General features: G+C 65.5%; 55 protein-coding genes, 1 tRNA gene, 1 pseudogene and 1 riboswitch (1 of these 58 only partly in view). Of the genes and pseudogenes, 23 read left to right on the top strand and 34 right to left on the bottom strand.

The genetic code is table 11. The features are described 5' to 3' along the window. Positions 1-88: 88 nt before the first annotated feature. Genes ACK3BK_RS02945 through ACK3BK_RS02930 form a run of 4 tightly spaced genes read right to left on the bottom strand, consistent with a single transcriptional unit; the run spans position 89 to position 5,109 of the window. Entirely contained in the window at positions 89-1,726 is a 1,638-nt protein-coding gene (locus ACK3BK_RS02945) for an ABC transporter ATP-binding protein (protein ID WP_411383697.1), read from the bottom strand. After that, positions 1,723-2,613: an ABC transporter permease gene (locus ACK3BK_RS02940; protein WP_411383696.1), complete on the bottom strand. Its 891-nt coding sequence runs from the start codon at positions 2,611-2,613 to the stop codon at positions 1,723-1,725. Before ACK3BK_RS02940 ends, ACK3BK_RS02945 begins: the two co-directional genes overlap by 4 nt. Continuing rightward, on the bottom strand, positions 2,610-3,551 hold the full coding sequence (locus ACK3BK_RS02935; protein WP_063542551.1) for an ABC transporter permease: 942 nt from the start codon (positions 3,549-3,551) through the stop codon (positions 2,610-2,612). Before ACK3BK_RS02935 ends, ACK3BK_RS02940 begins: the two co-directional genes overlap by 4 nt. A gap of 1 nt (position 3,552) precedes the next feature. Beyond that, positions 3,553-5,109 carry an ABC transporter substrate-binding protein gene (locus ACK3BK_RS02930; protein ID WP_411383695.1) on the bottom strand — a complete coding sequence of 519 codons (1,557 nt, stop codon included), beginning with the start codon at positions 5,107-5,109 and terminating at the stop codon, positions 3,553-3,555. 416 nt (positions 5,110-5,525) lie between these two features. On the opposite strand from ACK3BK_RS02930, the gene ACK3BK_RS02925 reads away from it, so the two are divergent. Both ACK3BK_RS02925 and ACK3BK_RS02920 read left to right on the top strand, forming a co-directional pair. Further along, positions 5,526-6,443, top strand: coding sequence for a LysR family transcriptional regulator (locus tag ACK3BK_RS02925; protein ID WP_411383694.1), 918 nt, complete (start codon positions 5,526-5,528; stop codon positions 6,441-6,443). A 28-nt stretch (positions 6,444-6,471) separates the two neighbouring features. Further along, on the top strand, positions 6,472-7,950 hold the full coding sequence (locus tag ACK3BK_RS02920) for a serine hydrolase domain-containing protein (protein ID WP_411383693.1): 1,479 nt from the start codon (positions 6,472-6,474) through the stop codon (positions 7,948-7,950). Between the two features lie 106 nt (positions 7,951-8,056). Here ACK3BK_RS02920 and ACK3BK_RS02915 read toward each other — a convergent pair whose 3' ends face one another. The 3 genes and pseudogenes from ACK3BK_RS02915 to ACK3BK_RS02905 form a co-directional block, all read right to left on the bottom strand. Then, positions 8,057-8,860 (bottom strand): nucleotidyltransferase domain-containing protein, encoded by an 804-nt coding sequence (locus tag ACK3BK_RS02915; RefSeq protein WP_411383692.1) that lies wholly within the window; start codon positions 8,858-8,860, stop codon positions 8,057-8,059. 37 nt (positions 8,861-8,897) lie between these two features. After that, positions 8,898-10,103, bottom strand: a complete 1,206-nt coding sequence (locus ACK3BK_RS02910) for an RtcB family protein (protein WP_411383691.1) — start codon at positions 10,101-10,103, stop codon at positions 8,898-8,900. 21 nt (positions 10,104-10,124) lie between these two features. After that, positions 10,125-10,433, bottom strand: a pseudogene (locus ACK3BK_RS02905) (slipin family protein); the annotation flags it as partial. A 316-nt stretch (positions 10,434-10,749) separates the two neighbouring features. Between ACK3BK_RS02905 and rtcR the strand changes: the two are divergent. From rtcR to ribB, 3 genes are all read left to right on the top strand, one after another. Further along, positions 10,750-12,339 carry an RNA repair transcriptional activator RtcR gene (gene rtcR / locus ACK3BK_RS02900; protein WP_411383690.1) on the top strand — a complete coding sequence of 530 codons (1,590 nt, stop codon included), beginning with the start codon at positions 10,750-10,752 and terminating at the stop codon, positions 12,337-12,339. A 321-nt stretch (positions 12,340-12,660) separates the two neighbouring features. Next, positions 12,661-12,933 (top strand): DUF3077 domain-containing protein, encoded by a 273-nt coding sequence (locus ACK3BK_RS02895; RefSeq protein ID WP_411383689.1) that lies wholly within the window; start codon positions 12,661-12,663, stop codon positions 12,931-12,933. Positions 12,934-13,222: 289 nt separating this feature from the next. Continuing rightward, positions 13,223-13,364, top strand: a riboswitch (FMN riboswitch). Between the two features lie 79 nt (positions 13,365-13,443). Beyond that, on the top strand, positions 13,444-14,094 hold the full coding sequence (ribB, locus tag ACK3BK_RS02890; protein WP_411383688.1) for a 3,4-dihydroxy-2-butanone-4-phosphate synthase: 651 nt from the start codon (positions 13,444-13,446) through the stop codon (positions 14,092-14,094). A gap of 51 nt (positions 14,095-14,145) precedes the next feature. Here the strand turns inward: ribB and ACK3BK_RS02885 are convergent, their stop codons facing one another. The 3 genes from ACK3BK_RS02885 to ACK3BK_RS02875 are packed head-to-tail and all read right to left on the bottom strand — an operon-like array spanning position 14,146 to position 17,840. Beyond that, positions 14,146-15,336, bottom strand: coding sequence for an SGNH/GDSL hydrolase family protein (locus ACK3BK_RS02885; RefSeq protein WP_186669197.1), 1,191 nt, complete (start codon positions 15,334-15,336; stop codon positions 14,146-14,148). 1 nt (position 15,337) lies between these two features. Next, positions 15,338-16,450, bottom strand: a complete 1,113-nt coding sequence (locus ACK3BK_RS02880) for a DUF459 domain-containing protein (protein WP_238343325.1) — start codon at positions 16,448-16,450, stop codon at positions 15,338-15,340. Continuing rightward, positions 16,437-17,840 carry an MBOAT family O-acyltransferase gene (locus tag ACK3BK_RS02875; protein ID WP_411383687.1) on the bottom strand — a complete coding sequence of 468 codons (1,404 nt, stop codon included), beginning with the start codon at positions 17,838-17,840 and terminating at the stop codon, positions 16,437-16,439. The genes ACK3BK_RS02880 and ACK3BK_RS02875 overlap by 14 nt, the downstream gene beginning before the upstream one ends. Positions 17,841-18,097: 257 nt before the next feature. Here ACK3BK_RS02875 and ACK3BK_RS02870 point away from each other — a divergent pair, with 257 nt between their 5' ends. From ACK3BK_RS02870 to ACK3BK_RS02855, 4 genes are all read left to right on the top strand, one after another. Next, on the top strand, positions 18,098-18,340 hold the full coding sequence (locus ACK3BK_RS02870) for an exodeoxyribonuclease VII small subunit (protein WP_411383686.1): 243 nt from the start codon (positions 18,098-18,100) through the stop codon (positions 18,338-18,340). Beyond that, positions 18,337-19,224 carry a (2E,6E)-farnesyl diphosphate synthase gene (gene ispA, locus ACK3BK_RS02865; RefSeq protein WP_186669194.1) on the top strand — a complete coding sequence of 296 codons (888 nt, stop codon included), beginning with the start codon at positions 18,337-18,339 and terminating at the stop codon, positions 19,222-19,224. Before ACK3BK_RS02870 ends, ispA begins: the two co-directional genes overlap by 4 nt. A gap of 129 nt (positions 19,225-19,353) precedes the next feature. Beyond that, complete coding sequence (dxs, locus tag ACK3BK_RS02860; protein WP_288377811.1) at positions 19,354-21,249, top strand: 1-deoxy-D-xylulose-5-phosphate synthase; 1,896 nt, start codon at positions 19,354-19,356, stop codon at positions 21,247-21,249. A gap of 104 nt (positions 21,250-21,353) precedes the next feature. Beyond that, complete coding sequence (locus ACK3BK_RS02855) at positions 21,354-23,225, top strand: TonB-dependent receptor domain-containing protein (protein WP_411383685.1); 1,872 nt, start codon at positions 21,354-21,356, stop codon at positions 23,223-23,225. On the opposite strand, the gene ACK3BK_RS02850 is transcribed toward ACK3BK_RS02855, so the two are convergent. The 12 genes from ACK3BK_RS02850 to nrdR form a co-directional block, all read right to left on the bottom strand. Further along, positions 23,203-24,012: a cobalamin-binding protein gene (locus ACK3BK_RS02850; protein WP_186669189.1), complete on the bottom strand. Its 810-nt coding sequence runs from the start codon at positions 24,010-24,012 to the stop codon at positions 23,203-23,205. The two genes, ACK3BK_RS02855 and ACK3BK_RS02850, sit on opposite strands and share 23 nt — an antisense overlap. Further along, positions 24,012-24,431 carry a nuclear fragile X mental retardation-interacting protein 1 gene (locus ACK3BK_RS02845; protein WP_186669188.1) on the bottom strand — a complete coding sequence of 140 codons (420 nt, stop codon included), beginning with the start codon at positions 24,429-24,431 and terminating at the stop codon, positions 24,012-24,014. The genes ACK3BK_RS02850 and ACK3BK_RS02845 overlap by 1 nt, the downstream gene beginning before the upstream one ends. Continuing rightward, a complete protein-coding gene (ribA, locus tag ACK3BK_RS02840) occupies positions 24,428-25,045 on the bottom strand; it encodes a GTP cyclohydrolase II (protein WP_186669186.1) in 618 nt (205 codons plus the stop codon). The genes ACK3BK_RS02845 and ribA overlap by 4 nt, the downstream gene beginning before the upstream one ends. 131 nt (positions 25,046-25,176) lie before the next feature. Beyond that, positions 25,177-25,920 (bottom strand): substrate-binding periplasmic protein, encoded by a 744-nt coding sequence (locus ACK3BK_RS02835; protein ID WP_411383684.1) that lies wholly within the window; start codon positions 25,918-25,920, stop codon positions 25,177-25,179. 16 nt (positions 25,921-25,936) lie between these two features. Next, the gene (locus tag ACK3BK_RS02830) at positions 25,937-26,440 is read right to left on the bottom strand and encodes a phosphatidylglycerophosphatase A (protein WP_054893602.1); all 504 of its coding nucleotides are present in this window, start codon (positions 26,438-26,440) and stop codon (positions 25,937-25,939) included. Continuing rightward, on the bottom strand, positions 26,437-27,405 hold the full coding sequence (thiL, locus tag ACK3BK_RS02825) for a thiamine-phosphate kinase (RefSeq protein ID WP_411383683.1): 969 nt from the start codon (positions 27,403-27,405) through the stop codon (positions 26,437-26,439). Before thiL ends, ACK3BK_RS02830 begins: the two co-directional genes overlap by 4 nt. Positions 27,406-27,423: 18 nt before the next feature. After that, entirely contained in the window at positions 27,424-27,924 is a 501-nt protein-coding gene (gene nusB, locus ACK3BK_RS02820; RefSeq protein ID WP_186669181.1) for a transcription antitermination factor NusB, read from the bottom strand. Beyond that, complete coding sequence (gene ribE, locus ACK3BK_RS02815) at positions 27,921-28,397, bottom strand: 6,7-dimethyl-8-ribityllumazine synthase (RefSeq protein WP_186669179.1); 477 nt, start codon at positions 28,395-28,397, stop codon at positions 27,921-27,923. Before ribE ends, nusB begins: the two co-directional genes overlap by 4 nt. 92 nt (positions 28,398-28,489) lie before the next feature. Then, a complete protein-coding gene (gene ribBA, locus ACK3BK_RS02810; RefSeq protein ID WP_186669178.1) occupies positions 28,490-29,581 on the bottom strand; it encodes a bifunctional 3,4-dihydroxy-2-butanone-4-phosphate synthase/GTP cyclohydrolase II in 1,092 nt (363 codons plus the stop codon). 18 nt (positions 29,582-29,599) lie between these two features. After that, positions 29,600-30,265: a riboflavin synthase gene (locus ACK3BK_RS02805; RefSeq protein WP_054893597.1), complete on the bottom strand. Its 666-nt coding sequence runs from the start codon at positions 30,263-30,265 to the stop codon at positions 29,600-29,602. 42 nt (positions 30,266-30,307) lie between these two features. After that, positions 30,308-31,438, bottom strand: coding sequence for a bifunctional diaminohydroxyphosphoribosylaminopyrimidine deaminase/5-amino-6-(5-phosphoribosylamino)uracil reductase RibD (gene ribD, locus ACK3BK_RS02800; protein ID WP_411383682.1), 1,131 nt, complete (start codon positions 31,436-31,438; stop codon positions 30,308-30,310). Between the two features lie 2 nt (positions 31,439-31,440). Further along, positions 31,441-31,905: a transcriptional regulator NrdR gene (gene nrdR / locus ACK3BK_RS02795; RefSeq protein WP_186669174.1), complete on the bottom strand. Its 465-nt coding sequence runs from the start codon at positions 31,903-31,905 to the stop codon at positions 31,441-31,443. Positions 31,906-32,010: 105 nt separating this feature from the next. On the opposite strand from nrdR, the gene ACK3BK_RS02790 reads away from it, so the two are divergent. Genes ACK3BK_RS02790 through trxA form a run of 3 tightly spaced genes read left to right on the top strand, consistent with a single transcriptional unit; the run spans position 32,011 to position 34,051 of the window. Next, positions 32,011-32,463, top strand: coding sequence for a YbaY family lipoprotein (locus ACK3BK_RS02790; protein WP_186711047.1), 453 nt, complete (start codon positions 32,011-32,013; stop codon positions 32,461-32,463). A 1-nt stretch (position 32,464) separates the two neighbouring features. Beyond that, positions 32,465-33,124, top strand: coding sequence for a class I SAM-dependent methyltransferase (locus ACK3BK_RS02785; protein WP_186669172.1), 660 nt, complete (start codon positions 32,465-32,467; stop codon positions 33,122-33,124). 39 nt (positions 33,125-33,163) lie between these two features. Continuing rightward, positions 33,164-34,051 (top strand): thioredoxin, encoded by an 888-nt coding sequence (gene trxA, locus ACK3BK_RS02780; RefSeq protein ID WP_186711046.1) that lies wholly within the window; start codon positions 33,164-33,166, stop codon positions 34,049-34,051. Between the two features lie 61 nt (positions 34,052-34,112). Here trxA and ACK3BK_RS02775 read toward each other — a convergent pair whose 3' ends face one another. Then, positions 34,113-34,460: a hypothetical protein gene (locus ACK3BK_RS02775; protein ID WP_411383681.1), complete on the bottom strand. Its 348-nt coding sequence runs from the start codon at positions 34,458-34,460 to the stop codon at positions 34,113-34,115. Positions 34,461-34,593: 133 nt separating this feature from the next. Here ACK3BK_RS02775 and ACK3BK_RS02770 point away from each other — a divergent pair, with 133 nt between their 5' ends. From ACK3BK_RS02770 to ACK3BK_RS02750, 5 genes are all read left to right on the top strand, one after another. Further along, positions 34,594-35,193 (top strand): DUF2796 domain-containing protein, encoded by a 600-nt coding sequence (locus tag ACK3BK_RS02770; RefSeq protein WP_125930890.1) that lies wholly within the window; start codon positions 34,594-34,596, stop codon positions 35,191-35,193. Continuing rightward, entirely contained in the window at positions 35,194-35,904 is a 711-nt protein-coding gene (locus ACK3BK_RS02765) for an ATP-binding cassette domain-containing protein (protein ID WP_288377816.1), read from the top strand. Then, positions 35,904-37,169: an ABC transporter permease gene (locus ACK3BK_RS02760; protein WP_186669169.1), complete on the top strand. Its 1,266-nt coding sequence runs from the start codon at positions 35,904-35,906 to the stop codon at positions 37,167-37,169. Before ACK3BK_RS02765 ends, ACK3BK_RS02760 begins: the two co-directional genes overlap by 1 nt. 9 nt (positions 37,170-37,178) lie before the next feature. Continuing rightward, on the top strand, positions 37,179-37,745 hold the full coding sequence (locus ACK3BK_RS02755) for a DUF3299 domain-containing protein (protein WP_186720293.1): 567 nt from the start codon (positions 37,179-37,181) through the stop codon (positions 37,743-37,745). A 110-nt stretch (positions 37,746-37,855) separates the two neighbouring features. Continuing rightward, positions 37,856-38,539 carry an OmpW/AlkL family protein gene (locus tag ACK3BK_RS02750; protein WP_186669167.1) on the top strand — a complete coding sequence of 228 codons (684 nt, stop codon included), beginning with the start codon at positions 37,856-37,858 and terminating at the stop codon, positions 38,537-38,539. A gap of 183 nt (positions 38,540-38,722) precedes the next feature. Here ACK3BK_RS02750 and ACK3BK_RS02745 read toward each other — a convergent pair whose 3' ends face one another. Continuing rightward, positions 38,723-39,898, bottom strand: a complete 1,176-nt coding sequence (locus ACK3BK_RS02745) for an MFS transporter (RefSeq protein WP_411383680.1) — start codon at positions 39,896-39,898, stop codon at positions 38,723-38,725. Positions 39,899-39,998: 100 nt separating this feature from the next. Here ACK3BK_RS02745 and ACK3BK_RS02740 point away from each other — a divergent pair, with 100 nt between their 5' ends. After that, a complete protein-coding gene (locus ACK3BK_RS02740; protein ID WP_411383679.1) occupies positions 39,999-40,427 on the top strand; it encodes a winged helix-turn-helix transcriptional regulator in 429 nt (142 codons plus the stop codon). Positions 40,428-40,511: 84 nt separating this feature from the next. On the opposite strand, the gene ACK3BK_RS02735 is transcribed toward ACK3BK_RS02740, so the two are convergent. Beyond that, positions 40,512-41,444, bottom strand: a complete 933-nt coding sequence (locus tag ACK3BK_RS02735; protein WP_411383678.1) for an NAD-dependent epimerase/dehydratase family protein — start codon at positions 41,442-41,444, stop codon at positions 40,512-40,514. Then, on the bottom strand, positions 41,437-42,321 hold the full coding sequence (locus tag ACK3BK_RS02730) for a sugar nucleotide-binding protein (RefSeq protein ID WP_186670295.1): 885 nt from the start codon (positions 42,319-42,321) through the stop codon (positions 41,437-41,439). Before ACK3BK_RS02730 ends, ACK3BK_RS02735 begins: the two co-directional genes overlap by 8 nt. Before the next feature lie 437 nt (positions 42,322-42,758). Here ACK3BK_RS02730 and ACK3BK_RS02725 point away from each other — a divergent pair, with 437 nt between their 5' ends. The 3 genes from ACK3BK_RS02725 to ACK3BK_RS02715 are packed head-to-tail and all read left to right on the top strand — an operon-like array spanning position 42,759 to position 45,470. Further along, complete coding sequence (locus tag ACK3BK_RS02725; RefSeq protein ID WP_186670294.1) at positions 42,759-43,802, top strand: hypothetical protein; 1,044 nt, start codon at positions 42,759-42,761, stop codon at positions 43,800-43,802. A 19-nt stretch (positions 43,803-43,821) separates the two neighbouring features. Beyond that, a complete protein-coding gene (locus ACK3BK_RS02720; RefSeq protein ID WP_186670293.1) occupies positions 43,822-44,616 on the top strand; it encodes a TSUP family transporter in 795 nt (264 codons plus the stop codon). A gap of 8 nt (positions 44,617-44,624) precedes the next feature. Further along, positions 44,625-45,470 (top strand): alpha/beta hydrolase, encoded by an 846-nt coding sequence (locus ACK3BK_RS02715; RefSeq protein ID WP_186670292.1) that lies wholly within the window; start codon positions 44,625-44,627, stop codon positions 45,468-45,470. 49 nt (positions 45,471-45,519) lie between these two features. Here the strand turns inward: ACK3BK_RS02715 and ACK3BK_RS02710 are convergent, their stop codons facing one another. Next, complete coding sequence (locus ACK3BK_RS02710) at positions 45,520-46,329, bottom strand: helix-turn-helix domain-containing protein (protein ID WP_186709506.1); 810 nt, start codon at positions 46,327-46,329, stop codon at positions 45,520-45,522. A gap of 178 nt (positions 46,330-46,507) precedes the next feature. Here ACK3BK_RS02710 and ACK3BK_RS02705 point away from each other — a divergent pair, with 178 nt between their 5' ends. After that, positions 46,508-47,950: an alanine/glycine:cation symporter family protein gene (locus ACK3BK_RS02705; protein WP_186670288.1), complete on the top strand. Its 1,443-nt coding sequence runs from the start codon at positions 46,508-46,510 to the stop codon at positions 47,948-47,950. Between the two features lie 72 nt (positions 47,951-48,022). After that, positions 48,023-49,012 carry an asparaginase gene (locus tag ACK3BK_RS02700; protein WP_411383677.1) on the top strand — a complete coding sequence of 330 codons (990 nt, stop codon included), beginning with the start codon at positions 48,023-48,025 and terminating at the stop codon, positions 49,010-49,012. A gap of 119 nt (positions 49,013-49,131) precedes the next feature. Here the strand turns inward: ACK3BK_RS02700 and ACK3BK_RS02695 are convergent. The 7 genes from ACK3BK_RS02695 to fdnG all read right to left on the bottom strand — a co-directional run. Continuing rightward, positions 49,132-49,227, bottom strand: a tRNA-Sec gene (locus tag ACK3BK_RS02695). A 6-nt stretch (positions 49,228-49,233) separates the two neighbouring features. Next, complete coding sequence (gene selB / locus ACK3BK_RS02690) at positions 49,234-51,156, bottom strand: selenocysteine-specific translation elongation factor (protein WP_411384437.1); 1,923 nt, start codon at positions 51,154-51,156, stop codon at positions 49,234-49,236. Further along, positions 51,153-52,580 (bottom strand): L-seryl-tRNA(Sec) selenium transferase, encoded by a 1,428-nt coding sequence (selA, locus tag ACK3BK_RS02685; RefSeq protein ID WP_411383676.1) that lies wholly within the window; start codon positions 52,578-52,580, stop codon positions 51,153-51,155. The genes selB and selA overlap by 4 nt, the downstream gene beginning before the upstream one ends. Positions 52,581-52,695: 115 nt before the next feature. Next, positions 52,696-53,622 (bottom strand): formate dehydrogenase accessory protein FdhE, encoded by a 927-nt coding sequence (fdhE, locus tag ACK3BK_RS02680; RefSeq protein ID WP_186670282.1) that lies wholly within the window; start codon positions 53,620-53,622, stop codon positions 52,696-52,698. A 4-nt stretch (positions 53,623-53,626) separates the two neighbouring features. Beyond that, positions 53,627-54,283, bottom strand: a complete 657-nt coding sequence (locus ACK3BK_RS02675) for a formate dehydrogenase subunit gamma (protein WP_288377819.1) — start codon at positions 54,281-54,283, stop codon at positions 53,627-53,629. Continuing rightward, complete coding sequence (gene fdxH / locus ACK3BK_RS02670; protein ID WP_054893573.1) at positions 54,280-55,230, bottom strand: formate dehydrogenase subunit beta; 951 nt, start codon at positions 55,228-55,230, stop codon at positions 54,280-54,282. Before fdxH ends, ACK3BK_RS02675 begins: the two co-directional genes overlap by 4 nt. Further along, on the bottom strand, positions 55,230-55,262 hold the final stretch of the coding sequence (gene fdnG, locus ACK3BK_RS02665; RefSeq protein WP_186670280.1) for a formate dehydrogenase-N subunit alpha. It continues 3,036 nt past the right edge of the window; the window shows 33 of its 3,069 coding nt (coding positions 3,037-3,069); its start codon lies off the right edge, out of view — the gene reads right to left on this strand; it ends in the stop codon at positions 55,230-55,232. The genes fdxH and fdnG overlap by 1 nt, the downstream gene beginning before the upstream one ends.

Genomic DNA, 55,262 nt, shown 5'->3' with positions numbered 1-55,262 from the left:
GTTGTTGGATGTTTTGAAGGCATGACTTCCCCCTGGGCGCTCAACCGGGGTTGGCGCCATTCGAGGAAGGTGAATCAAGGTTTGTGGATCAGCTCGTCGCAGGCGTCTGGCGCAGCCTGAAACCGCCACCTTCGAGCTTCTCCAACGGGCACGACGCTGCCAGCAATTGCCGGGTATAGGCATGCTGAGGGCGATCGAAGATCTCGTCGCGCGGCCCGATTTCCACCACATCGCCCTGGCACATCACCGCGACCCGGTGAGCGATGCGCTCCACCGCTGCCAGGTCGTGGGAGATGAACAGGCAGGCGAATCCGTACTGCTTCTGCAGGCGCTCGAACAGCTCGAGGATCTGCTTCTGCACGGTCATGTCCAACGCCGAGATCGGCTCGTCGGCCACCACCAGGCTGGGCCTGCGCACCAGCGCCCGGCCGATCGCCACACGCTGGCGCTGGCCGCCGGACAGCTCGTGCGGCAAGCGGTCGATCAGACGCTCCGGCAGGTTGATGTCGTTCAGCGTCGCCAGCACCCGGGCGCGACGCTGGGCCGGGCTCATGTCCGGCACATGGCGCAGTGGCTCGGCGAGAATCTGGCCAATGCTCATGCGCGGGTTAAGCGACGAGAACGGGTCCTGGAAGATCATCTGGCATTGCAGGCGATGGCTGCGATTGGCCGCCTGGGCGATATCGTGGCCCTGGAAACGGATCTCGCCAGCGCTGGGCTTGACCAGCCCGACGATGGCGCGGCCCAAGGTGGTCTTGCCCGAGCCACTGCCGCCCACCAGCGCCAGCGTCTCGCCCGGTGCGATGTGCAGGTTGGCGCCATGCACCACGCGCCGCGCCTCGCTCTTGCGCCACAGGCGGCGCGGGCCGGGATAGGCGATCTGCACGCCATCGATCTGCAGCAGCGGCGCGTTGGCCTGCGGCAGCGGCGGCAGCTCGCCACGACTGGGCAGTGCTTCGAGCAACTGACGGGTGTACTCGGCACGGGGGTTGAGCAATACCTGGTCGATCGGGCCCTGCTCGACCTCCTTGCCATTGCGCATCACCACCACCTTGTGCGCATAACGCGCCACCAGCGACAAGTCGTGGCTGATGAACAGCACGGCGGTGCCCTGCTTGGCGGTCAGCTCGAGCATCAGCTTGAGCACGTCCAACTGGGCCAGGCAGTCGAGCGCAGTGGTCGGCTCGTCGGCAATCAGCAGCGCCGGGCGCAGCAGCATGACCGAGGCGAGCATGATGCGCTGGCGCATGCCGCCCGAGAACTCGTGCGGGTAGGCCTGCAGGCAGCGCTCGGCGTCGCGGATGCCGATGTCGCCGAGCATCTGCAGGCATTTCTGGCGGATGGTCTGCTCGTCGAACTCGGTGTGCAGGCGCATGCCTTCGGCCATCTGCTCGCCGATGCGCAGTGCCGGGTTGAGCGACACCATGGGTTCCTGGAACACCATGCCGATCTTCGCCCCGCGAATCTCGCGCAGGGCTTGCGGGCTCAGGCTGCCCAGGTCCTGGCCCTGGAAGCGGATGCTGCCACCGCACACACGCATCGGCGGCGGCAACAGGCCGATGGCGGCACGTGCAGCCATGGTCTTGCCGCTGCCCGACTCGCCCACCAGCGCCACGATCTGGCCCGGCGCGATATCGAACGCCAGGTCATCGACCACCACCGGACCATCGACACCGGCGCGGATCTTCAGGCCCTCGACGGCCAGCAAGGGTTGGGTCTGGCTCATTGCAGCGTCCTCATGCGCGGATCGAGGCGGTCGCGCAGGGCGTCGCCGGCAAGGTTGAAGGCCAACAGCGAAAGGGCGATGCACATGCCGGGGAACAGCCCCAGCCAGCCCGCGGAGGCAATGAACGGACGGCTGGCGGCAAGCATGTTGCCCCAGGTCGCAGCAGGTGGCGGCACGCCCAGGCCGAGGAAGCTCAGCGAGCTTTCGGCGAGGATGGTCCAGCCGAACATGCTGGTGGCGATCACGCATACCGGTGCCACGCAGTTGGGCGCGACATGGCGCAACATGGTGTACAGCTCGGAGTTGCCGATCACCCGCGAGGCCTCGACGAACTCACGCTCGCGCAGCGACAGCACGCTGCTGCGCACCACCCGCACCACCGATGGCGTGTAGGCGATGCTCAGGGCCAGGATGATGCCGTACTGGCTCGGGCCGATGATCGCCATCAGCGCCAGCGCCATGAGAATGCCGGGGAAGGCCAGCAGGGTGTCGTTGATCATCATCAGCACCCGGTCGACGTTGCCGCGCAGGTAGCCGGCGAGCAGACCGAGAATGGTGCCGCAGGTCACCGCGACGATCACCGTCAGCAGGCTTACCCACAGGCTGGTGTGCGCGCCGACCATCAAGCGGCTGAGCACATCGCGGCCGTATTCGTCGGTGCCCAGCCAGTGCGCGGCCGAAGGCGGCTGCAGGCGCGTCAGCAGGTCCAGGCGCACCGGGTCGTGGGGTGTCCACACCAGGCCGAGCAAGGCGACCAGGGTCAGGATCGCCAGCAGGGTCAGGCCGACCAGCGCATTCAGTTGCATTGGCCGGCGGCGACGTGCGCGCGGTGCCGGCGTGGATGACATGTCCGCAGGGGACAGGGTCGGAGTCTGAGGCTTGCTCATAGCTTCACCCTTGGGTCGAACAGTGGGTACAGCAGGTCCACCAGCAGGTTGACCAGTACGAAGATGAAGGTGACCAGCAACAGGCAGCCCTGCAGTACCGGGTAGTCGCGACCGAAGATCGCATCGACCATCAGGCGCCCGATACCGGGCAGGGTGAACACCGTTTCCAGCACCGCGATACCGCCCAGCAGGTTGCCCAGGATCAGCCCGATCAGGGTCATGGTCGGGGCGAAGGCGTTGCGCAGGGCGTGCTTCCACAGCACCGCGCTTTCCGACAGACCCTTGGCCCGGGCATGGGTGATGTACTCCAGGCGCAGCACCTCGATGGCGTTGGCCCGGGCCATACGGGTGATCGCGCCGATCTCCACCAGGGTCAGGGTCGCCACCGGCAGGATCATGTAGCGCATCGACTGCCAGGCGTCCTGGTCGAAACTCACGTAGCCCACGATCGGCAACCAGCCCAGCTTGATGCCGAAGCCGTAGAGCAGCAGCAGGCCCAGCCAGAACGAGGGGATCGACAGCAGCAGGGTGGCCACCGCCACCACCGACAGGTCGAGCGAACCGTTCTGTTTCCACGCCGCCAGCATGCCGGCGGGCACCGCGATCAAGCTGGCGAGCAGCACTGCGATCAGCACGATGCTGGAGCTGACGCCGAAGCGCTCGAGCATCATTGGCAGCACCGCCTCGCGGGTGGTGATGGAATGGCCAAGGTCGCCGCTGAGCACCGCCTTGAACCAGATCACGAATTGCACGGCCATCGGCTGGTCGAGCCCCAGGGCCTGGCGAGTGCTCGCCAGGCTCTGTTCGTCGGCCATGTCACCGAGCATCAGCAGCGCCGGGTCGCCCGGAATCAGCCGAATGATGGTGAACACCGCCACCGCGATCAGCAGCAGGGTCGGGATCGCCATGCCCAGCCGCTGAAGGATGTACCGAAACATGTCAGCTCTTCCCCTGTTTATCGACGCTGATCATCCACAGGCGCGGCTTGGACACCGGCCATGGGCGCTGGCCCTGGACGTACTCGCGGGTCACGGTGATGGCATTGCCGTTGTACAGCGGGATCAGTGGCAGGTCGCGCAGCATGTCCTTGTGCAGCTCGTCGAACAGCGCCTGGCGCTTGGCCGGCTCGCCTTCGCGGCGGGCCTCGGCGATCAGCTCGCGGGCCTTGGCGTCATCCCAGACCTTGCGCGGCTCCTTGCTCTTGTCGCCGGTGGCGGCGTCGTAGTTCAGCGCCGGGTCCAGGCGCTCGGAATAGGTGGAAACCATCACTTGGTAGTTACCGCTCTGGTAGCGCTCGAGCTGGGTGCCCCATTCCATGGTCTGCAGCTGGATGTTCAGGCCGACCTGGCTGGCCATGGCCTGCACATAGACGGCGATGTCGAACATGTTCGGGTAGCGCTTGTTGGTGATCAGCTGGATCGGCTGGCCTTTGTAGCCGGCCTCCTTGAGCAGCCGTTTGCTTTCTTCGGGGGAGTAGCCCCAGCCCTTGTCCTGGGCAGCGGTGTGGTAGCGGCTGCCAAGGGCGACCATCGACGGGTTGGGCTTGGAACGCCCTTCGGTCAGCGCGGTGACGATGGTGCTGGTGTCCAGGGCATGGGCCAATGCCTGGCGCATGCGCACGTCGGAGAACAGCGGGTCCTTGGTCTGGAACAGCACGGCGCTGGTCGACATGGTGGTGCTCGCCGAAATGCGCACGCCAGGCAGCGCTTCAAGCTCCTTGGCTTCCAGGGCGCTGACGTCGTTGAGCATGTCGACGTTGCGCGACAACAGCGCAGCCTTGGCGGCGGCCGGGTCGGGGATGATGGTCATGTGCACGCGGTCGAGGGTGGTCGACTTGTTGCCGGTATAGCCATCGGCAGCTTCGTCACGCGCCTTGTATTCGGCGAAACGGTCCAGGTCGACGTACTGGCCCGGCTTCCAGGTCGCCAGCTTGAACGGGCCAGTGCCGATCGGCGTGGTCCATTCACCATTGACCACCGAGTCGGGGTGCATGATGCCGCTGCCACCGCACTCGGGCAGCGCCATGCTCGCCAGGAACAGGGCGTTGGGCTGGTCGAGGGTGAAGACCACGGTCTGGGCATCCGGGGCCTTGATATCGACGATCTTGGCGCCGCTGTGGCCGTCGAACGACGCGGTGCAGCGCCACTGGGTGGCCGGGTCCATGTAGCGCTGCCAGGTCCACAGCACTTCCTTGGAGGTCAGCGGCTTGCCGTTGTGGAAGGTGACGCCGTCGCGCAGCTTGAAGGTGTAGGTCAGGCCGTCGTCGGAGGTGACGACTTCCTTGGCCAGCAGCGGGCCGACGCTTGCGTCTTCGCGGAAGGCAACCAGGCCTTCGAACAGGTGCAACACCACCGCATCGGAGTTGGTGTCACGGTTCACGCCTGGCTGGGTGCTGCGGATGTCGGCGTTGAGGGCGACATTCAGGGTGTTTTGTGTCTGAGCGTTGGCACAGATGGAGGCCATCAGGCCAGTCATCAGAATCAGAGTCTTGTTCAAGTTATTCCCCTCGGGCTCGAGATCCAGTGCAGTCGGCGGCAGAGTCGTGAAAGGTTGCGCTCCGATCCGAGAACTCGTTGTTGTTGTTATGGCCGTGGCCTGGTGCGACGTACGCCCGAGGCCCGGTAGCGATGCCTGGCTCATCCTGTCTCAGGTGGCGCCGCTGCGTAAGCACATAAATTCCGATCATGAGCGGTGAGCCCAATCGCATGAATTGAGCATCTGCTCTACGCCACTGCCAAAAACCTTCGGCAAAGGCCATGCTGTGCTGGTCGTCAGGCGACAAGCACATCGGCACGCATGATCCAGTAAAGCTATCGGGATCAGCAAAAGCGCACTGACGGTCTATTCGATCGCTCTCTAACATGGCCGCACAAAGCACGGCCCCACGCATCCCTGGCGGAGTTCGAACAACAATGACCCTGACCCACCTGCGCGCCTTCTGCTCCGTGGTCGACATGGGCAGCTTCCGGGCTGCGGCCCGCGCACTGAACATCGCGCAAAGCACCCTCACCCAGTCGGTCCAGGCCCTGGAGCGCGAACTCGGCGGCCCGTTGCTGCACCGTACCAACCAGGGCATCCGGCTCAGTGATTCCGGCCAGCGCTTCATCGCCCATGCCCGCGCCATCCTCATGGATTGCGACCGCGCCGTGGCCGACGTCCGTGCGCTGGTCGAACCCCAGGGCCATGTCGCCCTTGGCGTCACCTCCGAACCGCTGGCCGAACTGCTGGTGCCGGTGTTCGAAAGCTTTACCTCCCAGCACCCGCAGACCCGCCTCGAAGTGACCAGCGGATCGACCAAGATCCTGATCGAGAAGCTGCGCGAAGGCCGCCTGGACTTCGCCCTCTGCGCCCTGCCTGCGCATGTCGATGAAATCGATCTGTCCATCCAGCGCCTGCACGCCTCGCGCGCCGGGGTGATCGCCCGCAAGGATCACCCGCTGCGCGAAGCCCGCTCGGTACGCGACCTGACCCAGTGCAAATGGATCAGCGTGCGACGCGACGGCCTGGTCGGTGGCACCGAGGGCCGCCTGATCGAACTGTTCCGCGCCCACGGGCTGGGCATGCCGAAGATCGGCATCACCACCGAATCGCTGCTCGAGACCCTGCACATCGTCGCCGAGACCGACTACCTGACCATCGAGCCGGCGATCATTCCGTCGCTGAAACTGTTCTCCTCCTCGCTGGTGAGAATCCCCATCGAGGAGCGCCTGAGCCACCGCGACGTGGCCCTGATCACCCGCAAGAACGCGACGCTGACCAGCGTGGCCCAGGTCTTCATCGGCATGCTGGTGTCCTACAGCCGATTGGTCCACCCGCGCACCGCCGACTGAACAACGCCCCGCATCATGAGGACTACCCATGCCCCAGCCAATCACCGTCGATCAGCTTGCCGCCCATGACCTGCCCCGTGGGCTGCCCTCCTCCGTCGGTATCGATGGCTTCGAGGTCGCCGCCTTTCTCGAGGCGGTGCAACACGCCGGGCTCGAGCTGCACGGGGTGATGCTCGAGCGCGACGGCGTACTGGTGGTGGACGCCTGGCGCTGGCCGTACGATTCGCTGACGCCACGGGTGACCCACTCGATCACCAAGAGCTTCACCGCCTGTGCCATCGGCCTGGCCATCGACGAAGGGCTGCTGCGCCTGGACGACACCCTGGCGAAGTTCTTCCCGCAAGCGGCGGCAGGCGCCACCGACCCACGCGCCGCACAGATCACTGTCGAGCACCTGCTGACCATGCGCACCGGCCACGGCGGCAACACTTCCGGCTCGATCTGGCGCGGCATCGACGGCAGTTGGGTCGAGGAGTTCTTCCGTATTCCGCTGACCAGCGCGCCGGGCACCGATTTCGTCTACACCAGCGCCGCCAGCTACATGCTCTCGGCGGTGCTGACCCAGGTCGCAGGCGTCACCCTGCATGACTACCTCAAGCCGCGCCTGCTCGAACCGCTGGGCTTCCAGGCGCAGCACTGGGACATCAGCCCGGAAGGCATCAACCCCGGCGGCAACGGCCTGACGGCGCGGCCTGTGGATGTCCTCAAGCTGGCCATGCTGCACCGCGACGGCGGGCGCTGGAATGGCGAGCAGGTTCTGCCACACGCGTGGGTGGAGGCGGCAACGCGCGCCCAGGGTGGCGAAGGCAGCCGCTATGGCTATCACTGGTGGACCGACCGCCCGGCGAACGGCTACAGCGCCGTAGGCGTGTTCGCCCAGATGGCCGCCGCGATCCCCGGCGAGCGCGCCACGCTGGCAGTGTTCGGCGCCATGGAGAAGTCGGCGCAGGTGACGCCCTTCATCGATCGTCATCTAGGCGCGGCGCTGCGCGGCGAGCAAGCCGGGGCCGCGGCCGACGAACGGCTACGCGAGGTGCTCCAGCGTTTTGCCGAGGAGCGACCACTGCGCTCGCTCGCACGCCCGACCCAGCCGCTGCCTGCGCGGATGAGTTTCGCCCTCGAGGCCAACCCGCATGGCATCGAAACGCTCAACCTGTTGCAGGCGGGCGAGCGGCTGGTGATGGAGTGGGTGGAGGCGACGGGCAGCGAGCGCATCGAAGCCGGGATCGATCATTGGGTTGCGGGCACCAGCTCGTTGCCGGGGGCACAACTGCACCATGGTTATGCATTGCGTGATGCACCCGTGGTAGCGACGGCCCGCTGGGTGGCGGCGAATCGACTGGAGCTGGAATGGGTGTACCCGCGCTCGGCATTCCGCGATCGGGTGTGCCTGAGTTTCGAAGGCGAGCGGGTCTGCCTGGAGCGCAGCGTGAACATCAACAGCGGCATCCGGGCCTGGGAGCCGCTGTATGGAATGAGCACCCACAACCCGACCCGACACCTGTAGCAGCAACTGTCTTGCTCAAAATCTAAAGACCAGCCCAATTCCTGTAGGAGCGGCGAACCGCCGTTCCCACAGATGCTGCGCCAGCCCCGAAATCACAGGCTCAACCCTACTGCGCCTGAAACCGCCCGACCGTCTCCAGCAGAAAGCGATCCAGCACTCCAGTGTCGCTGCGCTCGCCACGCGCCACCTCGACCGTGTCGGCCCGCGCCAGCTCGGCCTCGATGAACCGGTGCAACACGTCATCCCGCGGCCCGTGCTGCGTCTCGCCCGCCCGGCGCTTGCGCTCGAGCAACTGATCGATTGCCTGGCGCACATCCGTCTCATCGACGGTTCGCTCGAGCAGTGCCGTGAACGCGGTCGGTGGCATACCCAAGCCCTGGTCGATCCAGCGCACCGCCAGCAACGGGCGGATCACGTAGAGGTACTTCTTCAGCCGCACCGTGTCACCCAGCAGATAGCCGCGCAGGTTCTTACGGGCCATCGACAGGTAGTGATGGCGCACTGCGCGTGGCGAATAGAACGCACGAGCCAGCGCGCTCAATTGCTCACGGGCCTGCTCGTCGGCCCGGTACACCAACGGCGAGCCCAGCCACTCGAGCAGGCTCGGATTGGCACCTCGCAGCAAACGCAAGGCCTTGCGCAACTCCCAGCCACTGACGTCCAACTCTTCGCTCAGGGGCCGCTCGATCACATCGCGCGGCTCCTCCACGCGCAGGTACCACTCGGCACGCTGCACATAGACGAAACGCACGTCGTAGTCACTGTCCGGCGAGGCGAAGCCCCAGGCGCGGCTGCCGGACTCACAGGCGTACAGCACAGTCACGTCATGCTCGCGCTCGATGCGCTGCAGTTCTTCGAGCACCCGTACGCGCATGGCTTCGGACAGTGGATGTGGGTCGTCCTGGTACATACTTTCACTCCTTGTCAGGGCGCCCCTGGCGCCTGCTTCAACCTTTCACGCACACCACCTGACGCAGGGTGTGCACAACCTCCACCAGCTCGCGCTGGGCATGCATGACCGCATCGATATCCTTGTAGGCCATCGGAATCTCGTCGATCACACTCTTGTCCTTGCGGCACTCCACATGGGCCGTGGCACGCTGCTGGTCTTCGACGGTGAACAGGTTCTTGGCCTTGGTCCGGCTCATCACCCGCCCTGCACCGTGGCTGCACGAGCAAAAAGCCTCTTCGTTGCCCAACCCTCGGACGATGAAACTCTTCGCGCCCATGGAGCCAGGAATGATGCCCAGCTCACCCTTCTGCGCCGATACCGCGCCCTTGCGGGTCACCAGCACTTCGCGCCCGAAGTGTTGCTCACGCTGCACATAGTTGTGATGGCAGTTGACCGCCTCCAGGCTGGCCTCGAAAGGCCTGCCCAGCACCTTGCGGGTCGCCGCCACCACCGCCTGCATCATCAGTTCGCGATTTTGCCGGGCAAAGTCCTGCGCCCACTCCACCGCCTCGACATAGTCGGCGAAATGCCGGCTACCTTCCTCGAAATAGGCCAGGTCCTTGTCCGGCAGGTTGGCCAGGTGCTGACGCATGTCGGCCTGGGCCAGCCCGATGAACAGGTTGCCGATGGCGTTGCCCACTCCACGCGAACCGCTGTGCAGCATGAACCAGACCCGGTCGGCCTCGTCCAGGCAGACTTCGATGAAGTGGTTGCCGCCGCCCAGGGTGCCGAGGTGGCTGCGGTTGTTGGTCTTCTCCAGTTGCGGATGTTTGTCGGTGATCACCTTGAAACGTCCGGCCAGGCGGCCCCAGGTCTGGTCGGCCTGGCTCGGCACTTCGCCCCAGGCGCCCTGGTCACGAAGACCGAACGTCTTGCCATGGGGCACGGCCTTCTCGATGGCACTGCGCAGGCCATGCAGGTTGTCCGGCAGGTCGCGCGCGTGCAGCGAGGTGCGTGCGGCGATCATGCCGCAACCGATGTCCACGCCAACCGCTGCCGGGATGATCGCACCCACGGTGGGGATCACACTGCCGATGGTCGAGCCCTTGCCCAGGTGCACGTCCGGCATCACCGCAAGGTGCTTGAAGATGAACGGCATGCGTGCGGTGTTCATCAATTGCCGACGCGCGTCGTCCTCGACCGGCACGCCATCGGTCCACAGTTTGATCGGCTTGCCGCCGGCCACTTCCAACAGGTTCATGTCCTTGTTCCTCGCGTTCGCTCAGCCCGCCTTGAGGCTGACCAAGCCATTCAATACCTGATCCAGACCACCGAATACCGAGATCCGGTCGATGCGTTCGGCCACCCGCTCCAGGGTTTCCAGCTCCTTCAGGCGCAGGGCCGTCGGGCTACCTTCCATCACCTTGGCGGTGTTGAGCAGCGAGCGCGTCGCCTGGGTTTCCTCACGGCGACGAATCACGTTGGCCTGCGCCGCCTTTTCCGCCTCCACTACTTGCGCCAGCAGCGTCTTCATCTCGCCCGGCAGGATGATGTCGCGCACCCCGAGGCTGCTGATTTCCAGACCGCTGCCCGGCAGTTGCGTCTGCAGGTGGCGGCTTGCACAGGGCGACCGATCGTTGCAGCGGCGGTATGCACGACACCGACACCTGAGTGGGTACGTGCACCAGCGGGGTCTCACCCCCTTGCCCTTGGGCCTGCCTGGCGATTCGGTCGAGAGGGATATAGCGAGCGGCATGCCAGCTTTTTGCAACTGCTCCATTTATTTTTTAGGTAACTGATTTTTAACGATTTATTTTTTAATCTGATTTTCAGGCAATTTTAGTGGCGGCAGAAAACTCGATTATTCATATATGCTTGGATAAGACTTTATCTTTTGGGATAACTCCATGAGCAAAGCCCGTGTTGCCATCGGTTTTCTCGGCACCACCCTCGACCGCAATGGCAAGGGCGCCGCACGCTGGAACCGCTGGCGCCCCACGATCGGCCTGTGCCGCCAGCCAGACCTGCCGCTCGATCGCCTGGAACTGATTCACGGCCCCGGTGTACGTGACATCAGCCTGGCCGAACGCATCCGTACCGACGTACAGCAGGTATCACCCCACACCGAGGTGCGACTGCACCCGCTCAGCCTGCGTAACCCATGGGATTTCGAAGAGGTCTATGGCGCCCTGCACGACTTCTCCAGCGGCTACCCCTTCGACACCGAGCGCGAGGACTATCTCGTGCACATCACCACCGGCACCCATGTCGCGCAGATCTGCTGGTTCCTGCTCACCGAAGCGCGCTACCTGCCCGCACGCCTGGTGCAGACCTCGCCCTCACGCAAGCACGACGAAGCCAGCGATCCGGCCGGTATCGCCACGCTGATCGACCTTGATCTGTCGCGCTACGACCTGATCGCTTCGCGCTTTCGCCGCGAGCAGGTCGAGGCGCAATCGCTGCTCAAGTCGGGCATTGCCACGCGCAACGCGGCATTCAACCGCACCATCGAACAGATCGAGCGCGTCGCCCTGCGCTCGAAGGCACCGATCCTGCTGGTCGGGCCTACCGGCGCCGGCAAGTCGTTCCTGGCCCGGCGCATTCACGAGCTCAAGCGCGGCCGTCACCAGTTGCAGGGGCGGTTCATCGAGGTCAACTGCGCGACCTTGCGCGGCGATGGCGCGATGTCGACCTTGTTCGGCCATGCCAAGGGCGCCTTTACCGGTGCGCAGAACGCCCGCGATGGCCTGCTGCGCGCTGCCGACGGCGGCATGCTGTTTCTCGACGAGATCGGCGAGCTTGGCGCCGACGAGCAGGCCATGCTGCTCAAGGCCATCGAAGAGAAGCGCTTCTTCCCGCTGGGCTCGGATCGCGAAGTGCAGAGCGACTTCCAACTGATCGCCGGCACCCATCGCGACCTGCGCGCCAAGGTCGCCGAAGGCTCGTTTCGCGAAGACCTGTTCGCCCGTATCAACCTGTGGACCTTCGCCCTGCCGGGGCTTGCGCAGCGGCGCGAAGACATCGAGCCGAACCTGGACTTCGAGTTGCAGCGCCATGCCCGCGAACAAGGCCGACAGGTGCGTTTCAACCTCGAGGCCAAGCGCAGCTACATGGCCTTCGCCCATGCCAGCGAAGCCCGCTGGGCTGGAAACTTCCGCGAGCTGTCGGCCTCGATCACGCGCATGGCGACACTGGCCGACAGCGGGCGAATAGACGAAGCCCTGGTGGCAGAGGAGATCGACCGTTTGCGTCATGCCTGGGGACTGGAGGCGCAGAGCGAGCCGGTACTGGCCGGACGCGAACTGGACCTGTTCGACCAGGTGCAGTTGCAGGCGGTGATCGACGTTTGTCGCCGCGCAGCAAGCCTGTCCGAGGCCGGGCGCCAATTGTTCGCTGTGTCGCGCCAGGAGAAGGCCAACCCCAACGACGCCGATCGCCTGCGCAAATACCTGGCGCGATTCGGCCTGGATTGGCAGCAGGTGAAGGGTCAGGGGTGACAGCTAGGCCGTAGGACATTTCCCAATGTGAAACCAAATGCTTCGAGTCAAAGCGGCTTGGGAAGTATCCTACGCGCCTTGCCGAAGCTTCTCTGTTGTCGGGAAATCACCTCAGGAATAACGTCCCTGGGTCGCGATGTTCGCGGCTGGGTGTGAGAACCCGTTGATGAGTAAAAGAGCATGTCTTTATGGCAGCCGCGCGCGGGCAGACTTCGGTCTGGCCGAGTTTTTTACTCCCTCGGTTTCTCACCCCGCGCACGGCTGCCACCCAAAATCCTTGAGAAAGATTGTGGCGGCTCCCTTGCCTAAAGGAGTAAAGCCATGAAAAAGATCGTCCCCGACCCACCTCTCCTGACTGCTGGCCTGGAAACGTTCCACGAGTCCGGCAACCCGCCTGTGGACATGTTCCGCATCCTGCCCGGCATCCCCGCCGAACACGCCTACGACGAAGTGATGAACCTGCTCGCCTGCATCCGCCACCTGCTGCACGAAGGGTTGATGGAGCAGGACAACCGGCTGCTGACCGCCGCCGACTACCTGAGCGCCTTTGCCAAAGCACTGATGACGGATGTCGAGCGCGGCAGGCTGCACTGAGCTGTCTTGCTCAAAACCCAAAGACCGGCCTAACCCCTGTAGGAGCGGGCTTGTCCCGCGATCGGGCGCGCAGCGGCCGTAAAACCAGGCCCCGAGGTTTTTCAGGAAAAGATCGTCGCTTGGATTGCGGCCGCTTCGCGCCCGATCGCGGGACAAGCCCGCTCCCACAGGGGATTGAGCAGGCCTCAGATTTTTTGAGCAAGACAGTTGCTCCTACAAGGATTAAGGGGAAGGCGGGCATCGACTTAAGCAGGGCTTGCCAGCAAACGGTCGGTTTGCGGTATGCTCCGCCGGTCTTCAGGGCGGGGTGAAAGTCCCCACCGGCGGTAAATCGAAAGATGAGCCCGCGAGCGCCCCGGCCATGCCGGGGGTCAGCAGATCTGGTGAGACTCCAGAGCCGACGGTCATAGTCCGGATGAAAGAAGGCGCAAGCGCGGGGCCATCGGGCGCCCTTGCGCGCGCATTTTGTTCGCCCCGAGACGTTCATCGATCATTCACGAGGAGCGTTTCATGTCCACCTTGCACCACTCGAAATTCCCCAACGTCACCGCCGCCATCGCCGCCTTCCAGGCCGGGCGCCCCGTACTGCTGCTCGACGACGACGATCGCGAGGACGAAGCCGATATCGTCGCCGCAGCCGAGAACCTGTCGCTGCAGACCATGGCCATGATGATTCGCGATTGCAGCGGCATCGTCTGCCTGTGCCTGGATGAAGCCACGGTCGATGCCCTGCAGCTCGCACCCATGGTGCAGAACAACCAGGCCCGCCACGGCACCGGCTTCACCGTCACCATCGAGGCGGCCGAGGGCGTGAGCACCGGCGTGTCGGCCCAGGACCGGATCACCACCATCGAGGCCGCACTGCGCTCGACCGCCGAGCAGCGTCATATCGTCAGCCCTGGCCATGTGTTCCCGTTGCGTGCGCGTGATGGTGGCGTGCTGACCCGCCGCGGCCATACCGAAGGCTCGGTGGACCTGGCGCGCCTGGCCGGGTTGCGGCCAGCGGCGGTGCTGTGCGAGCTGATGAACCCCGACGGCAGCATGGCCCGGGGCGAGCAGGTGGCGGTGTATGCGCGCCAGTACAACCTGCCGCTGGTGACCATCGAGGAGCTGGCACGCTATCGCCAAGCGATGCTCGAACTTGAGGCGCAGCCCGCCTGACCTGCAGCGCGGCCCCTTGCAGGAGCCGCGCTGTATCTTTAAGGGCGGCGCTCAGCGCAGCCCCAGCTGCCCCTTGAGGTAGGCGTATAACATCGCCGCACTCTTGCGATAGCCATCGGCGGTCAGGTGCACCAGGTCAGGCCGCCCCAGGCCGCTGGCCTGCCAGGCGGCGATCGAGCACGGCCCGCCCATCTCTGCCTGCCAATCCCAGAACAGCGCCTTGTACTTCTGCGCCGCCTGGCGCTGGATGCGGATCACGCTCGCCAGCGGCTGCGGCTGGCGCGCCGCGCAACTGGCGGCCTTGCGCTGCTTGATCGAATCGGGCGGCCCGACCAGCAGGATGGCCGCCTTGGGCATTTCCTGGCGCAAGCGGGCCAGGGTGGCGTCCAGCTGCGACTGGTACAGCGCCAGGTCGAGCTTGTCATCGAAGGCTTCGTTTGTGCCGTAGGCGAGGATCACCAGGTCAGGCCGCAACGCCTTGAGCGTGCCCTGCCAACCCGCTTGCCACTTGTCCACCACCTCCAGCCGTGCACCGTTGATACCCAACGATGAATAGGTGACCCCGGCGTTCTTCTGCCCCTGGATATACCAGCCGCCCAGCGCCACGCCCTGGGCGCCTTCCACGCTCAGTTGCAACGGCAGCCCAAGATTGATGAAGGCCGGGCTGAAGCGCCACTCACCATTGGTAGCCGGCAACATGCGGCGCTGGCTGCCATTGGCCACCAGCGTGCTGCTGCGCGTTGCCTGGTACAGCGCCGAGATCCGGTAGCGTTGTTCGTCGGGGTCGCGGGCCTGGATCTTCACGCCAGGGCGATCGACCACCGGCAGCGACAGGTAGCCACCCAACGGAAACTGGCTGCTCTGCTGGTTGCGCGCAGAAACCAGCTCCCACTGGCGCCGCTCGCTGGTGACGATGACCCGGTCGTTGCGAATTCCCGGCACCGGCGAAGCCGGCACCAGGCCAATGCCACCGTCGCCATAGCGGGCCTGCAGCAGCTTGCGCAGCTCACCGCTGAACAGGTCGGCAGCGGTGTGCGAATCACCCAGCTGAACGATGGAAATGGGCGCACGGCCGGCGTTGCGAAACTTGCCGGCGAGCAGCGCGAGGTTGCCGTCGTCGCGCCCCTTGGCGACAACGGCGGGCTTGGCCGCAGGCTGGGGTGGCGCGCTGGCGCCGGTGCTGCACGCGGGCAAGGCGCTGATCAGCAGCGCCACGCCCAGCAGGTGATGCCATAGGCGCATCTCAATGTCCTGTTGCAGTCAGGACCGGGAAGCTGATCAGTGACAGTACCTGCGCGGCGATCATCTTCTGGCCCGTGATGGTGAAATGAATGCCGTCGTCGACCCGGACCTTGACCCGCTTGCCCTCCGGCGTCTGCACCGTATACGAGAACTGCTCGTCGGGATAGCCGAGAATCGGGTTGGCCGAGACGTAGTGCTGGCCGAATTGCGCGGTGCGCTCCTGATAAAGGCCGCTGAGGTAGTTCATGGCCGTCGACAGCCGCGACTTCTCCATGTTCGGCGGGCCGACCCAGATCACCTGGACATTGTGCTCGCGGGCCTGCTCGAGGATCGCGTCGATGCGCTCACGGTAGGCCACTTCCCACTCCGGCGACTTGAAGCGCAGGAACGGCTTGCCCTTGCCCTGGGGCATGTCCCACGGGTCGTTAGGGCCGAGGAACACCACCATCAGGCGGATCTTCGGCGCGCTGGCGAGGGTGTCGGCCACGGTCTTCGGCCAGTTGAAGAAGCCCGGGTAGGCAAGCCCGGTGCTCTGCCGACTGAGGTTGATGGTATGGATCTGGTAGCGCTTGCGCAGGCTGTTGGCCAGGTGCGGGGCGACGCCCTGCATCAGCGAATCGCCCACCAGGAACACTTCATCGCCCGCCGCCAGGGACGCCAGGGTGCCCGGTGCGACCATCTGCGCCACCGGCGGCTTCACGACCACGGGAGCCGCCGCTGGCACCTGCACCGGCGCGACAGGGTGCGCGGCAGTTGCGGCGACATGCACAGGCTTGGCAACAGGGGCCTGCAGATCGACACTCACCACCGGCATCGGCGCCGGCAGTTCGACCACAGGCGGCGCCTGCGCCACCGTGGCTTGCCCGCTCAGGCTGTCGAGGAAGCTGTCACGGCCCTGCTCCAGCGCAGCGGTCAGGCCCGCACCCAGGCGCCAGGCTGGCAATTGCCCCAGCACCGGCAGTTCGCAACTGTCGTGATACTTCTGCTGGCAATACAGGCTAATCGAGTCCTGGTTCAGCCAGAACAGCAGCCCTGTGGCGACCACCAGGGCATACAGCGTGCGCGCCGCGCCCATCTGCACCTGGAACAGCTGGCGGATATCAGAAGCTTGCATAGATGAACCCCGGCACACCCGATTGCGACGCGAAGATCACCAGCGACACGAAGATCGCCAGTGGCAGTGGGTACAGTTGCCAGGGCAGGCGCTGGCTGGCAGAAAAGCCCTGGCGCAGGGTCGCCAGCCACTGTGGATACGTGGCGACGTACAGCACACAGGCCAGCAGCGCTACACCGGTGGCCGAGTCGAGCCCGACCAGGCTGACCTGGGCGATATCGCCCAGCATCTCCCAGGCGCCATCCAGGGTTGGGCTGCGGAAGAAGATCCAGGCGAAGGCCACGTAGTGGAACGTCAGCAAGCGGGCCAGCAGCCCGCTGCCCGGCAGGCGCGCAAAGCCCGGCCACAACTGCTCGAACAGCTTGTACAGCGCCAGCCCCACTCCATGCAGCGCGCCCCAGAGGATGAAATTCAGGCTCGCGCCGTGCCACAGCCCGGAGATCAGCATGGCCAGCAGCATGTTCAGGTTGCCGCGCCACACCCCTTTGCGATTGCCGCCCAGGGGGATGTAGATGTAGTCACGAATGAAGCGCGACAGGCTGATGTGCCAGCGCCCCCAGAACTCCTTGAGATTGCGCGCGGCATAAGGCGCGTTGAAGTTGTCCGGCAGGCGAAAACCCAGCAGCAGGGCGATGCCGGTGACCAGGTTGGTGTAGCCGCTGAAGTTGAAATAGATCAGGAAGCTGTAGCCATAGACGCTGAGCAGCACCTGCTCGGGGGTGAAGCTGCCCGGGGTTTCGAACACCGGATCGACCCACTGGCTGCCCAGCCAGCCGCTGAGCAGGAACAGCTTGACCACCGCCAGTGCAATCAAGCCAAGCGCCCGTTGCGGCTCCAGTACTTCGCGCATGGCCTGCGGGCGGATCTGTGGCAGCAGGTGCGCCGCACGATTGACCGGACCTGCGATCAGGCTGGGGAAGAAGGCCAGGTACAGGGCCAGGTCCAGTGGCGGCGCCGAGGCCATCTCACCGCGGTTGATCGACACCAGGTAGCTGACCGAATGGAAGGCATAGAACGACAGGCCGATCGGCACCAGTAGCTCGAGCACCGGCAGCGACACCTCGAGCCCGGCAGCCGCGAATGCGCCCTGCACACTGGCGGCGAAGAACTCCTGGTACTTGAACAGGTAGAAACACCCCAACACCAGCGCCAGCAGCAGCACGCCATTGAACCAGCGCCCGGGCTGGCGCGCAGCCAGCAACCCCAGCAGGTACACCAGCACACTGTAGCCAAGCAGGATGTACAACGATTGCAGGCTGAAACTCGCCACCAGCCCGTAGCTGGCCGCAAGCAGCAACAGGTTCTGCAGGCGCAGGCTCCAGCAAAGGCTCCAGTAGACAATGAAGAAGAGCGTGAAACAGAGGCCGAATTCGATCGAAAGGAAGCTCACAACGTAGTCCGTTACGTGACGTCGAGAAGGGGGGATTGCCCGAGGCCATCAAGATGCCCAGGCCAGAGCGGGCGGGATTATGGCAGAGCCCCAGTGGGGTCACAATCCGACCACGTCTCAAATTGCAATAAGAAAACTCAAGCACAAATGCAACAAAATACTACCAAGGAATGGCTTTCCGGGAGGCACCGCAATTTGCTCCCCCCGCCCCGCTCTGCTAGTGTCGCGCCGTTAAAAACGCCACCGAGACAGTCGCCATGGCCCGCAAGAAAACCTCCATCGATTTCGAACAATCCCTCGCCGACCTGCAAGCCCTGGTCGAGCGCCTGGAGACCGGCGAACTGTCGCTGGAAGAGTCGCTGGCAGCGTTCGAGCAGGGCATTGCCCTGACCCGCGACTGCCAGGGCGCACTGGCCCAGGCCGAACAGAAAGTGCAGATCCTCCTGGAGCGAGACGGCGAACTGGCCGCCCAGCCCTTCGATGCGGAACCGGAGGCATGATCAGCACCTATCAGGCCCAGTGCCAGGCACGCGTCGACGCGGCCCTCGAACCGCTGTTCGTGGCGCCGTCCAAGGAGCTCGAACGGCTCTACGCGGCGATGCGCTACAGCGTGATGAACGGCGGCAAGCGCGTGCGCCCGCTGCTCGCCTACGCCGCCTGCGAAGCCTTCGGCGTTGCGCCCGAGCAGGCCAACGGCGCGGCCTGCGCAGTGGAGTTGATCCATGCCTACTCGCTGGTGCATGACGACCTGCCGGCCATGGACGACGACGACCTGCGCCGCGGCCAGCCGACCACCCACAAGGCGTTCGACGAAGCCTGCGCCATTCTCGCTGGCGACGGCCTGCAGAGCCTGGCCTTCAGCGCCCTGCTCGATACCCGCCTGAGCCCGCAGACCGATGCCATTCGCCTGGCCATGGTCCAGGCCCTGGCCAAGGCCGCCGGCCCCGCCGGCATGGTCGGCGGCCAGGCCATCGACCTCGGCTCGGTCGGCCTGAAGCTCGACCAGAACGCACTGGAGTACATGCACCGACACAAGACCGGCGCGTTGATCGAGGCCAGCGTGCGCCTCGGCGCCCTGGCCAGCGGCCGTGCCGAGCCCACCCAGTTGGATGCCTTGCAGACTTATGCACAGGCCATCGGTCTGGCCTTCCAGGTGCAGGACGACATCCTCGACGTCGAGAGCGATACCGCCACCCTGGGCAAGCGCCAGGGCGCCGACATCGCCCGCGACAAACCGACCTACCCGGCGCTGCTCGGCCTGGAGGCCGCCAAGGGCTATGCGATCGAACTGCGCGACCAGGCGCTGGTCGCACTTGAAGGGTTCGGTGAAAGCGCCGAGCCGCTGCGGGCGCTGGCGCGCTATATCGTCGAGCGCCGTCACTAAGGGGCTGCAGCTGGGCTTTTCGCGGGCGAGCCCGCTCCTACAACAGCAGCCGCCACCCGCGCGTGAATGGGCAGCTTTTCCCACAATGGGGTAAACTGCCGCGTCTTCAAACCTATAACGACTCGCCTGATGCCCACGACGTTTCAAGAGATCCCCCGCGAACGCCCGGTCACGCCTCTGCTGGACCGCGCCGACACGCCAGCCGGCCTGCGCCGGCTGGCCGAAGCCGACCTGGAGAGCCTGGCCGACGAACTGCGCCAGGAGCTGCTCTATACCGTGGGCCAGACCGGCGGGCACTTCGGCGCAGGCCTGGGCGTCATCGAGCTGACGATTGCCCTGCACTACGTCTTCGACACCCCGGACGATCGCCTGGTGTGGGACGTCGGCCACCAGGCCTACCCGCACAAGATCCTCACCGGCCGGCGCAACCGCATGCTCAGCCTGCGCCAGAAAGACGGCATCGCCGCCTTCCCGCGCCGTAGCGAAAGTGAATACGACACCTTCGGCGTCGGCCACTCCAGCACCTCGATCAGCGCCGCCCTGGGCATGGCCATCGCCGCCCGTCTGCAGAACGACCCGCGCAAGTCGATCGCGGTGATCGGCGACGGCGCGCTGACCGCCGGCATGGCCTTCGAAGCGTTGAACCACGCCCAGGAAGTCGATGCCGACATGCTGGTGATCCTCAACGACAACGACATGTCGATTTCGCGCAACGTCGGCGGGCTGTCCAACTACCTGGCCAAGATCCTCTCCAGCCGCACCTACGCGAGCATGCGCGAAGGCAGCAAGAAAGTGCTGTCGCGCCTGCCCGGCGCCTGGGAGATCGCCCGCCGCACCGAAGAATATGCCAAGGGCATGCTGGTGCCCGGCACGCTGTTCGAGGAACTGGGCTGGAACTACATCGGCCCGATCGATGGGCATGACCTGCCGACGCTGATCGCCACCCTGCGCAACATGCGCGACCTCAAGGGCCCGCAGTTCCTGCACGTGGTCACCAAGAAAGGCAAGGGTTTCGCCCCCGCCGAAGTCGACCCGATCGGCTACCACGCCATCACCAAGCTCGAGCCCGCCGACAAGCCCGCCGCGCCGAAAAAGCCCAGCGGCCCGAAGTATTCCGCAGTGTTCGGCCAATGGCTGTGCGACATGGCCGCCGCCGACAACCGCCTGGTGGGCATCACCCCGGCGATGAAGGAAGGTTCGGACCTGGTCGCCTTCAGCGAGCGCTTCCCGGAGCGCTATTTCGACGTGGCGATCGCCGAGCAGCACGCCGTCACCTTCGCAGCCGGCATGGCCTGCGAAGGCGCCAAGCCGGTAGTGGCGATCTACTCGACCTTCCTGCAGCGCGCCTATGACCAACTGATCCACGACGTGGCGGTACAGGACCTCGACGTACTGTTCGCCATCGACCGCGCCGGCCTGGTCGGCGAGGACGGCCCGACCCACGCGGGTAGCTTCGACCTCTCGTACCTGCGCTGCATCCCGGGCATGTTGGTGATGACCCCGAGCGACGAGAACGAGCTGCGCAAGATGCTCAGCACCGGGCACCTGTACAAAGGCCCGGCCGCCGTGCGCTACCCGCGTGGCACCGGCCCCAACGCGCCGATCGACGGCGACCTGGAGCCGCTGGAAATCGGCAAGGGCGTGATCCGCCGCCAGGGTTCGAAAGTCGCGCTGCTGGTGTTCGGCGTGCAACTGACCGAAGCGCTGCAGGTGGCCGAGCAGATCGACGCCACGGTGGTCGACATGCGCTTCGTCAAGCCGCTCGACGAGGCGCTTGTACTGGAGATGGCCGGCAACCATGAGCTGCTGGTGACCATCGAGGAAAACGCCATCATGGGCGGCGCCGGCGCTGCGGTCAGCGAGTTCCTGGCGCGTGAGGCGGTGGTCAAGCCACTGCTGCACCTGGGCTTGCCGGATATCTATGTCGAGCATGCCAAGCCTGCGCAGATGCTGGCCGAGTGCGGGCTGGATGCTGCTGGCATCGAGGCCTCGGTGAAAGCCCGCATGGCCAAGCTCGGCCTGTAAGGCCCTTTCGCGGGCAAGCCCGCTCCCACAGGGATTGCACAGTATTCGAGTACTGTAGAACCCCTGTGGGAGCGGGCTCGCCCGCGAATGCTATTGTACTGCCCATGAAAATCCTGACCTTTGCACCGCTGCTCTGCCTCCCCCTGCCCTTGCTGGCCGCCGAACGCGACAACGCCCTGAAGCTCCCCGACGTGCTGATCAGCGCCAACCGCGAAGTCGAATCGCGCAGCGCCACCAGCGCCGCCAACAGCGTCTTCACCCGTAACGACATCGACCGCCTGCAACCCACCAGCGTCACCGACCTGCTGAGCCGCGTGCCTGGTGTGCAGGTCGCGCCGACCGGCGGTCGTGGCAGCCTGCCGGGTATTTTCATCCGCGGCACCAAGGCCGCGCAGAGCCTGGTGCTGGTCGATGGCGTGCGCATCGCCAACGCCACCTCCGGCGACAGCGGCCTGCAGTTTCTCGACGTCGATCAGATAGAGCGCGTCGAAGTGCTGCGCGGCTCGCGCTCTGCGGTCTACGGCAGCGACGCCATCGGCGGGGTGATCCAGATCTTCACCCGACGCGCCAGCGGCCCCGGCCTGCAACCGCGGCTGCGCCTGGCGGCCGGCAGCAACCAGACCTTCCAGCGCAGCCTGGGGCTGTCCGGGGGCGATGGCCAGACACGCGTCAACCTTGGCGCCAGCCTCGACGAAACCGCAGGCATCGATTCGACCGGGCCGTCCTTCGCCAGCGATGGCGATCACGACGCCTACCGCAACAAGTCTTTCAACCTGAGCCTGAGCCATACCTTCGGTGAGCGCTTCGAGGCCGGGGTGAACCTGCTCGACAGCCGGGGGCGCAGCGAATACGACAACCCCTTCGGCCGATTCGACCCAGTCAGCTTCGAAAGCTTCGGCCAGAAACCCTACACCGACTTCACCGTCAGCAGCCTGGGCACCTATATCGATGCCCAGCTCAGCGACCTCTGGCACTCGCGCGTGGAGATCGGCCACAGCGAGAATCGCGACCGCAAGCGCGACAAGCTCAGCGACGATGGCAGCGTGTTCAACACCTATCGCAACCAGATCACTTGGCAGAACGACCTCGCCCTCGATGCACGGAACAACCTCTCGCTGGGCGCCGACTGGTACCAGGACCGGGTGCACGGCAGCACCGACTTCGCCGAGGACAGCCGTTACAACCGTGCAGCCTTCATCCAGCATCGCTATAGCGGCGAAAGCTTCTCCACCGAACTGGGCATGCGGCGCGACCAGAACCAGCAGTTCGGCGGCCAGACCACCTGGAGCGCCAGCCTGACCCTGCCGATGAACACCGACAACGACCTGCTGCTGTCGTACAGCGAAGGGTTTCGCGCGCCCACCTTCAACGACCTGTACTACCCGCAGTACAGCAACCCAGACCTCGACCCCGAACGCTCCAGGAGCTATGAGCTGCAATGGCGCAGCCAGTTGAGCGCCAGCAGCCGCCTGGAAACCTCGCTGTACCGCACCGACCTGCGCGATGCGATCATCTTCGGCGAGGGCTCGATCCCGCGGAACGTTGCCTCGGCGCGGATCAACGGCATGGAGATGGCGCTTAGCCAGGATTGGGGCCCCTGGCGCAGCCAGCTCGGCCTGGCACTGATCGATCCACGCGACCGTGACACCGGCCATACCCTGGCTCGCCGCGCCCGCCGGACCTTGAGCCTGGACCTGGACCGACAGTTCGAGCGCTTCAGTGCAGGCGCGAGCTGGCAAGCGATCAGCAGCAGCTATGACGACGAGGCCAACCGCAACAGGCTCGGCGGTTACGCACTGCTGGGCCTGCGCGGTAGCTGGGCGGCAAGCGATGCGCTGAAGTTCGAGGTCAAGGTGGATAACCTGCTGGACAAAGGCTACAGCCGCGCGCTCTACAACTATGACGGCAATGACTATGGCTACCGCGAAGAAGGCCGCACCTGGCTGCTGAGCCTTACCTGGACACCGGCGCTCTAGACGCCAGCAGCGCACAAAGGCGCGCCGTCGCTTCGATCATCTGCCCGCTGGGGCGCTCCAGGCCCTTGTCGGGCACCACCAGCAAGTGTCCGCCGGCAACCGCGCTGAGCTGTGGCCAGGCCTTCCAACCGGCCAACTGCGTAGCGTCGCCGGCCAGGATCACCTCAGGGTCACGCGCCAGCACAGACTCGACGCTCACCTGCGGCGCAGGCTGTTCGAGATCGGCAAAGACGTTGCGCGCACCGCAGACCGCCAGTGCGTCACTCACCACCTGACGGCCGCCCAAGGTGTACAGCGGCGAGTCCCAGACCTGATAGAACACCTTGAGCGGCTGCTCGCGACGATAGCGCTCGCGCAGGTCGGCCAGGCGCTCGCGCAACCTGTCAGCGTAGCGCTGTCCCTGCTCGGCACGCCCCAGGCGCACGGCGATGGCCTGGATCTGCTCGATCAGTTGCGCCAGGTCGTGGGGCTCGCTGCTGAACGTGGCAATCCCCAACTGACGCAACTGGTCGCGCTGGGCCGGGGGCACGCTGCCGGGCCAGAGCAGCAGCAGGTCGGGCTTGAGCGCCAGCAGGTGCTCCATGTCCAGTTGCCCGTAGCGCCCGACCGATGGCAGATTTTTCAGACGCTGCGGCCGCTCGCCGCTGTCGAGCACGCCCACCAGCAGATCGTCCGCCTCAAGCTCCAGGACGATCTCGGTCATCGACGGCCCGAGGCTGACTACACGCGGCCCAGCCTCGGCAAATGCACCGATCGACAGCAGCACGGCAACGAAAAAGGCGCGCATCAGCCCAGTTGGCGCGGGATGCGATAGAGGTAGAGCAGCATCACGGTAGACAACGCCAACAACACCTGAGGCACCGCCTCCAGCCCCACCAGCACCGAGAGTGCGGCGATCCAGGCCGGGAAGCAGGCGTAGGTCATGGCCAGGCGACGAACCCGCGCCAGTTCGATCCAGGCAGCGGGTTCTTCGGGGGTGTCGAGTACCTTGGAGGTGCCGATCAGCGCCCGTTTGTAGGCACCGAAGCGCGGCAGGCTGAGAAACAGGGTCGCGGCGCCGGCGATGAACAGCGGCATTGCCAGCACCGGGATCAATGCCTGACCACCGCCAAAGGCCCAGGCCATGACCGGCAGCGGCACCAGGCCGACCGCCAGGTATTGCCACCAGGCCAGCGCCAGACGCCGCTTCACCTGGCCACGGGTCACGCCTGGGGCGCCTCGCCCTGGTGACGGTTGCCCATCATGTGACCGAGCTTGTCGGCCTTGGTGGCCAGGTACAGGCGGTTGTGCGGGTTGTGGCCGGTGTGCAGCGGCACGCGCTCGGCAACCACAATGCTCATGTCGGTCAGGGCTTTGACCTTGCGTGGGTTGTTGGTCATCAGGCGCAGCGACTTGACGCCGAGGTGCTCGAGCATCGGCAAGCACATGGCGTAGTCACGCTGGTCGGCAGCAAAGCCCAGGCGTTCGTTGGCCTCGACGGTATCGGCACCGCCATCCTGCAGTTCATAGGCGCGAATCTTGTTCAACAAGCCGATGCCTCGACCTTCCTGACGCAGGTACAGCAGCACGCCACGGCCTTCACGGGCGATGGCCTGCAGCGCGGCTTCCAGTTGCGAACCGCAGTCGCAACGCTGGCTGAACAGCGCGTCGCCGGTCAGGCATTCGGAGTGCAGACGCCCGAGCACCGGTTCACCGTCGGCGATATCACCCAGGCTGAGCACCACATGCTCGCGGCCGCTGGCTTCGTCGAGAAAGCCATGCATGGTGAATGTCGCAAAAGGCGTTGGGAGTTTGGAGGCGGCAACAAAGACGACGGGCACGTTGTGCTCCTGATAAGTAGGAAATTTCAATGGGCCAGATTGTATCAGCAGCCCAGCGGGCATGCGCAGGCTGAATCTCGCCGCTTAAGATCGAAAAGTTCGATGCATAGGCCTGCCAGACGCGCGCTCGTTCAGTGCGGCTGGCTGTCGGACGCGAACGGGTACGGCTGGTTCCAGTGCTCGAAGATGGCCTCGAGTTCGCCGCTATGCACCAGCTTCGCCATGCGTTGGTCGAACAGGTCGCGCAAGGCCTTGCCTTGATCGCTGCGGGTAAAGGCCAGGTACAGCGGCAATTCAGCGATGTGGGTGCGGCGGAAGTCCTGCGGCTTGCTGGCTTGATGCAGCACGTAGTCCACTTCCGTTTCGGCATCGATGTAGAAATCCACCCGGTCATGCTCGAGCATCGGCAGGATGCCTTCGCGACGCTGGATCTCGCGGAATTCATGCACATTCGGCAGATATCTGTCGTAGCCATAGCCACGTACCCAGGCTAGGCGATACTGGCCGACGCTGTTCAGTGCCGGGACTGGCTTGCTGGCCAGGCCGAGGGCATAGATATGATCCAGGTCGAAGTGCCAGCGCGGGTAGAGGTTGTCTTCGTTCTCTTCCTTGTACGAACCCACCCAGGCGTCGGCCTCGCCGCGCTTGACCAGCCCGACTGCACGGCTGTAAGGCGCGCTCGTTACCTCGACCTTCACCCCGGCCGGCTCGAACACCTTGCGCAGCACGTCCCAGGCAACGCCAGTGCCGTCGGCGTTGGTGTAGTCGATCCATTCCTCGCTGACCAGTCGCACCTGCTTCGGCAACTCAACGGCCCCGGCACTCCAGGGCAGGAAAACCAGCATCAGCGCCAGCAGCACAGTCCGTATGGCCATCGACCCGCTCCCTGTATCAGGCTACCGCCCAAACCAGCACTTGCATGCCCAGCCAGGCGAACACGCCAGCCAGGATATCGTCGAGCATGATGCCGACACCGCCGTGCACATGACGGTCGATCCAGCGGATCGGCCAGGGCTTGAGGATGTCGAAGAAGCGGAACATCAGGAACCCTGCGAGCAGCCACTGCCAACCCTCGGGCACCAGCCACAAGGTGATCCACATGCCGACCATCTCGTCCCAGACGATGCCTTCATGATCGTGCACGCGCAAGTCGTTCGCCACCTTGCCGCACAGCCAGAAGCCGAACAGCATGGTGATCCCCAGCAGCAGCCAGTAGCCCCAGTCCGGCAGCATCTGCCACAGCGGAATGAACGGCAGCGCCACCAGCGAGCCCCAGGTGCCCGGCGCCTTGGGCAGGGTGCCGGAGCCGAAGCCGAACGCGATGAAGTGCCACGGATTGCGCCAGACCGAAGGCGGAACGAACTCCGCAGGCACCTGATTGGGGTGGTCGGTCACGGTGTCTCCCTGAAATGTTGATAGCCCCGTTGCGTCGGGGTGATGTCACGACCCTGGTGATCACGCAGGGTGACGCCCTGCCCGTCCAGGACGCGGCCGATGACATGGACATGGATGAACCCCGGCAGCTGCAATGCCTGGTGTTGCGCGGCCGGGATGGTGAAGGCCAGCACATAGTCGTCGCCGCCGGTGAGCGCCGCGTGCACCGCAGCGTCACGCCCGAGGAAGGCCTCCAGCTCGGTAGATACCGGAACCTGGTGCTGGTTCACTTCGAGGGCGACGCCCGAGGCCCGGGCGATGTGACCGCAGTCGGCAAGCAGGCCGTCGGAAATGTCCAGCGCCGCCGTGGCATGGCCACGCAGCAGCTCGCCCAAGGTGAGCTGCGGCATCGGCGACCAGTACTGCGCAAGCAGCGCCTGGGCCTGTTCAGCCGGCGCCTGGCGCTCGCCCAACACCAGCGGCAAGGCCCCCGCCGCGCTACCCAGGTTGCCCCCGACACACAGCAGATCACCCGGCCTGGCACCATCGCGGCGCAAGGCCTGCCCGGCCGGAACCCGGCCAAACACGGTCACGGTGATGCTCAGGGGGCCGCGCGTGGTGTCGCCGCCGATCAGGCTCATGCGACAGCGGTGGGCCATGCGCCCCAGGCCTTCGGCGTAGGCTCGCAACCAATCCGCGCTGACCTCGGGCAAGGTCAGGGCCAGGGTGAAGCCGATGGCGGTCGCTCCCATGGCCGCCAGGTCGCTCGCGGCCACGGCCAACGAGCGCTGGCCGAGCAGCGAGGGGTCGCAGACCGCCGGAAAATGCACACCTGCGACCAGCGTATCGGTGGAGACCGCCAGCTGCTCGCCAGCCGGCAGCTCCAGCAGGGCGCAATCGTCGCCGATCCCCAGGGCCACGCCCTCGCCGCCCTGCGCACAGGGCGCGGCAGCGAAGAAGCGGCGGATCAGCTCGAACTCACCCATGGCTCGTCAGCGCCGGGATCAGCGCTTGTTGGCCTTGACTTCGGCTTCGCGCAGGTTGGGCGCGAGCTTGTCGAGCACACCGTTGACGAACTTGTGGCCGTCGGTGGCACCGAAGACCTTGGCCAGTTCCACACCTTCGTTGATCACCACGCGGTACGGTACGTCGACGCGCTTGATGAACTCCCAGGTGGACAGACGCAGCACGGCCAGCTCGACCGGGTCGAGCTCATCCAGTGCCAGGTCCAGGCAAGGCTTGAGTGCGCTGTCGATTTCGCCCTTGATTGCCGGAACCCCGTGGAGGATTTCGCGGAAGTAGGCACCATCGACATCGGAGAAATCGTTATCGACCCGGAACTGAGCCTCGATCTCGTTCAGCGAATGCTGCGCCATGTGCCACTGGTAGAGCGCTTGCGTGGCGAGCTTGCGGGCTTCGCGACGCTTGGCGCTCTTGGAGGGCTTGCCGGCATCCGCAGGTTTTGGATCGCGCGGGTTGAAACGATCGCTGTCGTCGCTAATCACTTGGCCTCCAACTGCGCCAGCAGGCTGACCATTTCCAGGGCGGACAGGGCAGCTTCGGCACCTTTGTTACCGGCTTTGGTGCCGGAACGCTCGATGGCTTGCTCGATGGAATCAACGGTCAGCACACCGAAGGCGACCGGAACGCCGAACTCCATGGACACCTGGGCCAGGCCCTTGGTGCACTCGCCCGCCACGTATTCGAAGTGCGGGGTACCACCACGGATCACCGCACCCAGGGCGATGATCGCGCTGTAGTCACCTTGCTGGGCGACTTTCTGTGCCACCAGCGGGATCTCGAAAGCGCCCGGGGCACGGATGATGGTGATGTCGCTTTCGCTGACGCCATGGCGTACCAGGGCATCGACGGCACCGCTCACCAGGCTTTCGACGACGAAGCTGTTGAAGCGGCCAACCACCAAAGCATAGCGACCTTTGGGGGCGATGAAGGTACCTTCGATGGTCTTCAGGGTCATTCCGGTATTCTCATATTAAAGAGCGAGGCCGCACCGGGCGGCCTTCGGGAGGGTTCGGACACGAGCGCCAGGACAACGCTGGCGCACCTGTGTCACTCGGAGGGCACGTATTCTACAACTTCCAGATCGAATCCGGATATCGCGTTGAACTTCATCGGCGAGCTCATCAGGCGCATCTTGCGTACACCAAGGTCACGCAGGATCTGCGAACCGGCACCGACGGTGCTGTAGGTGCTCGGCACTTTGGCCTGCACGTCGCCTGCGCTTTCACGGATATGCGCCAGCAGCACGTCGCCGTCCAGCGGGTGGCCCAGCAGCAGCACCACGCCGCTGCCGGCCTCGGCCACGGTGGTCATGGCCGCGCGCAGGCTCCAGCGCCCTGGCTGCTTGACCATCAGCAGGTCGCGCAGCGGGTCCATGTTGTGCACACGCACCAGGGTCGGCTCTTCGGCGCAGATCTTGCCCAGCGTCAGCGCCATGTGCACGTCGCCTTCCACCGAGTCACGGTAGGTGACCAGATTGAACTGGCCCAGCTCGCTTTCGATCGGCTGTTCGGAGACGCGCTGCACGGTGCGCTCATGGATCATGCGGTAGTGGATGAGGTCGGCGATGGTGCCGATCTTGAGATTGTGCTGGGCGGCGAACACTTCAAGCTCGGCGCGACGCGACATGGTGCCGTCGTCGTTCATCACTTCGCAGATGACGCCACTGGGCTCGAAACCGGCCATGCGCGCCAGGTCGCAGGCTGCTTCGGTGTGCCCGGCGCGGGCCAGGGTGCCGCCTGGCTGGGCCATCAGCGGGAATATGTGGCCCGGGCTGACGATGTCCTCGGCCTTGGCGTCCTTCGCGGCGGCAGCCTGCACGGTGCGGGCGCGGTCGGCGGCGGAGATGCCGGTGGTGACACCCTCGGCGGCCTCGATCGACACGGTGAACTTGGTGCCGAAGCCGGAGCCGTTGCGCGGCGCCATCAGCGGCAGCTTGAGCGTCTCGCAGCGCTCACGGGTCATCGGCATGCAGATCAGGCCACGGGCGTGCTTGGCCATGAAGTTGATGTGCTCGGGCAGGCAGCACTCGGCTGCCATGATGATGTCGCCTTCGTTTTCGCGGTCTTCGTCATCCATGAGGATGACCATTTTGCCCTGGCGGATGTCTTCGACCAGTTCTTCGATGCTGTTGAGCGCCACGCGGCACCCCCTTCTCAATCAGGATTTCAAGAAGCCGTTGGCGGCCAGGAAGCTTTCGGTGATGCCACTGCCTTTGCTCGGCTCGGCGGCCTTGTCGCCCAGCAGCAGACGCTCCAGGTAACGGGCCAGCAGGTCGACCTCAAGGTTCACCCGACGACCTGCACGGTAATCGGCCATGATGGTTTCGGACAGGGTGTGCGGGACGATGGTCAGCTCGAACTCGGCGCCATCGACCTCATTGACCGTCAGGCTGGTGCCATCGACGGTGATCGAGCCCTTGTGGGCGATGTACTTGGCCAGCTCTTTCGGGGCGCGTACGCGGAACTGGATGGCGCGGGCGTTATCGCTGCGCGAGACGATTTCGCCGACACCGTCGACGTGACCGCTGACCAGGTGGCCGCCCAGGCGGGTGGTCGGGGTCAGGGCCTTTTCCAGGTTGACCCGGCTGCCGCTCTTGAGCTCGACCATGGCGGTACGCTTGAGGGTCTCGACGCTGACGTCGGCCCAGAAGCCATCGCCTGGCAGCTCCACGGCGGTCAGGCACACGCCGTTGACCGCGATACTGTCGCCGAGCTTGACGTCGCCCAGGTCGAGCTTGCCGGTCTCGACGTAGACGCGCACGTCACCACCCTTGGGGGTCATGCTGCGGATGGTGCCGATGGATTCGATGATGCCGGTGAACATGATGTTCTCCTCAGGTACGGGCTGCGCGAAGCAAGCCCGGCATTATACGCCGGGCGCGGGCAAGGGGATGGCTGTGACTCGCCAGTCATCGCCCACGGCGCGCATTTCGATGATTTTCAGCCGCGGCGCCTCGCTCATGTGCTCCAGGGGCCAGTCCAGCAGCGGGCGGGCCTGGGAGCCGAGGAAGGTGCCGGCGACGAACAACTGGTACTCGTCGATCAGGCCGTGGCGAGCGAAGGCGCCGACCAGCCCGGCGCCCGCTTCGAGCAGGACCTCGCTGGCACCGCGCTCGGCCAGCAGGCGCAGCAGCGCCGGCAAGTCGACCTGGCCATCGCTGCCGGGCAGCACCAGCAACTCATGGCCGGCGGCGGCGTAGCGCGGGTCGTGCGCGGCGGCGGTGACCACCAGCGCCGGACCGGCCTGGAAGAACGGGGCGTCCAGCGGCAGGCGCAGACGGCCATCGACCAGCACCCGCAGCGGCGGGCGCGACACGGCCAGTGCGGTCATTTCCTCGTCCAGGCCAAGCTCGGCGGCGCGCACGGTCATCCGTGCGTTGTCGGCCAGCACGCTCTGGGCACTGGTCAGCACCACGCTGGAGCGGGCGCGCAGGCGCTGTACCGCAGCACGCGCCGCGGGGCCGGTAATCCACTGGCTCTCGCCATTGGCCATGGCGGTACGCCCGTCCAGGCTCATCGCAAGCTTGGCCCGAACGAATGGCAGGCCATGCTCCATGCGCTTGAGAAAGCCCGGGTTGAGTGCGCGAGCTTCGGCCTCGAGCACACCACTGGCAACCGCGATACCGGCTTCGGCCAGCCGCCCCAGGCCGCGCCCGGCCACTTGCGGGTTCGGGTCCTGCATCGCCGCCACCACCCGCGCCACCCCTGCCTTGACCAGCGCTTCGGCACACGGTGGCGTGCGGCCATGGTGGCTGCAGGGCTCGAGGGTGACGTAGGCGCAGGCGCCGCGCGCGCGTTCACCGGCCTGGCGCAGGGCATGCACTTCGGCATGCGGCTCGCCGGCACGCACGTGCCAGCCCTCACCGACCACTTCGCCGTCGCGAACGATCACGCAGCCCACGCGCGGGTTGGGGTGGGTGGTGTACAGGCCCTTGCGGGCCAGTTCCAGGGCACGGGCCATGTAATGGGCGTCAAGCAACGCGGTCTGGCTGGACATGCTTACTCTTTGGCTGGCTCACGGGCCAGGCGGTCGATTTCTTCACGGAATTCGTCGAGGTCCTGGAAGCGCCGGTACACCGAAGCGAAGCGGATGTAGGCGACTTCGTCGAGCTTGCGCAGCTCGGACATCACCAGCTCACCGACCACCAGCGACTTCACTTCGCGCTCGCCGGTCGCGCGCAGACGGCTCTTGATGTGCGCCAGCGCCGCTTCCAGGCGCTCGACGCTGACGGGGCGCTTTTCCAGCGCCCGCTGCATGCCGGCGCGCAGCTTGTCTTCGTCGAAGGGCTGGCGTGTGCCGTCCTGCTTGATCAGCCGGGGCAGGACCAGTTCGGCGGTCTCGAAGGTGGTGAAGCGCTCGCCGCAGGCGACGCACTCACGGCGACGACGGACCTGTTCGCCTTCGGCGACCAGTCGCGAATCGATGACCTTGGTGTCGTTGGCACCGCAAAAGGGACAGTGCATGGTGGCAGGCAACAAAAAAAGGGAGGGCCATGGTAGCGCATCCCACTGGCAAGACAAGCCAAAGGGGTTACCATCCAGAGAAATCTGCCTGTGAAGGATTACCCCATGCACCATCGAGCCCTCGTCGTCCTGTGCCTGGCCGGCCTGCTCGCCGCCTGCGGCAGCGACCGGCCGAAGACCGAACAGCCTGCGGCGTCCCCCGCGCCCAAGACGGTCAAGAAGAGCGACGAACCGGGCCCGCTGCCGGCCTACCAGCGCGAACTCAGCGGCACCCTGATGGAAATCCCCGCGGGCGCCGAAGTCGAGCTGGCACTGCTGGTGATCGACGAACGCGGCCGTCCCCAGCGCCTGCTGGCCAGCAGCGACCTGACCGGCACCGGCCAGGCTCTGCCCTATCACCTGCGTTTCAACCCCGAGGCCTTCCCGGCCGGTGCCCGGGTCGAGCTGCGCGGTCGCGCCAGCCGCTCCGGCCAACTGATCATGCACCTGCCGCCGCAGCGCATCGTCCAGGCCGAAACCCAGGCCACCGGCCCACTGCGTTTCGAGAAGGCGCCATAAGGTGACACCGCTACACCTGCAACAGGCCCTCAGCGGCCTGATTGGCGAGGCGCGCCTGGTCATCAGCGAACTGCCGGGCTGCGACCTCAAGCTGTGGCTGATCGACGCCGAGAACATGGACCGGGCATTCAGCCCCGACGAAACCCGGCGCATCCTCGACGAGCCACCCTACTGGAGCTTCTGCTGGGCCAGCGGCCTGGCCATGGCCCGCTACCTGGCCGTGCACCCCGAATGGGTACGTGACAAGCGTGTGCTGGACTTCGGCGCAGGTTCGGGCATCGCCGGCATCGCTGCAGCCCGCGCCGGTGCGCGGGAAGTGGTCGCCTGCGACCTCGACCCACTGGCCCTGGACGCATGCCGCGCCAACGCCGCGCTCAATGGCGTGACGCTGGGCTACAGCGAGGATTTTTTCGCCGAAGCCGACCGCTTCGACCTGATCCTCGTCGCCGACGTACTGTACGACCGCGCCAACCTGCCCTTGCTCGATGCCTTTCTCGGTCGGGGTCGCCAGGCACTGGTCGCCGATTCGCGGGTGCGTGACTTCAGCCACCCGCTCTATCGCCAGCTCGGCGTGCTCGACGCCCTGACCCTGCCAGACCTGGCCGAGCCGCACGAATTCCGCCGGGTCAGCCTGTACCACGCCAGCCGCGAGCCTTTATAGTGGTGCCATTCCGAATTTGCGAAAGCTGCGAGAGTTGCGATGAGCCAAGCTTCCTCTAACACCGCCACGCCCTACATCTTCGACGCCACCGATGCGAATTTTCAGCAGCTGGTGATCGATAACTCCTTCCACAAGCCCGTGCTGGTGGACTTCTGGGCCGAATGGTGCGCGCCCTGCAAGGCGCTGATGCCGCTGTTGGCGAAGATCGCCGAGGGCTACCAGGGCGAGCTGCTGCTGGCCAAGATCAACTGCGATGTCGAGCAGCAGGTGGTGGCCCAGTTCGGTATCCGCAGCCTGCCGACCGTGGTGCTGTTCAAGGATGGCCAGCCGGTCGACGGCTTTGCCGGTGCCCAGCCGGAGTCGGCCATCCGCGCCATGCTCGAACCTCATGTGCAGATGCCTGCCGCGCCGACCGCCTCGCCACTGGAGCAGGCCAAGGCACTGTTCGCCGAAAGCCGTTTCAGCGAAGCCGAAGCACTGCTGCAGGCCCTGCTCGGTGAAGACAACAGCAACGCCGAAGCGCTGATCTACTACGGCCGCTGCCTGGCCGAGCGCGGCGACCTGGACGCCGCGCAGCAGGTGCTGGACGCGGTCAAGAGCGATGAACACAAGGCCGCGCTGGCCGGTGCCAAGGCGCAGCTGACCTTCCTGCGCCAGGCCGCCAGCCTGCCGGAGGCCGCCGAGCTCAAGAGCCGCCTGGCGCAGAACCCGCAGGATGACGATGCGGCCTATCAGTTGTGCATCCAGCAACTGGCGCGCCAGCAGTACGAAGCCGCGCTGGACGGGCTGCTCAAGCTGTTCCAGCGCAATCGCGCCTACGAGAACGGCCTGCCGCAGAAGGCCATGCTGCAGGTGTTCGACCTGCTCGGCGGCGACCATCCGCTGGTGGGTGTGTACCGCCGCCGGTTGTCTTCGGCGATGTTCTGAGCCCCAAGGCGCAGCCACCTCCTGCAGGAGGTGGCATCCAGCCACGCACCGCCCTCGGTAACTAGCCTACCCAGCGATATACCGGCGCATCCGCCCCGCTTTCCATCTTCACTTCACTGCTGTGGCGCAACCGCACCAGCAGCCGCTTGCCTGCCGCAACACTGCCGGCCAACCCTTCCAGCCGCTCGAGCAACTCAGGCCCACTGAGCGCTCCGGCCTGACGCAGCACCTCGCGCGCCGCCGACCACTGGCTATCGTCCTGCCGCGCTGGCGCAGTCACAGGCGTACTCGCCACCTCTGCCACCGCAGGCGCCTCTTCGGGCCTGCGCCCAAGCTGAGCCCACTCCGCCGGGTCCAGTTCGATGGTCAGGTCTACCGGCCAGTCGCCGATCTGTCCTCGGATTCTCACGCTGCCTTCCTTCAATCGCGGATCGATGACGTGCATGCTCCCACGACATGAAACCTGCGCCAAGCGTGTGGCATCGACCAGAAAAGTTGTTATAACATTACCAAATCTTTCCCGTCCGCTTCCGGAGTCGCCCATGCGCCGCCTGCTCCTCGCCTTGCCCTTCGCCCTGCTGCCCCTGGCCGTTGCCCAGGCCCATGAAGATCACGATCACGACCACGATCATGCCCACGGCACCTTGCCTGCCCACGAGCACGGCGTCGCACGCCTGAACGTCGGCCTGGATGGCAATACCCTGGAGCTGGCGCTGGAGAGCCCGGCAATGAACCTGGTCGGCTTCGAGCACATGCCTGGCAGCGATGCCGACAAGGCCAAGGTCGAGGCTGTGCGCAAACAACTCGAACAGCCGCTCAAGCTGTTCGGCCTGGCCAGCGCGGCCGGTTGCAAGGAAGACCAGCAGGAGCTGGAAAGCCCGCTGTTCGGTGACGAGCCATCGGCCAAGGACGACGACGGGGACGACGATCACGACCATGACCACGCGCATGAACACCAGCACAGCGAGATCCACGCGCACTACCAACTGACCTGCGCAGCTCCGGCCAAGCTGACCCAGATCGACCTGTCGCCGCTGTACAAGGCTTACCCGCAAACCCAGAAGATCAATGTGCAGTTGGTCGGCCCGAACGGCCAGAAGGGCTTCGAAAGCACCCCGGCCAAGGCCGTGGTTGCGTTCTGAATGAGCCAGCCGCTGATCGAACTGCATGACCTGGTCTTCGCCTGGCCAGGTCAGCAGCCGTTGCTGAACATCCCCCAGTTCCGCCTGGAGGCCGGTGAGGCACTGTTCCTCAAAGGCCCCAGCGGCAGCGGCAAGACCACCCTGCTCGGCCTGCTGGGCGGGGTCAACCTGCCCGACCAGGGCGAAGTGCGGCTGCTCGGGCAGAACCTGGCCGAGCTGGGCCAGGGCGCTCGCGACCGTTTCCGCGTCGACCATACCGGGTACATCTTCCAGCAGTTCAACCTGCTGCCGTTTCTCTCGGTGCAGGAAAACGTCGAATTGCCCTGCCGATTTTCGCGCAGCCGCGCCGAACGCGCAGCGCAGCGCCATGGCAGCATCCACCAGGCGGCGGCGCAATTGCTTGCCCACCTGGGCCTGAGCGACCCCGACCTGCTCGCCCGACGCGCCGACACCCTGTCGATCGGCCAGCAGCAACGCGTCGCCGCTGCGCGCGCGCTGATCGGCCAGCCGGAACTGGTGATCGCCGACGAGCCGACCTCAGCGCTCGACGCCGACACCCGCGAGGTGTTCATCCGCCTGCTGTTCGACGAATGCCGCGCTGCAGGTTCCAGCCTGCTGTTCGTCAGCCATGACCAGAGCCTGGCGCCCCTGTTCGACCGCGACCTGTCGCTGGCCGAGCTCAACCGCGCCGCCAAGCCTCGGGAGGCCTGATGTACCTGCTCCGTCTAGCCCTGGCCAGCCTGGCCAACCGCCGTTTCACCGCGTTTCTCACCGCCTTCGCCATCGCCCTGTCGGTGTGCCTGCTGCTGGCCGTGGAGCGCGTGCGTACCGAAGCCCGCGCCAGCTTCGCCAACACCATCAGTGGCACCGACCTGATCGTCGGGGCGCGCTCGGGGTCGGTCAACCTGCTGCTGTACTCGGTGTTCCGTATCGGCAACGCCACCAACAACATCCGCTGGGACAGCTTCGAGCACTACGCCAAGGACCCGCGGGTCAAGTGGGCGATCCCGATCTCCCTGGGCGACTCGCACCGTGGCTACCGGGTGATGGGCACCAACAGCGATTACTTCACCCACTACCAGTACGGGCGCCAGCAGCACCTGCAGCTGAGCCAGGGCCGCCAGTTCGCCAACGACCCATTCGAAGTGGTACTGGGCGCCGAAGTGGCCGAAGCCCTGCACTACAAGCTCGGCGACACCCTGGTGCTGGCCCACGGCATCGCCACCATCAGCCTGGTCAAGCACGACGACAAACCCTTCACCGTGGTCGGCATCCTGCAGCGCACCGGCACGCCCGTGGACCGCACCCTGCACATCAGCCTGGCGGGGATGGAGGCCATCCACGTCGACTGGCAGAACGGCGTACCGGCTCGCGGCGCCGCACGCATCAGCGCCGACCAGGCGCGCACCATGGACCTGCGCCCCACGGCCATCACGGCCTTCATGCTGGGCCTGAACAGCAAGATCGCCACCTTCAGCGTGCAGCGCGAAATTAACGATTTTCGCAGTGAGCCGCTGCTGGCGATCCTGCCGGGCGTGGCACTGCAGGAGCTGTGGGGCATGATGGGCATCGCCGAGCAGGCGTTGTTCGTGGTGTCGCTGTTCGTGGTGCTGACCGGCTTGATCGGCATGCTCACGGCGATTCTCACCAGCCTCAACGAACGGCGACGCGAGATGGCCATCCTGCGTTCGGTGGGTGCGCGCCCCTGGCATATCGCCGGGCTGCTGGTGCTCGAAGCGCTGGCGTTGTCGGTCAGTGGTATCGTCGCCGGGCTGGGGTTGCTCTATGGAGGGATCGCCTTGGCCCAGGACGCGGTACAGTCCAACTACGGGCTGTTCCTGCCGCTGGCCTGGCCAAGCCCGCACGAATGGACCCTGCTGGCGATCATCCTCGGCGCGGCACTGCTGATGGGCAGTGTTCCGGCCTGGCGTGCCTACCGGCAGTCGCTGGCCGATGGCCTGTCGATCCACCTCTGAGAGTTTGTCATGTCGATCCCTGTGGGAGCGGGCTTGTCCGCGAAGAAAGCACTACAGATCCTCCTGCTGTTGCTGCTGGTGCTGATCATTCCGGCCTGGGCGGACGAGCCGCGCGAGCTGGACTGGCCGGCACTGATCCCCGAGGGCGCGCCCGTCATCCCCCCACAGCTCACCCCGCTGCATGACCTCTCGCAGATGGGCAACTCGCTGGGTGACGCCCTGGCCGCCGAGTCTGCTCCGGCAGCCCGCCAGCAGGCGCCCGACGCCCCGGTGGTGAAAGCGCTGGATGGCCAGCAGATCAAACTGCCCGGCTACATCGTGCCGCTGGAAGTGAGCGAAGAAGGCCGCACCACCGAGTTTCTCCTGGTGCCCTACTACGGCGCCTGCATCCACGTGCCGCCGCCGCCGTCCAATCAGATCGTGCACATCTTCAGCGAGATGGGCGTGCGCGTCGAAGACCTGTACCAGCCCTACTGGATCGAGGGACGCATGCAGGTCAAGAACACCAGTAGCGAGCTGGCCGACGCCGGATACCAGATGGAAGCCGAGAAAATCTACGCATATGAGCTGAAATGAGAACTGTGTCGCCCGTGTGAAGCCCGCTTCGTTGAGCTGAGTCAAACAATGTGTTTGGACGGCTCCTTACCATTGGACTACTCGATTACTCACGTCCTCTGGGAGCTTCCATGAACAAGACATTGCTCGGTGCCTCGCTCGTCGCGCTGGCGCTCGCAGCCCCCGTTGCCCACGCCCACCAGGCGGGCGACTTCATCCTCCGTGCTGGCGCCATCACCACCGCGCCGAACGAAAGCAGCAGCGATCTCAAGCTCGACGGCGCCAAGGTCTCCGGCACCAAGGCCACCCTCGACAGCGACACCCAACTGGGCCTGGCCTTCGCCTACATGCTCACCGACCACATCGGTATCGAGCTGCTGGCCGCCACGCCGTTCAAGCACACCGTGGGCGTCAAGGGCCTGGGTGGTGGGCTCGACGGCAAGCTGGCCGACATCAAGCAACTGCCACCGACCCTGTCGCTGCAGTACTACCCGATGGAAGCCTCGTCGAAGTTCCAGCCCTACGCCGGTATCGGCATCAACTACACGCTGTTCTTCGATGAAGACCTCAGCAGCGCCCGCAAACAGCAGGGCTTCAGCAACATGAAGCTGCAGGACTCCATCGGCCTGGCTGGCCAGCTGGGCATGGACTACATGCTGACCGACAACCTGTTGGTCAACGCCGCAGTCTGGTACGTCGACATCGACACCAAAGCCACCATCGACGGCCCAAGCGCCTTGGGCGTGGGCAAGACCAAGGTCAGCGTCGATGTCGATCCATGGGTCTACATGGTAGGTATCGGCTACAAGTTCTGACACGCCGCTCCTGCACACCTGCAGGAGCAACTGTCCTGTTCAGAATCTAAAGGCCAGCCCAATCTCCCTGTGGGAGCGGCGGTTCGGCGCCCCGACTTGCCCGCGAACACGGGCGTAGCCCGTGCCAGACTGCGCGGTGTCTTTTTCGCGGGCAAGCCCGCTCCTACACGAGCGCAGCAATCCTCAGCGATGCAGCCTCCACCAATACCCCCACGCCAACGCGCTGATCCCAGCCCCCAGCCCACACACCGCGCCCCACCCCCACGCCCCGTAGACCCAGCTCGCTGCCACCGCCCCTGCCCCGCTGCCAACCGAATAGCAGCACATGTACGCGCCAACCAGGCGACTGGCCATCTGTGCACGCCCGGCCAGCAGCAGGCTCTGGTTGGTCACATGCACCGCCTGCACGGCCAGGTCCAGCATCACCACACCGGCCACCAGGGCCAGCAACGACTGCTCGACGAACAGGCTCGGCAGCCACGACAGTGTCAGCAGCCCCAGCGCCAGCCCCGTGGTGCGCTGCCCCACACCGCGATCGGCCAGGCGCCCGGCACGCGAGGCGGCAAGGGCGCCGGCGACACCGGCCAGGCCGAACAGGCCGATCTGGGTGTGGGTCAGTTGCAGCGCACTCAACGGCAGCACCATGCTGCTCCACAGCACGCTGAACGCCGCGAAGATCAGCAGCGCGAACACACCCCGCTGGCGCAGCAGCCGATCATCGCGCAGCAACACCACCATCGAACACAACAACGTCCGGTACCGTTGGCGCTGCCCCGGCGGCCGTGCAGCGGGCATACGCCAGCCGAGCAGCGCCACCATCAGCAGCACCAGCCCGGCAGCTGCGAAATAGACGCCTCGCCAGCCGGCCAGGTCAGCCACGACACCCGCCACCAGCCGCGCCAGCAAAATGCCCAGCACAATGCCGCTGGTGACCGCGCCCACCGCCTGCCCCTGCTGCGCCGGTGTCGCCAGGGTGGCTGCCTGGGCGACCATCAACTGCACCACCACGGCCATCAGCCCGACCATCCCCATGGCCGCCAACAGCGCCGCCCAATGCTGGGCCAGGCCGACCGCAACCAGCGCCAGTGCCGACAGCAGCAACTGCGCGAGGATCAAGCGCTTGCGGTCGAGCAGATCACCCAGCGGCACGATCAGCAGCAATCCCAGCGCATAACCTGCCTGGATTGCGCCGACCACCCACCCGACCTGACCACTCGGCACGCCCAGGCTCTGGGCCATGGACTCCAGCAGCGGCTGGGCGCAGTACACCGTAGCCACCGCCAGTGCGCAGGCTGCAGCCAGCAGAAGGGTCAGGCCGCGCGTGAGTTGAAACGACGGCGCTTCGTGGGCAGATGACATGCAGACTCCTGGAAATCTGGTTTTAAAATGAAACCGCAGGCTGGATTTCTAGCAAATCTGGTTTTAGTCTGCAACCACAGTGACAGATCCGGAATGAGCGATGCTCGACGAAAACAACAGCCGATGCCCCGTGGCCCGAGCCCTCGAAGTGCTCGGCGACCGCTGGGCACTGATGATCCTGCGCGACGCGTTCGATGGGTTGCGCCGCTTCAGCGCGTTCCAGAAGAACCTGGGGCTGGCGAAGAACATCCTCGCCACGCGACTGAAGCTGCTGGTGGAAACAGGGCTCATGGAACTGCAGCCGGCGTCGGATGGCAGTGCGTACAAGGAATATGTGCTGACAGAGAAAGGCCGCTCGGTGTTTCCGATCGTGGTGGGCCTGCGTCAGTGGGGGGAGCGCTTTCAGTTCGAGGCGGGCGAGGCGCGCTCGGTGCTGCTGGACAAAGCCAAGGGCGAACCTGTGGCGAAGCTGGAAGTGCGGGCGCGGGATGGGCGGTTGCTGAGGCCAGAGGATTGTCGGCGGGCTTGAAGGTGCTCTGGCCTGTCAGGGCCTGTTCGCGGGTACTCCACTGTCCTGGAGATCAGTGAAGTACCTGCAAGGCCAGCGTGTTTGTCAGTCTTTGCCCAACAAACGCGCCAGCCCCTCGGCGATCGGGGTCGCCTGGGGAAAATCAAAACGCGCCAACAGCCGGTGGTTGTCCGCCCGCGAGTGGCGGATATCCCCCGCGCGCGCCGGGCCATAGCTGATCGTCGGCAAGCTGCCAACCACCTGCTGCAATGCCGCAAGCAAGTGATTCAGCGAAGTCGCCTGGTTCAAGCCGATGTTCACAGCGCCCTCTTCCACCTGCGGCTGCTCCAGCGCCTGCACCATCACCTGCACCAGGTCACCGACATAGAGGAAGTCGCGGGTCTGCTCGCCATCGCCGAACACGGTGATCGGCAAGCCCTTGGTCGCACGCTCGCAGAAGATGCTGATCACCCCCGAGTACGGCGACGAGGGATCCTGGCGCGGTCCGAAGATATTGAAGAAGCGGAACACCACCGGCTCCAGCCCATGTTGGCGGCGGTAGAAGTCCAGGTACTGCTCGCCAGCCAGCTTGTCCACGGCGTAAGGCGTCAGTGGCGCCTTGGGCGTGTCCTCGGTGATCGACTGGCCTTCGCCATTGTTGCCGTAGACCGCCGCGCTCGAGGCGAACAACACCCGGCGCACACCGTTGATGCGCATCGCCTCGCAGACGTTGAGGGTGCCGATGAAGTTGCTCTGGTGGGTTTTGACCGGGTCGTCCACCGACGCCTGCACCGACGCAACCGCAGCGAGGTGGACCACCGCCGCGCAGCCGGCGGCTGCACGGGTAACCAGTGCAGTGTCGGCAACATCACCTTCGATCAGTTGCAGGCGCGGATGGTCGATCTGCAGGTTGCTGCGCTTGCCGGTGGACAGATCATCGAGAATGCGCACCGCATAGCCTTTGTCGAGCAGCGCATCGCACAGGTGGGAGCCGATGAAACCAGCTCCGCCGGTAATGAGGATGGGGGCATCAGCCATGACGATAGAAACGGTCCAGTAAGGGCGGCAAGCCGGCGCGCCAGGCACGGGGCTTGATGCCGAAGGTGTGAAGGATCTTCTTGCAGGCCAGCACCGCATGCTGCGGCTCCTCGCTGGCATCCGGGCGCGCGGCGTGGGCCTGTGCGGTGGGGGCCTGCACGGCCAGCTTGTGCCACTGCGCCGCCTCGGAAAGGATAGCTTGCCCCAGCGCCAAGGGTGTGGTCGCCTCGTTGCCGGCGTAATGGTAGGTGCCCCACAGCGGCGCGTCGCAGTCCAGCTGCTTGATCACCGAGAGGATCACCCTGGCAGCGTCGTCCACCGGCGTCGGGTTGCCGCGGCGGTCATCGGCCAGCAGCAGCTCCTGCGGTTGCTCGGCGCGAGTCAGGAAACGCCCGAGTGCGCCGTCAAGGCTTTCGTCCAGCACCCAGCCGAAACGCAGCAGCACATGTTGCGGGCAGGCCGCACGCACGCTCTGCTCGATACGCCACAGCGCCTGGCCACGCAGGCCCAGCGGCACCGGCTCGTCCTTCTCGCTGTAGGAAGTGGCGCGCGAACCGTCGAACACGCGGTAGCTGGAGGGCTGGACCAGAGTGATCTCGTGGTGCTGGCACAGTTCGGCCAGACGCTCCACGGCACGCTCCTGAAGGGCCAGGCGCTGTTCGCTGACCGACTCGGCCTGGAACCAGTCGAAGTAATAGGCCAGGTTGACCAGGGTGTCGGGGCGGTGATCGTCGAGCAACTGGGTGAGGCTGGCCGGATCCCAGCCCTCGTCCGGCGGGCGCGGAGCCAGGAACGCGATGTCTTCCTCGGCCCCAAGACGAATCAGCGCTTGCCCGAGGGCATTGCCACCACCCAACAGCATCAGGCGCATACGCATAGAGTCAGCAGGTCCGCTCAGATCGATTAAGGGAAAGGGGCCATTTTGCGGTTTCCGCCTGGGGAAGTCCAACCCTTGGGGTTCGCTTGTCTTTGTGTGGGAAATTTCCAATAGGCATCGAAGATTTCTCTGTCGCTCGCATAAAACCGGTCTTGCACCACGGCAGGCGAAAACCCTGAACTAATAGCAGAAGCCGGGGCATGGCAGCCCCGTGTGCGCACCCGACAATCAGGAGAATCACCATGGCGTGCCTGCTTCGTTCTTCACAACGCTTCACAGCCGTGAAATTTTCTCGCCCCTCTTTTGCGCCTTCGGAAACTACTCGATACTGCGCGGCAGTTGGCCACTACAGACTGTATTCACCGCAGTCAGGCCAACGCACTCCAGCTGTCGGCCGGCACGGAACGCCAACACAACAATAACAAGGAAGGTTTCCCATGCAGGATTCCGAAGTCGCGTACCTGGAATTTACCCAGGACCAAGCCGATGCGCTGTTCGTCGCCAGTCAATCCCTCGCCCGACTTGGCGGCCCGGAAGTCTTCGGGGCGGCTGGCAAGGCACGGCAATCTGCCGAAACGCTGGCAGGATCGCTCGCCCCCCAGCAACAGGCAACACTGCGGCGCTTCGCCGACGGCACGCTGTCTGCACTGATGTACCGCGGCATGACCAGCCCGGACGACGACCCCATTCCCGAATACCTGCCTGAACTGCAGGGCCTGGAGCACGACCCCCGCTGCCTCTACCTGGCCTCGCGCAACCAGATCCTGCTGGAACTGGTGCGTTACCGGGCGTTCGCCTTCGATATCGACAACGAAGGCAAGCAGGTGCGTCTGGTCGGCAACTTCAAGGGCGGCGGCAGCCAGCCGCGCCCGGAGGAAACCCGCGACACCCGCGTGGAACTCAGCTCCCACGCCGGTCTGCGCCTGGGCCCACACACCGAAGCTCCGTACAACTGCTCGGTGATCGCTCGCGATGACCATTCGCCTGCGCCCTCTGCACTGATCCTCACCGCGCGCTGGAACCCGGCGAACGAGCCTACCCACGTCATCCCCATGCGCGAGGTCATCGAAGGCTTGGGCAGCCTGCATGCGCTGGCGCTGACCTCGGCATCGTTCGACTTCACACGCAGCGACTGCTTCGTCGCCGGCAGCGGCGAACCGGAGCAGGCCACCGCGATGCTGCAGTTCGACGCCAATGGCGGCTTCGCCCTGCGCTACAACTCGTACCGGTTCTCGCTCAACGACCAGGCCAGCGACCTCGCCGCCCAGGCCTTCGACGCCTTCCAGCAACGGGTCGCCGAGACACGGCCACGGCCCTTCGTGCTGCAACCGGACACTGCTTTGGTGATCAACAACAACCGCGCCCTGCATGGTCGCGACATCGTCCAGGACAACCGTCGCCTGCTGGTGCGGCTGTTCGGCTACTCCCCCTTCGCCCAACCTCGGGTGATCACTCCGGATCCGCTGCTGGTGCGCGGCTGAATAAAAGGAACGTGCGGTAATGATGGAAATCGATGTCTCCCTGCTGCTGACCCTGGCGTCGGTGGCGCTGATGGCCGGCTTCTTCGACGCCATCGCGGGTGGCGGCGGGCTGATCACCCTGCCGGTACTGTTCGTCGCCGGCATCGACCCGTTGGCGGCCATCGCCACCAACAAGTTCCAGGCGGCCTCGGCGACGGTGTCGGCCACCGTCGCCTTCGCCCGCAAGGGCATGATCGACTGGCAACGCGGCCTGCCCATGGCCGCCATGGCCTTCACCGGAGGCGCCCTCGGGGCGCTGTCGGTGAGCCTGGTGCCCAAGACGTTCCTGCAGGCCTGTGTGCCGGTGCTGCTGATCCTGGTGGCGGCCTACTTCGCCTTCAGCCCCAAGCCCGACGAGCACGAGCGCAAGGCGAAGATCTCCAACGCGGTGTTCTGCCTGACCGCCGCACCGCTGATCGGCTTCTATGACGGCGTGTTCGGTCCCGGGGTGGGTTCGTTCTTCATGCTCGCCTGCGTGATCCTGCTCGGCCAGCACCTGCTGCGCGCGGTGTGCAACAGCAAGCTGCTCAACGCCGCGTGCAACCTGGGCGCCCTCTCGGTATTCTCGCTGAGCGGGGCGATCATCTGGCCCCTGGCCCTGGCGATGGCCTGTGCCGCGTTCATCGGTGCGCAACTGGGCGCACGCTGCGCGGTGCATTTCGGGCCCAGGCTGATCAAGCCGTTGCTGGTCTGCGTGTGCTGCATCATGGCCCTCAAGCTGCTGCTTGGCGCAGGCAACCCGCTCGGCGAATGGCTGCAACATCAGTTCCTCTAAGGAGCGCCATGGACTTCGCGAACACCTCCGAGCAACGCAGCACCTGGCAGTACGACGAACCCGCGCCGGGCACCGAAGGCTTCATCGACGAAGCCTTCGACGGTTATCAGCAACAGGCACGCCTGCTGCTGCCCGACAGCGAGCGGGCACCGCCGCTGTTCGTGGTCGGCGGTGCACGCTCGGACTTCACCCGCCTCAACCCGCTGCTCTATCGCCTGCAACGCCAGGGCATCGGCTCGTTGACCGGCAACCTGTCCGGCCACAGCAAGGCGAGCGAGCCCGGCGCCAGCGCACCGACACTGGCGATCAACCTGCAGGAGGCCCGGCGCTTCCACCGGCATATCGCCGAGCGCTGCCGCACCCTGGTCGGCCACAGCCTGGGCGGCGCGATTGCCCTCAAGCTTGCGGCGCAACTGCCAGACATCGACAAGCTGGTGCTGATCTGCCCGGCTGTCTACCCCGATGACGCCCACGACGCGCCGTTCGGGCCGGCCTTCAGCGCGGCGATCCGCAAGCCCTACGCCTTTCTCGACTGCGACAGCTACGCCTTCCTGCGCCAGTTCCAGGGGCGGGTACTGCTGGTGATCGGCGAGTACGACGGCCTCAACTCCCAGACCCACGGCCAGGGCCCCGGCACGTCGGCCGGCACCCGTCTGCTGCGCGGTGTGCAGCGCTACAGCCCGATCCCGGAGGAAGTCACCCATGCGCTGCTGCGCTCGGTGCCGGCGCCCCATGTGGAGTGCCTGTTGCTGACCGACTGCGACCACGGCATCGCTGCGCACCTGCGTGATGCACCGGAAATTGCCGATCAGGTGGCCGATGCGGTGGCGGCGTTCATTCTCGACCAGGGGTGACAGGTTGGGCACCGTGGCTTGCTTTTCGCGGGCAAGTAGAGCCGATGCCCTATTCGATCTCGAACAAGCCATTGCTGATCGCCCCGGCGCCGAGCCGGTCGCGAATGTCGTCGTCGATGCGCGGATCATCCGGGCGATAGAGCTTCACCTGGCGATAGGCATTGATTCGGTTGATCTCCTCACCAAGAAACTCCCACACCACGCGAGTGCAGGCAGGGTTGCGCCGGTCACCGCTGGAAACCCCGGTCTTGAGACCGTTGAGGCGGGTGATGCGGCTCTTGAAGCTGGGGATGAGCACGGTCTGGCTCATCTCGTTGAGAGTCAGCGACTCGTAGTCGATCAGGAACATCCGGTCCTGCAACTGGAACGCCGCACCCAGGTAGCGGCAACGCACTTCCGCATGCTGGCTGGCACTGCTGCGCTCCTGGCGTTCCTGGCGCTCGAACAGGAAGCTGCCGCGCTCCTCCCACAGATGCACCAGCGACACCAGGATCGAGCCCGGTACCGACATGCAGTTGGAGTATTCGAAGTAGTAGCCGCAATAGCGCGACAGATTGCCGGCCTGGGCATGCAAGGGCTTGAACAGCTCGCTGATCGGGTCGTCCTGCGGGCCTGACGACACCGACGGGTTGCGCGCACCGATCAGCCGGGCGAACTGCTCCGGCGGCAGATTCAGCTCGTAATCCTCGACCCCGAAGAAATCGCCGATGCGCTTGAGGTTGTAGGTCGTCGGCTGGCTCTGCCCGCTCAGGTACTTGTTGAATTGCGCGCGATTGATCGACAGCTGTCGGCAAACCTCTGAAATAGAGCGGTAGTGACTGCAGGCGAGTTTGAGATTGGCGGCTAGAAAATCGGCCATGAACGGCGTTCCAGGTGATGCGAGTGGTGCAAGTCTAGCATCAAGTCGCACCAAAACAGAGCAACCCGCGAAATTGTAACCACAGGTGTCATGACCAACCATGCGCGCCAACGATAGCGCGCGTCCTTGCCGCCGCTGGTCACTCCACACGAAGAATAAGAATCGAGGTCATTTTCCAATGCTCGAAGCACTTAACGATTTCCTTTCAGGAAAACTGCTCATCGTCCTGATCGTCGGGCTCGGTAGCTACTTCACCATTCGTTCCCGGTTCGTCCAGTTCCGCCACTTCGGCCACATGTTCGGTGTGTTCAAGGAATCCCTGCGCGGCCAGGCTGGCCAGCTGAGCTCGTTCCAGGCCCTGATGCTGAGCCTCGCCGGCCGCGTCGGTGCAGGTAACATCGCCGGTGTCGGCATCGCCGTGACCCTGGGCGGCCCAGGCGCGGTGTTCTGGATGTGGGTCACCGCACTGGTGGGCATGTCCAGCAGCTTCTTCGAATGTACCCTGGCCCAGGTGTACAAGCGCGCCGACGGCGACGGCCTGTACCGCGGCGGCCCGGCCTACTACATCCAGCACGGCCTGAAGCTCAAGAGCATGGCGATCGTGTTCTCGATCCTGCTGCTGGTCACCTACGGCTTCGCCTTCATCGGCCTGCAGTCGTACACCGTGACCCATTCGCTGCAGAACGCCTTTGCCTTCGACCCACGCCAAACCGGTATCGTCCTGGCAGTGCTGCTGGCCATCACCTTCATCGGCGGCATCAAGCGCATCGCCGCAGTCTCGGACCTGCTGGTCCCGATCAAGACCCTGGCCTACATCGGTGTGACCCTGTACGTGATCGGCACCCAGATCGAACACGTGCCAGCCATGCTGGAAACCATCTTCAAGAGCGCCTTCGGCCTCGACCCAGCCTTTGGCGGCCTGCTCGGCAGCGCCATCGTCATGGGCGTGAAGCGCGGCGTGTTCGCCAACGAAGCGGGCCTGGGCAGTGCCCCGAACGTCGCGGCCGTGGCTGCGGTGAAGCACCCGGGCGCCCAAGGCGTGGTGCAGGCCTTCAGCGTGTTCCTCGACACCTTCGTGATCTGCACCTGCACCGCGCTGCTGATCCTGCTGTCGGGCTTCTACACTCCGGGCTTCGAGGGCGACGGTATCGTCCTGACCCAGAACTCGCTGGCCGCCGTGGTCGGTGACTGGGGCCGCATCTTCGTCAGCGTCGCGCTGTCGCTGTTCGTCTTCACCTGCATCCTCTACAACTACTACCTGGGCGAGAACAGCCTGCAGTTCCTGAGCCGCAACCGTGTCGTGCTGATGGTCTTCCGTGGCCTGGTGCTGGCGCTGGTGGTCTGGGGTTCGATGCAGGACCTGTCGACCGTGTTCGCCTTTGCCGACATCACCATGACCTGCCTGGCCTTCGTCAACCTGGTCGCCCTGGCCCTGCTGTTCAAGGTCGGCCTGCGCGTGATGCGCGACTACGACGTACAGCGCAAGGCTGGCATCAAGCAACCAGTGTTCGACTCCAGCAAATTTGCCGACCTGGACCTGGACCGTGCCGCCTGGCCAGCCAATCCTCAGGCTGAAACAGCCACTGACAAAGCTGCTGGCGAACTTCAGCACCAGCGCTGATACCCTGCCCTGTCCGGCCGCCCCGCTCGTGGGCGGCCGGCTTTCCTTCGCTCCTCGCTTCGGAATCCTTCCATGGGTGCAGTCAAGAATCTCCTCGTTCTCTACACAGGTGGCACCATCGGCATGCTGCAGACCCCCGCGGGCCTGGCGCCGGCGGGTGGCTTCGATGCACGCATGCGTGACCACCTGGCACAGCGCAAGGACGCGCCGACACTGCAATGGACCTTGCGCGAGCTCAACCCGCTGATCGACAGCGCCAACATGCAGCAGGCCAACTGGCTGGCGATGCGTGATGCCATCGTCGAGGCGGTCGAGCATGACGGCCATGACGGCGTGCTGGTGCTGCATGGCACCGACACCCTGGCCTACAGCGCCGCGACCTTGTCGTTCCTGCTGCTCGGCCTGCAGGTGCCGGTCCTGCTCACCGGCTCCATGCTGCCGGCCGGTGCGCCGGACAGCGACGCCTGGGACAACCTGGTCGGTGCTTTGCGTCACTTCGAGCAGGGCCTGGGCAACGGCGTGCAGTTGTATTTCCACGGCCACCTGCTGCACGGTTGCCGCGCCTCGAAACTGCGCAGCGAAGCCTTCGATGCGTTCACCGTGATGGAGCGCCATCGCGAAGGCGAGCGCGCAGCACAGATCCCGGCCAGCCTGGACTACCGCCAGGTGCGCCAACCAGTGAAGCTGGCGGTGCTGCCGGTGTTCCCGGGGTTGTGTGCAGATTACCTGCGCGGGTTCTGCGAGGCCGGTGTGCAGGGCTTGCTGCTGGAGTGCTATGGCAGCGGCACCGGGCCCTCCGATGACCAGGCACTGCTCGATGCGCTGCATGACGCGCGTCGGCGTGGGGTGATGATCGTCGCGATCAGCCAGTGTCCCGAAGGTGCAGTGGTGTTCGATACTTACGCCGCTGGCAGCAAGTTGCGCGATACCGGGCTGGTCAGTGGTGGCGGGATGACTCGCGAAGCGGCGCTGGGCAAGATGTTCGCGCTGCTGGGGGCGGGGCTGGATGTGGAGGCCGCAGAGCGGTGGTTTGCATTGGACCTGTGTGGGGAGCGGGCTTAGGTTTCAGCCTGTCATGGCCTCTTCGCGGGCAAGCCCGCTCCCACAGGGATTTCCACAGCTCTTGAGAATTGTGCTGTACCTGTGGGAGCGGGCTTGCCCGCGAATGGGCCTGGCGAAAATGGCGGAAGGCAGCGGGAGTCGAACCTGCCCGGGAACGGCTGCCGTCCCCAACCGGGTTTGAAGCCCGGCCGCGCCACCGGGCGCGATTGCCTTCCTTGAACTCAGGGCCTGGCCTGCTGCCGGGCCAGCGCGCTGTCGGCGCGGATGTGACGTTGCTCGGCAACCCTGCGGGTCAGGCCGAGCCGGTCGAAGTACTCGAGAATCTGCACACTGCGCTTGCGACCGATGCCCAACATATCGCGAAACGCCGCCACCTGCACTACCGGCGTGTCCTGTGTCTGCCGCAACAACATCTCGGCCATGCGCAGGATCGTCTCCTGCGGGTAGAACAGGTCGCGCACCACCTGGTGCAGCACTCCCAGCCGCGCCAACTTGCGCATCAGCAGGCGCACTTGGGCTTCCTCCACCTGCTCGGCTGCAGCCAAGGTCCTGACCCAGGGCGGATCGAACGCGCCTTCCAGCAAACGCGGTTGCAGACGCTCCCAGAGCGCAGTATCGACGTCGCTCAACTGCACCTTGTGATCCGGCAGGTGCAACCACGGGCCGCTGCTGGCGACTGCGCCCTCACCGAGCAACTCGTCCAGCAGGCTGACAAAAGCGGCACGCTCCAGAGGCAAGGCGCAGAAGCGGCGCAAGCGGTCGCGGTCAGGGCCAAGCTGGTCGGGCTCCTGCTCATGGAAACGCGCCAGTTGCTCAAGCACTTCACGCCTGAGCGCCTGCCATTGCTGACGATCGAACAGCAACGGCCCCTGGCGGGTGGCAATCACCTGGACGTCATCGGGCAACCGCCAACTGTCACGCAGACGGTTGAACTGTCGCTCCAGGCGCTGCGGGTCGAGCCCGGCGGGAGCCGCCGCCAACAGGGCCGGCAGGGCCTGCTCCAGATCGCAGGCATCGCGCAGCACCTGCAGTTGGCGCAAGCGCGACTCGCTGCGGCGCTGTCTGCTGGGGGCGAAAGGATCAAGCACTTGGCCACCGCCGAGGGTGCGCTGGGCGCGTTGGTCGCGCAGCACCAGGCGGTCGCCATGCACAGCCTGCAACGGTGCGTTGAGCAGCAACTGAGCGAACATGCGTTGGCCTGCCGTCAGAGCCTCGCCCTCCAGCAGCGCCACCCGCGCCGTCACGTCCTGGGTGCCGAGGTGCACATGCACCGCGCTGAAATGCTCGAAGGTGCGCGTCTCGCCCGGCAACAATGACAACTCGATATCGATACGCGAACTGGGCGCATGCAGCCACTCGGGCACCAGCCAGTCGCCACGGTGCACCTGCTCCACGGTCAGGCGCTCGGCACTGATGTTCAGCGCCACCCGCTGCCCGGCCTCGGCCACCAGCGCGGCCTGATTCTGCGCATGCAGGCCACGTACCCGTACTGGCTTGCCCGCCTTGCCCAGCAACAGCGTGTCACCCGCACGCACCTGGCCGGCCAGTGCCGTGCCGGTGACCACCACCCCCGCGCCCGAAACCGCGAAAGCGCGGTCGATCGACAGGCGAAAACCGCCCTGCGTAGCACGCCGCTGCACCTGCGCGCGGGCCTCGACCAAGGCCTGGCGCAGCGCCTCGACGCCTTCCCCGGTCACGCTGGACAGCGCAAACTGCCGAGCGCCCGCATAGGGCCCGGGCGCCAGCAGCGCATCGACCTCCCGCTGGACCTCAAGACGCCGCGACGCCTCGACCCGGTCGCATTTGCTGATCGCCACCAGCGCCTGGGGAATGCCCAGCAGCTCGATGATCGCCAGGTGCTCGCGGGTCTGCGGCATGACTCCGTCGTCAGCGGCCACCACCAGCAGCACCAGGTCGATACCCTGGGCGCCAGCGAGCATGTTGTGGATAAAACGCTCGTGACCGGGCACGTCGATGAAGCCGGTCAACGGCTCGCCTTCGGCCAGCGCCGCATAGCGATAGCCGAGGTCGATGGTCATGCCCCGGGCGCGCTCTTCCTGGCGCTGGTCGCCGGCCTGGCCGGTCAGGGCCTGGAGCAGCGCGGTCTTGCCGTGATCGATATGCCCGGCGGTGCCGACGATCACTGCACCGGCCCCAGTTGCAGCGCCGGCAACTGCGCCAGCCACTGGGTTTCGTCATCCAGCTGACGCAGGTCGAGCCACAAGGCATCGTCATCGATGCGCCCAAGCACCGGCACCGGCAATTCGCGCAGGGCGCGCTCCAGCACCCTCAGGCTGCGCCCACGCAGCTTCTTCGAGACCTGTGGCCGCAAGCACAGCGCCGCGCTGGGCAGCCGTGCCACCGGCTGGCTGCCGCTGCCGATCATGCCCAATGCGGGCTCGACCGTGACCGTCCACTGCCCGCCCAGTCGCGCAGCCAGTTCGGGCGCCAGGCGCTGCGCCTGGGCGACGATCTCGTCCTGGGGCCGGGTCAGCAGGCGCAGGCTGGGCAAGCGTTCGGCCAGGCGATCGGGGTCGCGGTACAACGCCAGCACCGCCTCGAGCGCCGCCAGGGTGATCTTGTCCACACGCAGCGCGCGCTTGAGCGGGTTCTTCTTGATCCTGGCGATCAGCTCTTTGCGCCCGACGATGATGCCCGCCTGCGGACCACCCAGCAGCTTGTCGCCACTGAAGGTGACGATATCGGCGCCGTCGGCCAGCGCCTGGCGCACCGTCGGCTCGGCGGGCAGCCCCCAGCGGGTGAGGTCGAGCAGGCTGCCGCTGCCCAGGTCTTCGAGCAGCGGCAGCTCATGCTGGTGAGCGATGCGCGCAAGCTCCGCGGTCGGCACCTGAGTGGTGAAGCCCTGGATGCTGTAGTTGCTGCAATGCACACGCATCAACAGGCCGGTACGCGGATTGATCGCCGCCTCGTAGTCGCGGGCATGGGTGCGGTTGGTGGTGCCGATCTCGTGCAGGCGCACGCCAGCACGGGCCATGATGTCGGGGATGCGGAAGGCGCCGCCGATCTCGATCAACTCGCCACGGGAGATGATCCCTTCCTTGCGCGCGCCCAGGCTGTTGAGCGCCAGCAGCACGGCAGCGGCGTTGTTATTGACCACGGTGACCGCCTCGGCGCCGGTCAGCTCGCGGATCAGGCCCTCGATCAGGTCATCGCGGTCGCCGCGCTTGCCGGTGGCCAGGTCGAATTCGAGGTTGAGCGGATAACGCGCGGCGGTCTGCATCGCCTGTACGGCCTCTTCCGGCAACAGGGCGCGACCGAGGTTGGTGTGCAGCACCGTACCGGTGAGGTTGAAGACCCTTCGCACCTGGCTGCGCTGCTGAATCGCCAGGCGCTCGCCGGAGCGGCCAAGCAGGACTTCGGCAGCCAGTTCGACGGCGCTCAACTGGCCAAGGCGAGCGGGTTCGCGCAGGTCGTCGAGCAGTTGACGCAGGCTGGCCAGGGTGGCGTCGCGGCCATGGCGATCGATCAAGGGTTGGCAGGCGGGGTGGCGCAGCAGAGTGTCGATGGAGGGCAGGCGTGGGGCTTGATTGGCGAGGCTTGACGACATGCGGTACTACCTTGGTTGATCCGGTGTCTGTGATGGCCCTTTCGCGGGCAAGTCGCAGCGGCGAACCGCCGCTCCTACAAGCGGAAAGGGCGACTCGGTCTGACAGTGTAGACCCTCACCCGCCCCCCGGCGCCAACATCAGGTTCGGCGCCAGCCGATGAAAGCCTTCCTCGTCCAGGCGGATATCCAGCGCCAGGCTGGCCAGGTCATCGGCCAGTGCCTCGCCCATCGCGTCATTTTCCAGGTAGCAGTGCTTGAGGTAGGTGTTGCATCCTGGGCAACACTCCGCCCGCAGCGGCGCCTTGCCCGGTGCATGGCGGTCATCTTCCAGGCTGGAGTAGCGCAAGTCCTTGCTCGACTCGCAATACACGCACTTGACCCGCACCACATGCCACTCGCAGGCGCACAGCGAACAGGCCAGGTAACGCAGCCCGTTGTGCTTGCCCCGGTTGCGTACCAGGCCCGCCATCGCCGGCGAGCCGCAGCAGGGGCACTGCGCGAGGCTGCCGCCGGGCTTGAGTTCATCGCTGGGCAAGGCCCGGCGCCAACTGGCCCAGGCAGCCTGCAGTGCGGCGCCGATGAAAGGCACCAGTGCGGCGGGCACGGCATCGTACTGCCCGCTCAGCAAAGCGATGCCCCAGCCTTTGCGCTGGGCCTCGTCGCTGTTGCGCAGAGCCTCCAACGCATCAGCCAAGGCGCCTTGCCCCGGTGCCTCGAAGCGATCGAGCAACGCCTGCAACCAAACCAGCCACGGCCCTTCTCGCACCAGGCTGTCGGCGGCCAGCGGCGGCAGGCCGTGGCTGATGCACAGTCGCTGACGCGCCTCGGCCACCGGCACCCCGCCCGGTGGGTTGTCGAGCAGGTGCTGCTGCACCCGGCACAGGCGCGCGACCCACCTCAAGTAGTCGCCAAGGGCATGGCCCTGGGCAAGCTGCTCCAGTCGCGCCGCGCGCAGTTCGAACAGGTTGTCGGCGGGCTGGTGAAGAAACGGCGGCATTACCGCCGATGCTTCGATCTGCCCGGGTTCGAGAATCGTGCTCAAGCGCTCATCCTTCTTTCCGTCCGGAGTTGTGTGGCGTCTTGTCGCCGGTCACTTCCCGGTACCACAGCTCATGATGTTTGCGTGCCCAGGCACGGCTGACCCAGCCATGCAGCATGGCGCCGACCGAGCCCTTGATCCAGATCCCGGCATAGATGTGCACGATGATGCTCAGCACCAGCACGAACGCCGCCAGGGCATGGAGCAAGGTGGCCAGGCGGATCGCGCCGATGTCGAAGTACTGGCTGAACCAGGCGCGCCAGATCACCACGCCACTGACCAGCAGGATCAGCATGCACACGAGCAAGGTCCAGAACAGCAGCTTCTGCCCGGCGTTGTACTTGCCGATCGGCGGCACGCCCTCTTCCTCGTTGCGCATCACCCGATCTACACGGCGCAGCCACAGGCGGTCGTTGGCGGTGATGAAGTTGGCCCGCCAGAAGCGGATCACCAGCCCCAGGAAGAACACGAACATCGCCACCCCGAGGAAGGGATGCAGGATGCGCGTCCAGGGGCCGCCACCGAACAGGTTGCTGAGCCAGAACAGTGCCGGATGGAACAGCGCCAGGCCCGACAGCCCGGCCATGAAGAACAGGATCGCGACGATCCAGTGGTTGGTCCGCTCGTTGGCGTTGTAGCGCAGGATAGGCTTGTTGTCGTTCATGGCCGCTGCTCCCCTTGCCCGCCGGGCTTGCCCGGGTCATAGACGTGCACTGCCGGATCCACCTGGTGCACGCTGGTATCGGTCGGAGCGGGATGCTCGTCCTCCTCGACCCGCTGCGGCCCAACCCGCACATAGTGGAAGAACCCGGCCAGGACCGCCGCGCCCATGGCCAGCAGCGCCAGCGGTTTGCTGATGCCTTTCCACAACCCTACCAGTGGGCTGATCACCGGCTGGTCCGGCAGGCCTGCATACAGCCTGGGTGTATCGGCGTGGTGCAGCACGTACATCACGTGGGTGCCACCGACACCGTCCGGGTCGTACAGGCCGGCGTTCTCGTAGCCGCGCGACTTGAGGTCGACGATGCGCTCGTCGGCATGCACCTTCATCTCGTCCTTGCTGCCGAAGACGATCGCCCCGGTCGGGCAGGTCTTCACGCAGGCCGGCTCCAGGCCCACGGCCACGCGGTCGGAACACAGGCTGCACTTGTAGGCCTTGTGGTCCTTCTGCGAGATCCGCGGGATGTTGAACGGGCAGCCGGTGATGCAGTAGCCGCAACCGATGCAGTGGTCCTGGTTGAAGTCGACGATGCCGTTGGCGTGCTTGATGATCGCGCCGGGGCTCGGGCAGGCCTTGAGGCAGCCAGGGTCGGCGCAATGCATGCAGCCATCCTTGCGGATCAGCCACTCCAGGTTCCCGTCGTCGCGCTCGTGCTCGGTGAAGCGCATCAGGGTCCAGGTGTCGGCGGTGAGGTCCTGCGGGTTGTCGTAGGTGCCATGGTTGTGGCCGACCTCGTCACGCAGCTCGTTCCACTCCGAGCACGCCACCTGGCAGGCCTTGCAGCCGATGCACTTGGTGGTGTCGATCAGCTTGGCGACCTGCTCCTGCTGGCGTACCGAAGGCGGTACGGTCGTAGTGGCCGAGCGGGCGATGATATCTTGCTGGGCCATCAGATCTTCTCCACGTTGACGAGGAACGACTT

This window comes from Pseudomonas sp. L7 (assembly GCF_046605565.1).
GTDB classification, from domain to species: domain Bacteria; phylum Pseudomonadota; class Gammaproteobacteria; order Pseudomonadales; family Pseudomonadaceae; genus Aquipseudomonas; species Aquipseudomonas wayambapalatensis.
Note: the sequence above shows the minus strand (reverse complement) of the source record. Positions and strands in the feature narration are given on the sequence as shown.

Bases quoted from the DNA above. Each gene is read 5' to 3' on its own strand.
- ACK3BK_RS02945 (WP_411383697.1), bottom strand. From the start codon at position 1,726: ATGAGCCAGACCCAACCCTTGCTGGCCGTCGAGGGCCTGAAGATCCGC.
- ACK3BK_RS02940 (WP_411383696.1), bottom strand. From the start codon at position 2,613: ATGAGCAAGCCTCAGACTCCGACCCTGTCCCCTGCGGACATGTCATCC.
- ACK3BK_RS02935 (WP_063542551.1), bottom strand. From the start codon at position 3,551: ATGTTTCGGTACATCCTTCAGCGGCTGGGCATGGCGATCCCGACCCTG.
- ACK3BK_RS02925 (WP_411383694.1), top strand. From the start codon at position 5,526: ATGACCCTGACCCACCTGCGCGCCTTCTGCTCCGTGGTCGACATGGGC.
- ACK3BK_RS02920 (WP_411383693.1), top strand. From the start codon at position 6,472: ATGCCCCAGCCAATCACCGTCGATCAGCTTGCCGCCCATGACCTGCCC.
- ACK3BK_RS02915 (WP_411383692.1), bottom strand. From the start codon at position 8,860: ATGTACCAGGACGACCCACATCCACTGTCCGAAGCCATGCGCGTACGG.
- ACK3BK_RS02910 (WP_411383691.1), bottom strand. From the start codon at position 10,103: ATGAACCTGTTGGAAGTGGCCGGCGGCAAGCCGATCAAACTGTGGACC.
- rtcR (WP_411383690.1), top strand. From the start codon at position 10,750: ATGAGCAAAGCCCGTGTTGCCATCGGTTTTCTCGGCACCACCCTCGAC.
- ACK3BK_RS02895 (WP_411383689.1), top strand. From the start codon at position 12,661: ATGAAAAAGATCGTCCCCGACCCACCTCTCCTGACTGCTGGCCTGGAA.
- ribB (WP_411383688.1), top strand. From the start codon at position 13,444: ATGTCCACCTTGCACCACTCGAAATTCCCCAACGTCACCGCCGCCATC.
- ACK3BK_RS02885 (WP_186669197.1), bottom strand. From the start codon at position 15,336: ATGCGCCTATGGCATCACCTGCTGGGCGTGGCGCTGCTGATCAGCGCC.
- ACK3BK_RS02880 (WP_238343325.1), bottom strand. From the start codon at position 16,450: ATGCAAGCTTCTGATATCCGCCAGCTGTTCCAGGTGCAGATGGGCGCG.
- ACK3BK_RS02870 (WP_411383686.1), top strand. From the start codon at position 18,098: ATGGCCCGCAAGAAAACCTCCATCGATTTCGAACAATCCCTCGCCGAC.
- ispA (WP_186669194.1), top strand. From the start codon at position 18,337: ATGATCAGCACCTATCAGGCCCAGTGCCAGGCACGCGTCGACGCGGCC.
- dxs (WP_288377811.1), top strand. From the start codon at position 19,354: ATGCCCACGACGTTTCAAGAGATCCCCCGCGAACGCCCGGTCACGCCT.
- ACK3BK_RS02855 (WP_411383685.1), top strand. From the start codon at position 21,354: ATGAAAATCCTGACCTTTGCACCGCTGCTCTGCCTCCCCCTGCCCTTG.
- ACK3BK_RS02850 (WP_186669189.1), bottom strand. From the start codon at position 24,012: ATGCGCGCCTTTTTCGTTGCCGTGCTGCTGTCGATCGGTGCATTTGCC.
- ACK3BK_RS02835 (WP_411383684.1), bottom strand. From the start codon at position 25,920: ATGGCCATACGGACTGTGCTGCTGGCGCTGATGCTGGTTTTCCTGCCC.
- thiL (WP_411383683.1), bottom strand. From the start codon at position 27,405: ATGGGTGAGTTCGAGCTGATCCGCCGCTTCTTCGCTGCCGCGCCCTGT.
- ribE (WP_186669179.1), bottom strand. From the start codon at position 28,397: ATGACCCTGAAGACCATCGAAGGTACCTTCATCGCCCCCAAAGGTCGC.
- ACK3BK_RS02805 (WP_054893597.1), bottom strand. From the start codon at position 30,265: ATGTTCACCGGCATCATCGAATCCATCGGCACCATCCGCAGCATGACC.
- ribD (WP_411383682.1), bottom strand. From the start codon at position 31,438: ATGTCCAGCCAGACCGCGTTGCTTGACGCCCATTACATGGCCCGTGCC.
- nrdR (WP_186669174.1), bottom strand. From the start codon at position 31,905: ATGCACTGTCCCTTTTGCGGTGCCAACGACACCAAGGTCATCGATTCG.
- ACK3BK_RS02790 (WP_186711047.1), top strand. From the start codon at position 32,011: ATGCACCATCGAGCCCTCGTCGTCCTGTGCCTGGCCGGCCTGCTCGCC.
- trxA (WP_186711046.1), top strand. From the start codon at position 33,164: ATGAGCCAAGCTTCCTCTAACACCGCCACGCCCTACATCTTCGACGCC.
- ACK3BK_RS02770 (WP_125930890.1), top strand. From the start codon at position 34,594: ATGCGCCGCCTGCTCCTCGCCTTGCCCTTCGCCCTGCTGCCCCTGGCC.
- ACK3BK_RS02765 (WP_288377816.1), top strand. From the start codon at position 35,194: ATGAGCCAGCCGCTGATCGAACTGCATGACCTGGTCTTCGCCTGGCCA.
- ACK3BK_RS02760 (WP_186669169.1), top strand. From the start codon at position 35,904: ATGTACCTGCTCCGTCTAGCCCTGGCCAGCCTGGCCAACCGCCGTTTC.
- ACK3BK_RS02755 (WP_186720293.1), top strand. From the start codon at position 37,179: ATGTCGATCCCTGTGGGAGCGGGCTTGTCCGCGAAGAAAGCACTACAG.
- ACK3BK_RS02750 (WP_186669167.1), top strand. From the start codon at position 37,856: ATGAACAAGACATTGCTCGGTGCCTCGCTCGTCGCGCTGGCGCTCGCA.
- ACK3BK_RS02745 (WP_411383680.1), bottom strand. From the start codon at position 39,898: ATGTCATCTGCCCACGAAGCGCCGTCGTTTCAACTCACGCGCGGCCTG.
- ACK3BK_RS02740 (WP_411383679.1), top strand. From the start codon at position 39,999: ATGCTCGACGAAAACAACAGCCGATGCCCCGTGGCCCGAGCCCTCGAA.
- ACK3BK_RS02735 (WP_411383678.1), bottom strand. From the start codon at position 41,444: ATGGCTGATGCCCCCATCCTCATTACCGGCGGAGCTGGTTTCATCGGC.
- ACK3BK_RS02730 (WP_186670295.1), bottom strand. From the start codon at position 42,321: ATGCGTATGCGCCTGATGCTGTTGGGTGGTGGCAATGCCCTCGGGCAA.
- ACK3BK_RS02725 (WP_186670294.1), top strand. From the start codon at position 42,759: ATGCAGGATTCCGAAGTCGCGTACCTGGAATTTACCCAGGACCAAGCC.
- ACK3BK_RS02720 (WP_186670293.1), top strand. From the start codon at position 43,822: ATGATGGAAATCGATGTCTCCCTGCTGCTGACCCTGGCGTCGGTGGCG.
- ACK3BK_RS02715 (WP_186670292.1), top strand. From the start codon at position 44,625: ATGGACTTCGCGAACACCTCCGAGCAACGCAGCACCTGGCAGTACGAC.
- ACK3BK_RS02710 (WP_186709506.1), bottom strand. From the start codon at position 46,329: ATGGCCGATTTTCTAGCCGCCAATCTCAAACTCGCCTGCAGTCACTAC.
- ACK3BK_RS02705 (WP_186670288.1), top strand. From the start codon at position 46,508: ATGCTCGAAGCACTTAACGATTTCCTTTCAGGAAAACTGCTCATCGTC.
- ACK3BK_RS02700 (WP_411383677.1), top strand. From the start codon at position 48,023: ATGGGTGCAGTCAAGAATCTCCTCGTTCTCTACACAGGTGGCACCATC.
- selA (WP_411383676.1), bottom strand. From the start codon at position 52,580: ATGTCGTCAAGCCTCGCCAATCAAGCCCCACGCCTGCCCTCCATCGAC.
- ACK3BK_RS02675 (WP_288377819.1), bottom strand. From the start codon at position 54,283: ATGAACGACAACAAGCCTATCCTGCGCTACAACGCCAACGAGCGGACC.
- fdxH (WP_054893573.1), bottom strand. From the start codon at position 55,230: ATGGCCCAGCAAGATATCATCGCCCGCTCGGCCACTACGACCGTACCG.